Below are 56532 nucleotides of genomic sequence, written 5' to 3'. Positions count from 1 at the left end.
GATGACTCAGCCACCGGCATACTGTTCGGCAACTGGGGCCGCGGCTTGGCCGTGATGTGGAACCCCACCTATTATGAGACAAACGGTACCTGCTATGGCAGCCCCGGGTCGGCCACTGACTACTGGCTGACGGGCGTCTCACCGCGCCTGACCATCTATTATCCGGATACCGCGCCGGACAGCGATGGCGATGGAATTCCGGATGCTGCGGACAATGCCTACCTCACCCCCAACGCCGGTCAGGAAGATACGGATGGGGATGGATGGGGGAATGCTGCCGATGCGGATTTTGACAATGATGGAATTGTTGGCATCTCCGACTATAATATTTTTAGGTCAGAGTTTTTGGGTACCGACCCTATCGTTGACATGGACTCAGATGGAACCGTCGGTATAAGCGATTACAATAACTTCAGGGGGCGGTGGTTCGAAGATGCTCCATTTTATTAATCAAGATAGTATGCATGGATAGTAAAAAAATATAAGTCGATGCAAATGCATTTCAGAACAAAGTAATAACCAGCCAGTGGAGGAAAAATGAAGAAAATAGAATTTATCATTGTTGGGCTGTTTCTTTCCCTTCTTATAGTTTCACCAATCAACGCAGCATATGTTGATTTAACCATTGATGGGATATCTCTGTCCAATGATGGCGACGTCTATTACCCATCTTCTGGGGAAGTGACAATTGATGTTTGGATTGTTGGTGAAGGGGAGACGTTGTCGAATTACTCTTTTGATATTTTGTACGACATGTCTGAAGGTATTTCGTTTTTAAGCGGAGAAGAAATAGAGCCCAGTGGTGGGTAAGCTTTTCTACATTCGAGAATAGTACTCCTTATGTTCAGGGAATAGAAGCGCTAAATTTTATGTCTTCAGATATAGTCCTTGATGACAGAGTTCAAGTTGCAGCACTTACATTTACCTATGATTTGCAGCTGTTGGTTGATGATGGTTTGCCTGATTTCGAAGCTTTTTATCGATCAGGGCAGGCAATGACATTTGTAGAGGACGGTTTGCCAGTTACTTATCAACCAGAGAGTATAGGGGCTGACCTTGCTGCCGTCCCAGTCCCTGCCGCTGTCTGGCTGCTGGGCTCTGGACTGCTTGGCTTGGTTGGTCTGCGGCGGCATGACCGATAACCATTTGAACTTTTAGAGCTTTGTTTTTGCCTGCCGGGCCGTTCAGGCTGGCAGGTTCACGTTTGGGGGCGGGAGAAGTATTCTTTAGAATGGACAAAACCAAATGTTTGACAACCGTCATGGTCGCTTCCTTACGACGATAACACTTCTGTTGCTGTCCTCCATTTTTTCTCTCCTGGCTGTCCTGGCCGACTGGAAAACCGACGTCGGCTATGTGACGTTGGCTGACGAATTGGGCGACGACCTGCCGGACGGCACGGGCCTGCCTGTTTGTCAGGTGGAGGCCGCGGCCACTGTGGATGATGCATACACATGGATGCCCGATCCAAATAACACTGTTTTTTCCGGCGAAACCCTGAACGACTGTAACGGGGCATCGGATGGTATTTTTTCCAGCCATGCCACCAGCGTGGTCAAACTGTTCTACGGCGATTCCGTCTCCATGGCTTCCGGCATCACCGATATTGATGTCCATAATGCCGGTCACTGGATGTTATACGGATACCTCTATTCCGGCTATTCCCACCAGCCGGCCCAGACTGCCTGCCGCATGGCCAACCATAGAACCATAGCTGGGTGGGATCGGGCCTGGATGACGACACGGAGACGTCGGTTCTGCTGCGACGCCTGGACTGGACCGTGGACCGAGACGAATGCATCCAGACGGTGGGCCTGGTCAACAGTTCCACAATCATGCGTCCCTTGCCGGCATCGGTCTTCAATGTTATTGCCGTGGGTCGTACCGACGGCATCCACAGTCGGGGTTGCTCGGCCGTGGATGACTTATACACGGCCGGACGCACACGCCCCGACCTGGTGGCGCCTATGACTTATACGAGTTCGACCACACCCATTGTGGGTGCGGCCACGGCTTTGTTGATCCAGACCGCACATGGCGATCCGTCGCTCTCCACCGACCCGTTGCAGACCTTGGTCACCAGCCGTACCGAAACGGTGATTGACAACGCCGAACGGGCCGATTGCTGACCGGGATCTCATTCCCGACAACCTGGACAACTGCAAGGCAACGGCGAATATCCTGCAAACCGATTCGGACGGTGACGGCTACGGTAACCCCTGTGATTGCGACGTAGACAACAACGGCCTTGTCGCTGTCGGCGATTACTGGTTTTGGCGTTTGCTGGCCACCATCGATCCCGAATCGTCTCAATGGGATGCTTCCGTGGATTTTAATGGGGATGGGCCGGCAAGTTATGCAGACTACCTGATGCTTATGGGCCGTTACAGGGAAACGGTACCGTTTGAATGATATCCTCAGGTAAAAAGGGTTTGCCTATCCGTTGGTAATCCTGATTTGGCGAACCTGGCAGAACCAAAGGTGAAATAGAATAATGAAGATTACGCAAAAAGCAATCCTGGTTGGTGTGGCGGCTCTCGTGATGGGAGTGTTCGTCGCTTACGTCCATTATTCTTCGAATGATCCGCATCCGGGAGTACCCGTAAAACAGGCACATGAAGAAAACATCTTTCTTCATCCCGTTTCCGGCAAGGTTTCCGAAGCATCACCGATATCGAATTCGGACACCGACGTCGTCGGGCAACCGCAGATTGCAGATGACATCCCGAAAACAGAAACGGGTTACATCCCCCCTGAAAACTCCTGGGCGCGCATTGATCCGATACGGCTGGCCCAGGCCGAATTAGAGCTGGTTAACAACCAAATCTATGAAGATGTGGCTCGCGACACCCTTCCCATTCTTTCCCTCCAGACCCACAACCCGGTCTGGCAGTTGGAGTACGAGGCGTCCCATCCAGAGTTGGCCGATGGCGCCACTGCAGCCCAGAAGCAGGGCACCCTGCCAGCCCAGGAATCGGGTGAATTTGGCAACATTCAACCCGCCGAAGGCGAAATCTGGCTACGCATACCGGTGGACCATTCCACCGAGTATAGGGACATCATGGCTCAAAATGCCGACCTGTACCGGACGGAAACCGGTTATAGTGGAACGGTTACCGTCACCCTTTGGGTCGGTGGTCGGGTCTATCATAGGCAGCAATATGAATAGTCACCGAACGATCCGACGGTTTTGGCTGACCGTGTGCTTCCTTCTTCTAAGCGGTCCGAATCCGATTTTGCCATGTGTTTTGTACGCGGGGGATGATCATCATGCGCCCAGAGTGGAGCTGGCCGAGAGCCGTGTCGATTTGGGAACGGTCCTTGAGGGAGAAACGTTGAACGCCTGCTTTGCCATAGGCAACTCCGGAGGAAAGCCATTGCACATTCACAAAGTCAAGCCCGGATGCAGTTGTACTCGGGTGGACTACCCACTGGAAATCCCCGTCGCCGGGATGAAGGACGTGTGCCTGACGATCGGTACCTCCGGAGTCCATGGGAAGCGAACGTTCAAAGCGGCGTTAAATTGTGATGACCCGGCGCGTCCCGTTATTCTATTACAGGTCAGCGCGCGGATTCAGCCTCTGGTGTCTCTGACACCGGATCGGGTATTCTTCAATGGGTTTGCCGGACAGAACCTCAAGCAGGAGATACTTATCGAAACCCGCTCGAAAAAACCTTTCAGCGTGCACATTGAGTCCCACGACCTTGGTGATAACGTTGCCGTGGGCCTGACGCCTGTCGTGGAGAGCAAACGGTACCGTCTGACCGTGGAGAACCGACGGAAGTCACTGGGTTCATATCGGGGCCGAATCCATTTGCGGAGCGATCATTTGGGCCGGGAACACATCGTGGTGCCGGTGTTTGCCCATTTGATAGCGCCCGTGGAGGCATACCCCTCGCAATTGACGCTTAAGACCGGTCGGTGCCCGGCCTGCCGCGGCAGTGGTCGATTCAAAGGAACGCTGATCATCCGTGCCAACGACGGCAAATCGCTGGAAGTCCTTTTCGTGGGACCGGACCGGACGGATCTGAACTGCAGGATCGACCCCCTGCTTTCCGGCCAGGCGTATCGTCTGCATGTCACTACGTCGCTGCCGATCGTCCCCCACCATTAGCGCTGAACATCAAGATCAATCGTGCCGATTACGGGCCTCTTATCGTTCCACTGCAATTCAAACGTTGATTGCATTTACAGCCAAGGCTGGCATCGTTTACTGTACCACGGGTTCCAGTCGCCCCAAGCGGGTCAGAACCGGCGGACAGGGTGGTCCGAAGCGACTGGCGGCTTCTAAGCTGTTCAGACCCTGACTGCCGATATAAGTGAGGCTGGTGATGTATTTCCCGGTAATGCTGCCGTCGGCAATGACCCTGAATCTTTGTATCCGTTCACCTTCGCCGCCGCCATCATATTGGATGAAATCGCCTCCCGTGCGAAAAACAGTTCCCTCAAAATCGACATCGCCACTGCTAATTGGAAATACTTCAATGTTTTGAGCGGATACGAACAGGACCTGATTTTCGCCTTCACCGCCCACATGAAGCAAGTGACTTACCGATCCGGTACTGGTAGTTTGGTAATTGATGATTTTGATTGAACAGGTGGCCACCAGGGTCAGGTCGGCGATGATGTACGTTTGGGGAGTGGGACGATGTATTCCCGCTATTATTCCAAGGGCCGACTTGCAAAACGGCGTTTGCGGACGATTCTGCATCAAAAAAGATAACTCCGTGCTGACCGGCCGGATCGATATAATAACGGTTATTATCGCTAAAATAAAGAATATTGTCCTGACCGGCCTGATCCGGGGTGTAAACGAGGTCGGCCTTCTGGCGCCATTCATCCATGCAATCGTCGTTTACCGGCTGGACCTCCGTAATTGGATCCATACCGGACCACATGTCGTTACCAGACTCCGCAGTACCCGATTCCCATTGGACTTCCATTCTTTCCCAGAACCAGCTATAGGGAACCACATCCACCGGACAGGACATGATCTGTCCGGCAGCCAGCAACCGGCAGCCATTGAATTCCGGCGCATGGTAAATGCCGCCGCCGGAAGATGCGCTTTGCGGGTACTTGATATTGCCGTTGCTGAAGAAGATCACATCATTCCAAATGCTGTTGTGACCCAGTTGGATTTCTCCATCCTCGTCCAGGCTGACCATATCGATGCGTTTTAGGTAGGCCACTGCTGTACTGCTAATACTTGCATCCTGTCCCATGCCGGTCAACGACAGCGCCTCGCTCCAATAGACCACATGCACGGCGTTGACATATTCGTCGGCCGGCATGTTTTCTTCATTCGCGAAATCTTTGTATTTGGAGAAGTCCGAGTACGCGTCCGTTTCGTCGTAGTATCCAAAATTTACCGTCAGCTCACCCTTATCCCCGGGAATTCCGTTTTCTTCGGCAATTTTCCTGACCACGGCTTCGACATATCCCTGCCCGTTTTCACACAAGGCCACCACCCCCGCCATGGCCGCCGCCTCCACGGCATTCTGATACTGGTTTTTTTTCAGGTAGAGATACCCGGCGTCGATGGTAAAAGCCATGACGCCCAACAGAATGGTCAAGAGCAGTGCGACGACCACGGCCACGCTGCCGGATGGGTGGGGGGAGATGAGTGGGTTCGCATGACTTTTTTACAGCCCGACCCTAATCCAGCCCGCTCAACTGATTGGACGTATTATCCTTCTCCTTTTTCTCTTCGGTCATGGTCTTGAGGTAACGCTTCTTGTAAATCTGATCGGCCAGGTCGCCGGGCATCGTGTCCGCCGGGGTCGGGTCCGACGGCGCGTTTGGGTTGATGGCCTGGGCCGACAGTCCTGCCTCCAGGCAGGCACCGAAATGCGGATCGAGCCGCTGGGGAGGCGCGCTGCAGGCGGAGATCAAGACAACGGCAAGCAGGTCGCATAGAATTGTCCGTAGCCGATTCAGCGGGTTGACTTTCATGGTTGAGGCGTCTCCTTGGCTTTCAGGCGGTTCAGGTTATGCCGGGCCGCGGCCAGATGGGGATCGATGTCCAGGGCCTTTCTGAACATGCCTTGGGCCTGTGACAGATAACCGACCCGTTCATAGATGACCCCCAGATTGTTGCAGGCGGCGGCCGGCGGGAAATGCTTCTCCAGAAATGCCAGGGCGGCTTGGTTCCGCCCCAGTCGTACCAGGCATTCGGCGAGGTTGTTTTTCGCCCGGGTATGATCGGGGGCGATGCGCAGGCATTGCTCGAACCGTGTCAAGGCGGATTTGACCAAACGGGCGCGTATTTCCACTACCCCCAGGTTGTTGAGAAAATCGGGATTGGCTGGGTTCAGGGCGACGGCTTTCTGTATGGCCTTGCGTGCCGCTTCGTATTGCCCGTCCATGCACCAGACGACTCCCAGGCCGTTGTGGCCTGGTGCATATTCGCGATCCGACTGGATGGCCTGCTGGAAACTCTCCCGGGCGCTGGCCCGGTCGCCGGTCTCCCGTTGACACACCCCTTGCAGGTAGTGGGCTTCGGCGGTGTTTTTGTCTGCCTGGATGGCCAGGTCCAGCTGCCGCAGGGCCACGGTATAGTGGTGTTGTTGGATCAGATCGCGGGCCAGGGCCAGGTAGTCGGGTTCGGTCGTGGTCGGCCGCCAGTCCGGCCGGGATTGCGTTTCCAGCGGTCGGACAGCGGCCGTTTCCCGGCCCCAGCGGCCAGCGCAACCGCCGAGGCAGACGGCCATCATCAGCCAGCAGACCCCCACCTGCACGAAAAGGACACCACGGCCCATCAAAAGCCTCCGCCTTGAATACGTTCGTAAATATTGATCAAGGCCGGTCCCATGATGACGATGAACAGGGCCGGCAAAATCAGCAGCACCATGGGAAAGGTGAGCCGGGTAGACATCTTGGCGCCCTGTTCCTCGGCCAGCTGTCTTCTCCGCGTGCGCATGGAACCGATGTGCACCCGCAGGGCCTCGGCGATGTTGGTGCCGAAGCGGATGGATTGCACCAGGACCCCTACCACGCTGGTGAGGCTTTCGACGCCATTGCGTCGCGCCAGATTGTCCAGCACGGCCTTGCGCGGCAGGCCGCTTTGGATCTCCAAGAAGTATTGGCCGAACTCTTCCGACATGACCGGAGACACCCGTTTCAACTCCCGGCTGACCCGGTAGAGGGACAGGTCAAAGTTCAGGCCGGCTTCCAGACAGATCAGCACGAGGTCAAGGGCGTCGGGTAGTTCGCGGAAGATCTCTTTTTGCCGGGATCGGATGCGAATCCGCAGCCAGGCGGCCGGCAGGTAGTAACCGACCGCAAGGGGCAGAAACACCACCACCGCATCGCTCCAGCGCAAATGGCCGGTGATCAGGGCGAAAAACAGATAAAGGCCGCCCAGAATCAGCATGGCTCCGATGCGGAGGCCGAAATAGAGCGTCACGGCCTGGGGACCACGGAAACCGCCGTGGGTCAGCAGTTGCCGGATTTCGGCCACGCTGGACGCGTCCTTGGGAATCGCCGCCCGGCCCAGACGCTGGGCCGTGCGCATCCAGGGCGTCCGCAGCCGATCCACCATGGCCACGGCCTCCCGGGAATTGCCGAACAGCCGGCGGGCCAGGATGGCGCGCCAGTATTTCTCCTCCAGGAAAACATAGGCGCTCATGAATCCGCCGAAAACGAGCAGAAAGACCATGGCGGCGATGATCAGCGGCGGACTCACGTATCGATCCTCGTCATCAACTTCATCACCACAAACCCGGCGGTTTCCAACAAAATCGCGACCAGCAGCATTTTGCGGCCGATGGGATGATTGAAGAGCGTCTGGACATACACCGGCCGGATCATCCAGAAAAAAGCGCCCACGGCGAGTGGCAAAACGCCCAGGATGACCGCCGATGACCGTCCCTCGGCGGTCATGGCGCGAACCTGTCGCTTGAGGGTGTCACGATCGCGGATCAGATCGGAGAGATTGCTCAGTACCCGGGTCAGGTTGCCGCCGGTTTCCCGCTGGATGATAAAGGCCGTGGTCATGAGCTTCACATCGGCCAGCCGGGCGAAACGGGCTTCGAAATTCTGCAGGGCCGCGGTAAAGGGAATCCCCAACGACATCTCCTCGTAGATAGTTTGGATCTCCGTGCCCAGCGGTGCCGGAATGCTTCGTCCGGCTTCCCTGAGGGCGTTGTCCACCGATTGTCCCACCCTGAGGGCGCGCACGATCATGTCCAGGGCATCGGGCATTTGCCGGACCAAGGCTTCGTCCCGCCGGCGTCGGCGGTAAAGCAGGACCGCCAGGGGCAGGCCGATGACCGCCCCCATGGCCAGCAGGGCGCCGATGAAATTGTGCGCCATGGCCAGGATGGCAAAAATCCCGCCAGTCCCAGCAATAGGGCCAGAATCGCCATGCGCTGCGCCGATATGGGAACGTCGGCGGCCATCAGCAGGGTTTCGAGGCGGACCAGGTCCACCATGCCCCATAGCAACCGGCTGTCGGACGGCCTGCTTGGCGCAGCCGCCTTTGACTGCGCCGGCGTCGTGGGAAGCGCTGCCTGGCTTTTCAAGAAAACGCGCAGGTGTTGCCGTTTTTCCCTGCGCCCAATGGCGTTGAAAACCCATTGAAGACCGCCGATCAATGCCAGAACCAGCAGGAAAACGATCGATGCCAGAAAGATGCCCATCAATCCACCTGAACGGATCGGGAAAACAGCCCTTCGGGTAGGGCCCGTCCGTGGGAGCGGATATGGTCGCTGAAAAGAGAGGCTTTGCCCGTGCCCTTGAAACACCCCAGGACGCGGCCGCGGTCATCGACCCCTTCCTGGACGAAGGCCACCAGGGGCACCACCGCCACGGTTTCATCCGCCATGCCGTGGACTTCGGAGATGGACATAACCCGCCGGCTGCCATCCGGCAGGCGGGCCAGCTGCACGATGAGGTGGATGGCACTGGCAATCAATCCCCGCAGGGCGCGTTCGGAAAACAGGGCCGTGCCCATGCCGGCCATGACCTCCATGCGCGACAGGGCGTCCTTGGGAGTGTTGGCGTGAATGGTGCTCATGGAACCGGGGTGACCGGTGTTCATGGCCTGGAGCATGTCCATCACCTCGGCGCCGCGGGCCTCGCCCACGATAATGCGGTCGGGGCGCATGCGCAGGCTGTTTTTCACCAGGTCGGTCAGGGTCACCTCGCCCCGTCCTTCGATGTTGGGCGGCCGTGATTCCAATCCCACCACGTGGGGCTGGTTGAGCCGCAGCTCGGCGCTGTCCTCGATGGTGACGATGCGCTCGGCAAGCGGAATGTAACCGGAAAGGACGTTGAGCAGCGTGGTTTTTCCAGCGCCGGTGCCGCCGGAGATGAGAATGTTGAGTTTGGTCCGCACGGCGGCCTTCAGGAAGGCGTTCATCTCGTCGGTAAGGGCCAGGCTGTCGAGCAGTTGGTCGATGGTCACCGGATGGCGGCCGAATTTGCGGATGGAGACCACCGGTCCCACCAGGGCCAGGGGAGGGATGATGACGTTGACCCGGCTGCCGTCGGGAAGCCGGGCGTCCACCATGGGCGAGGATTCATCTACCCGCCGCCCAACCGCCGAAACGATGCGGTCGATGACCTGCATGAGGTGATCGTCGTCCCGGAACTGGACGTCGGTTTTTTCCAATATCCCCCGTCGCTCCACGAAGACCTGATCATGACCGTTGACCAGGATGTCCTGCACGGTCTCGTCCTGAACCAGCCCTTCGATGGGCCCCAGCCCCAGGATTTCGTCCATCAGGTCGGCGATCAGGTCGGCGCGTTCCTTCTGGTTCAGCGGCAGGTGATGGGCCGTGGTGATCTGTTCCAGGCTGGCGCGGATCGAACCGGTCAGGGCCTCCTTGGGCAGTTCGGTCAGTGAGGCGAAGTCGAGCTGCTCGACCAGCCGGAAGTGCACCTGGGTCTTCAGCCGGTTGTAAGTGGGCCGGTCCAGCGTGGCGCGGGCCTGGATTTTGTCCCGGTAGTCGGCCCAGGAGACATCGGATTTCAGGCGTTCACTGAGTTTCATGACGTGGTGGTTGAATGGGTTTGTTGGTTCAATTTGTTGATTCCGCCAAGATCGTTCATCGATTACCGTTTATTATCCAGTGAAACCAACCCGTTCGCGCTGCGGGCGGCGTCATCCCCAGGAGCCGGGCAGCCAGCGCATACAGATCGTGGGTAATTCGACGGCGTTGATGGGCGACGCCCAACGGTTCGCCTTTGCGGGCGGCGCGGGTCAGGGCCGGCCAGTCATTGGCCACCGTGGCCAGAAGGGGTTGCTTGAGCACCATTTCCACGTCCTCCGGTTGCAGAACACTGCTTTTGGTCAAGCGGTTGAGCAAAAAGGCCATGCGGTCGTCCCCGTAATTCAGCTCCTGAAAGAAATTGAGCACCTGCTGGGCGCTCTTGACCGATACCAGGTCGGGCTCCACCAGGAGCATCAGGCGGTCCGACGCCTCCGCGGCCGCCAGGGTCCGTTCGGAAAAATCATGGGGCAGATCAACGACGATGTGGGAAAAATAGCGCTTGAGAAGCTTGATCATGGCACTGATCTGGTCCCGGTGGATCCTTTCGGCATCGCTGATCACCGCCGGTGAGGGCAGGATATAAAACCCCCTGGCGTGACGATGCAGGGAGGAGAAAAGCAGGTTTTCGTCCATGCGCGCCAGTCCCGGATCAGATCGAAGGGAGTGACGTCGGGATGGATGTTGACCAGGCGCCCACATCACCCAGATAGAGGTTGAGATCCAGCAAAAGGACGCGGCCGCCGGTCAACAGCTGGATCTGGTCGGCCAGGTTGACACTCAGAGTGGTGACCCCCTGGCCACCCTTGAGGCTGAAGAGCGCGTAGACGAAACCATTGCGGCCTTCGGTGGCCTGGCGGCCCAGGGCGTGTTGCAACGCCGAGAGGAAACCGTCGCCACCGTCCGTGCCGGGAATGATGACATCCAGGACACCCAGCCGCAGGCCCTGGAGGATCAGGTCGGGATCCTTGCGATCGGCCACGATGAAGACGCCGAGACCGGGACGGGACCGGCGCAGCTGACGGACCAGGGCCATGCCGTCGTCGATTTGGTCACCCGTGATATGCACGAAACAGATTTTGGCATCGTTATGCTCAAGGGATTGGAGCATCTCCTGGATCGACGCGATGGCGGCTTCGATGCGGCAGATCGGTTGAACCGCCCGTTCGATATCCTGAGCCAGGGTTTCATCCCGGGTATACACCAGGCCGCTGATGCGGCCATTGGCCTCCGGCGGCGGTATGGGGGTGTTACTTGGCAAATCCGCTGCCTCCGATCATCTCGGGTGCCGTCGCTGCCTGGCCGGCTGTGGTTTCAGTCGCTTTGGCAGGTTGCCGACCGTCATCCGGCTTCACCGCGGTCCGGTTCTTAAGAAAAAAATCCGCGTCGCCGACCACGCCCATCTCTCCTTCTCCCGGCAGCCGGGGAACTTCGTCCGGGTTGAGGGCCTCACCAGGCGCGGGGTGACGATGATCATCAGTTCGGTTTCCTTTTTTTCGAATTCTTTACTGGTGAACAGACTGCCCAGGTAGGGGATATCACCGAGGAAAGGGATTTTGCTGCTGACGGTGGACAAATCCTCCTGGAGCAGACCGGCCATGACGAAGGTCTGGCCGTCCTTGAGCTGGAGGGTGGTGGAGCCCCGTCGCGTTTTGAGTCCGGGGACGCTGACCCCGCCGGAGGTCACCGCCAGAGAGTAATCCACATTGCTGATCTCCGGCTCCACCTGGATGGTGATGGTTTCCGGTGCCACCACCATGGGCGTGAAGCGCAGCATGATGCCGAAGGTCTTGTAGTCGATGCTGGTCTGGCCATCGTTCGACTCCATGGGTACGGGGAACTCGCCACCCACCAGGAAGCTGGCCTCCTGGCCACTCATGGTGACCAGGGTGGGGCTGGCCAGCAGGCGGGCTAGGTTTTGCTGCTTGAGCACACTGAGAATACCGAAAAAGTCATCGTTCAGGGAATGGATCGCCAACTGGAAGGCCGAGGAAAAGGGCGATGAGAGCTCCAGAGTCGAGTCCACATAGCGCGCCGCCACGTCATCCAGCTTAACGGCCGTTGAATAGCCATCGGCACCGCCGGAATTGAAAAGCCCGATGGACCAGTCCCGGTTGGTGAGGAATCCCAATCCCATCTGCTTGAGGCCGCTGCGCGAGACCTCGGCGATGCGTACCGAGAGTTGCACCTGCTGGGAGCCGCGGATCCGGATCAGGTTGGTAAAAGCCTTCACATGGCTGGAAACCACCTTGAGCACCGTATCCAGGGTCTCCGGCCCGTCCACGTCACCGAAAAGCATGAGTCCGCCGGGACCTTGGCGGATATGGATGTCAGCCTCCGGAACAATGGCGTGGAGGGTCTCCTGGATGGTGCGAATCAGATCGCCCGCGACGAATACCCGGATTTCGAACACCTCGATGGTTTCATCATCGTACCAGACGATCAGATTGGTGGTGCCGAGTTTCTGCTTGGTGATCAACAGGATCTGGCTGGGGGTGACCAGATGATAATCGGCGATTTCCGGGTCGGCGATGGAAATCCGGGTAATGGGACGTTCCGTCCGTTTGACCAACGATTTGTGTAGCTCGATGTCAATGCGGCAACGGGCCGGATCATTCTTGCTGCAGGGGTCCGCATGCAGAACGCCGGGGCATGTGAGCAAGAGAACGACGATCAGTATCCCTATCCGATTCAGTTTGATAGACGTGCACATCCGTAGTTCTCCGCTCAACGGTAAAACGTCTGATCTTTTCGCAGGGGGCCGCGGATCATCTCGACGCGCATATATGGCCTGCGTTCGCTCAAAAGGTCGATCAGTTCGGCCCCCGGGGTGACGATCGGCTGGTGATCCCGACTGTTCCGGCTGATGAGCCGGATCATGTTCCTGCCTTGTTTGGAGTCCGCCAGGACGGTCAGCCGTTCGGCATCTTCCGGCGTGACTTCGAGGGTGACCCTGCCCGCCGTCGGGTTGGGACCCGGGGCCCATGCCAGCGAGCGGTTGGTGGCGACGATGCGGATATCCTGCAGCATGATGCGGGAATTCCGGTGGGTTTCGCGAAGTACGGCCTGTTCGCCGGGTTTATCCTGAGCCTGGAGGCTGATGTTGCCCCAAGGGCAGGTGACGATCACGTCCACCCGATCCCCGGGCCGGAAGATCCCGTCCACACCGTCGGTAGGGGAGACCTCCAGGGTAAAGGCCCGCATCCCCGGTGCGATGAATGTATCCAGATCCCGTGGCTGGGGACGGAAGGCGCCGATCCCCATGGTTGGTGCAAATGCCGTGGCCGGCAGCTTGTCTTGGCCCTCATCGTTCGGGTTACGGAGAATCAGCCGCAGTTTGGCCGCCGGATCGACGGTGGCCAGAATGGCCGCGTCGGCAGGTGTTGCCGTAAGCGTCACGGATCGTTCGCGCGCCTTGCGAGCGCCCGCCTGCGGGGCGTCTTCCACGGCCATGATGCGCGCTTCGGTCAGCAGCAGCCGCGTAATCCGGCCCTCGGGCAGATCGGGAGCCGGGGTAACGGCCAAACGTCCACCCAGTCTCCGGCGACCAGTTCGCGAGGGATGCCGGCGGCGGCATCCAGGCTCAAGGCGACGGCCCGCATCCCCGGCTCGATCCGCTGACTGAATGTCTTCTCGGGCGGGGCGGCGGGGGATTTTCCGCCTTGACCGGTGCCGCTTCCGGTTTTGCACGGGGTTTGCTCAAATAGCCGTAAACGGCGTAGGCACAAATCCCCGCCAGGCTGAATGCCAGAAGCAAGGCGATGATGCCGCGTGCTTTTCTCACTGCATCCCCTCGTTCAGAATGGTTCGCTTTCTATGCACAACCCGAATCTTGAATGCTGTATCACCCGCTTACGGAAACACCATGACTGCCTTGGCGGCCAGGGTCTGTGGCAGCATGGTCTTCCCCAGGTAGCCGGTAAGGGACCGATATGGCAGATCGATGATCCGGACCTCGATGCGTCGGGGCGCGGTTGCGTCCGCCGGAAGGATTTCCGTCTCGACATATTCGCTATCCAGGTTTTTATTGATCCACAAGGCTTCCGCCAGGGCCGTTCGGGCAAATGCTTCCGGGTCCTCGGCGGCTTGCGTGTCGGTTTCCCACTCGCGGGCCTTGACCGCCGCCCTGGCCCCTTCACTGACGGCATTGTTCGTGACCAGCCAGTTGGTCAGGTACCAGCCGTATTCGATCGTGGCGAACACGATGAGCAGCAATACCGGCGCCACCAGGGCGAATTCCATGGCGGCAACCCCCCTTTGATTGTCGATCGCCCGGAGAAGGTTCTTCAAAACGGATTCCCCCAAGTCAGGTAAAGGAGGTAACCACCGCCCATGGCCAACGCATAGGGCAGGCCCGGTGACGACAGCTCGGACCGCTTCCAGACCGTGGCCGCGCCACTCGGACAGCGTGTCCGGTGAAGCCTGCGTCCGTGACGAACCGCTACGATCGCGGCCATGAGACCACCGACCAAGGTCGTGTATACAAATACCAGGATGACGGCACCGGGGCCGAGCCAGGCCCCCAATACGGCGAGGAGCTTTACATCCCCTGCACCCGTCCACGAGAAAAAGTAGGGCAGAAACAGCAGCAGGCCGCCGGCCAGCACCCCCGAGGCAGCCGTTACCAAACCGTGAACCGGGGATGCGGTCGCCAGTAAATGGTAGGCCAGGCCGCCAAGGCTGCCGGCCACGATCAGCGCATTGGGAATGATCCGGCGGGTAAGATCGGTATAACTGGCTGTAAGAAGAACCGTGAAACACGCCAGCCTCACGGCTTGATCGGTGAATATCGGCATCAGGGATTCGTATTCGCGTTCCCGGTCTTGACTTGCTTGGTCGCGTCGCTAAGCGTGTCGGAAATGGCCTCGAACAATTCCTTGAGGTTGTCGCCGAACAGCCCCAGCACCGCCACCAAGAGAGCGGCCATCACCCCGGCGATGAGACCATACTCAACTGCGGTAACGCCGGATTCATCTTGCCAGAAAGCCATCATCTGTTTTTTCATGGTTCACCTTTCAAGAGGTAAAACCGGGGGGCTTTTGCCTAAACGGCAAAAGGGTTCCCACGGTTGAATCGGATGCCTCTTAACAAGACTGGATTAGTCGGATTAGAAGACCATTTCTATATCAATGTGGATATGAAAACATGTAAAAATGTGCCCAAAATAGCACTATTTTGCGTTTGAAGGGTCGCCGCCATGCCTTTCAGAGAAGTCATTGACAAGCCTGTTGGAGTACGTTAAAGCTTTCCCAGGTGCCGAAAGGCTTAATAGGAAATCCCGTGAAAATCGGGAGCGGTCCCGCCGCTGTGACCGGGGACGAGTTTCGCCGAAACCACTGTTTTGCGATCAGCAAAGCGGGAAGGGGCGAAAGGTAGATTGATCCGGAAGTCAGAAGACCTGCCTGCCATATATCGTCGGTTTTCCGCGGGATGACGGAGCCATACCGATACCGAGGGTCAAGAAGCTGGGTGCAACCCTTCGTGACAATTACCTGTCCGAAGGGTTTTTTTTTGCCTGGACGGATTCCTGCATCCACTTGCCACTAGTGGCTGCCAGAAACTCGGGTGCCATGGAGATTTACCGGCTTTTTTCGACGCTGGACCCCTATCGCCAGTTGGAACCGGAACAGCTATCGTCAATTTTACGGACCTACGAGCAGAGAGATTTCCTTGCTGGGACGTTTCTCATCGAGCAGGGACGACCGGTTGACTATCTATGCTTGATTCTCTCCGGAAGCGCCAAAGTGACGGTTGTTGACCAACACGGGGAAGAACTGCTGTGCGGATATCTGAAACGGGGAGACCTGATTTTCGATGTTGCGGTTCTCACCGGTGTCCATGCCGCCTCCAGCGTCATTTGTACGGAATTCTCCATGGGTTTGCTGCAGTCCAGGGAAAACTTTCTCGACACCATCGAAATCTATCGGCCTTTAAAAGAGTACTTTTATCACAAGGCGGCCCTGGGGGTCAGGTGGGGCCACGAAATTTTCTGCAAGGACTTCATGCCGGCCGTTTGCGAAGAACGATGCACGAACGATCGTCTGCCATTTCTGAAAAAAGCAATTCAGTACATCCACCACAATTATAAAAAACAGATTACCCTGGAAATGGTGGCCAAAGAAACGGCCATGAGCAAATACCATTTTTCGCGCATGTTCAAGCAGCATATGGGCCTGTCGTTCAAGCAGTATCTCAACCGGCAGCGGATCAAGGCCGCCAAGTCGCTGATTGCAGCCAATGGATACAACATCACCGAAGCGAGTTTTGCCGTCGGCTTTAACGATGCCTCCTATTTTTCGAGGGTCTTCCGGGAGATCGAAGGCAAACCGCCCAAGCGCCTTTTGGTGTTCGGCAATGCAACGGCTTTAAAACAGGTTAACGGATAGAAACACGATCAATCCCATGCCTACCCACGGTCAACTGGCAAACCACGTCAAATCGCTTTTCAGGGAATACAGAAACGATCGCTATTTCCGCCCCAGCTTCACCAAAGCGTCGAAAAAGACGCTGTGCGAGCTGATTCGATTACATGCCGGTTACGACAATCGCAACGTCATTCCCAGACCCCCAACGCCGAGTATGCCGAAACCCCGGGGGGATCTCTACGATGCTTACATGCGGCGCATGCAGCGGTTTTTTCAGGCGGTCGGCTGTATTGTGTCGGTACGGGATCTCAATGTGCCGCAAACGGAAGTGGTCGCAAATTTCCTGGCCGGAATAAGGAATCCAGACGACGAATTTTATGAAAATAATTTTAGTGCTCCAAGGCGCCCGCGGCCGACCGGGGAACGATTCACGCTGGCCGTGCTTTCCGAATACGCCTGCCGTGACTATTTTCCGCTCAGTCTGTCCGGTCTTAAAAAGGAAATGAAGGAAAAGATCCTCCATTTTCTGAAACATTACGACTGCCACCCAAAAATACGACCTCCGCTGCCCAAGAGAAGAAGGCTTTTTCTGCAAGAATATTACCAATACCGTGAACGGGCCCAGTCGCTTTTCGACAAGGTCGGGTTTCCGGTGGGGGTGGAGTATTTAACCCTACCGATGATCGAGGCCCTGCTCAATTTTATGGTCGGACGCAAATATCCGCAGAAGGAGCAGTATAGAAAAGTATTCGTTGCCAACGCCTTAAGCCCGGTCCATCATTTTGTTTCCATGTACAAACCCTATGAAAACGAGAACTATCCGATTTCTGTCGGACAATTTCACGGAAGCAAAAATCTGATCCGTCCCCTCCTTTTTTTACGCCCATCGAAAAGGTGGAGAGATGGTTTCCGCCTCCTCCGTCAAATAAGATCAAGAAGGGACGCCCCCGATTATTCATGAATTATCAGGTCCTTTTCGATCGGCTGGGTGCCCCGGTGGATCCAAGCATATTGCCGATTGCCTACATTGAGGCCGTACTGAACTACGCCAGTATTACTGCCATCGAGACACCATCAACCGATCAAAAGCTGCCCAAGTTGAAATATGCCGGGTAAGATAGCCGACAAAAATACAAAAGACAAGGCGCCGGTCGATGGCGTCTACGCGGATCAGTTCTAACTGGATATCCACTCCCATCGTGTCATCGGAGGTTGTCTCGATCGTTCATGTTCCCTTCATGTTTGTGGTTTATGGTGCTGCTCAAACGGCAGGACGTCGGCTTGGTCGATTGGTGATGGAACTGCCGGAAAAACCTAACAACAGGAGGTATTCTCGTGAAAAAGAAATGGATCGCTGTAATCGGAAGTGGTGTGTTGATCGTCGGTATCGCCGTGGCCGGGTTGAGTTATGCGGACGCGGACAATTCGGAGGTCCGTAACGGCACGATCCGGGTCGATAAGCATGCCGAGGCGGATTTTCCTTCCATGGCCAAGATTTCCATGGATCAGGCCACCCAGAAAGCCTTGGCCGCGGTTAACGGACAGGTGCTGAAGACCGAGCTTGAGGATGAAAACGGCTTTCTGGTGTATGGGGTCGAGGTGGTCTCCGCGGACAAATCCATCATGGAGGTGAAGGTGGATGCCGGGTCGGGCAAGGTGCTGGCCACGGAGCGGGACAAAAAGGATGAAGAAGACCGCGATTTCGGAAAAGAAGACGAATCACACGATGAGGATGGAGCTGTCTGACGCGGTGCGGTTATCTTTTCGAAAAGGTTCTGGCGCGGTCACCGGTGTGGCGACCGCGCCGTACCCGGTTCGTCATCAGAGGCGGATGTCATGATAAAAATTGAGAATCATGATCTGTTTTTTTCGATTGCCCAGGCGCTGCCAATCTGCGTGTTTTTGCTCATCTGGCCGGCAAGCTCAGGCGGTTTTGGCTGGTTCATTTCAGGTAGAAGAGATAACTCATCGTAACCAGGATGGCGATATAGATGACGGCAACCCGCTTCCGACCCGGATGTAATCCCGGGTTTGGTAGTCACCGGGCCCCATGTATAGGGCGTTGACCTGGTGGGTCGGCAGGATGAATGCGTTTGATACCCCGAGGCCCACGACAATGGCGGCCACGCGGGGGTCGACACCGACCTGGTTGGCCATGGAGAGTCCCAAGGGTATCAGCAAGGTGCAGGCCCCCACATTGGAAATGACCATGCTGAATCCGCTGCTCAGGGTGGCCAGAAGGACCAGCAGCAGCAGGGGGCTCATCAAGGGGCCGAGACCGGCGACGATGCCCCTGGCGATCCATTCCGCCGTACCGGTCTGGCCCATGGCCATTCCCAGGGGGATGAGCCCGCCCAGAAGAAAAACCGTGCGCCAGTCCACCGCGCGGTAAGCCTCGTTGATGGATATGACCCGGGTGAGAACCATGCCCACGGCGCCCAGCATGAGACAGACCGACAATGGGATCGGATTGTACGGCTGGCTTTGGAAGTAAAAGCTCGACAGAATCATCAAAGCCAGGGTCACCAAAAAGCAGATCGCGGCCCAGGCGGATTTTTCGGGCTTGTGGAATTCCTCTTCGAATGGCGTGATGATGATCAGGTTGCGGTGCAGGTCTTCAAGGGAGTGCAGTTGTTCCCAGGTGCCGTGCAACAGCACCGCGTCGCCGGCCTGGAGCGGTCGATCGGCCAACTGTCGGTAATAGGCTTTATGCGCTTGATGAATGGCGAGGGCGTTGAGGCCGAAGGTTTCGCGAAAGCCAATTCCCTTGATGGTTTGCCCAATGAGACTGGAGCGGGGCGATACCACACCTTCGACGATGCCTGCCAAGGACGGGTTGAACATATTGTTCTTGAAATATTCAGGCCCTTCTTTCAGTTCCAGCCCGTATGCCTTCACGAAGCGTGCGACGGCTTTTTCAGGACCGTAGACGCACAGGCTGTGACCCGGTTGAATTGTCATATCGGGCAGTGGGGCGACTTTGCAGGTGCCGTCGGTTTTGGCCGAGGCGACGATGTTCACCAGATAATGCCGCCGGATTTGGGTGACGGTCAGTGGGAGACTGGCCGGACGGAAGTCTTCCGGAACATGGATTTCGAAGGGTCCCTTGATCAACGGATAGGCGTCGAGGATTCCTTCGCCGGTGTCGTCGACGGACCTGCTTTTGCAGCCGGAAGATTTCTCTTGTCGCCTGGCGAGCAGCGTCAAGCCGACCGTTGCGAGATAGGTGATGCCACCGACGACCAGGGCGAGACCGATGGGCGTCAGTTCGAGAAAAGCGAATTTGGGCATCCCCGCCGGAAGAATGTCATTCAGCAGAATCAGCGGGCTGGTGCCGATCATGGTCAGGGTGCCGCCCAGGATGGCCGACATGCCGATGGGCATGAGCACGCGTGAGATCGGGATTTTCAACCGGTAGGAGGTCACCAGCCGGATGGCGGGCAGAAAAAGCACGGCGGCACCGGTATTCTGCATCACGCTGGAGATCACGGCGATCAGGCTGGAGAAAATGACCGTCAACCGTCGCGGGCTCTTGCCGACGGTTTTCAGCAGCGGCTGGAGGATCCGATTGACCAGGCCGGCCCGGTTCAACCCGTAGCTGATGATCATCACCCCGATGATGGCCACGACGGCATTGCTGCTGAGTCCTTTGAATGTGTCCTGTGCATTCAGCAGCCCCAATTCGGGGAGCAGCACCATCATTGCGATGGCGACCACATCCACACGAACCCACTCAACGATAAAGAGAAAAACGGCAACCGCGATGATCGTCAACATCAACACTTTGGTCTTGAGATGGGTGTCGACGTCAAAGGGCAGGCGGAAAACGCCTGCATCTTGGACCCGGATGCCGTCCGCGCCAACCAGTTGGCCGTAGATGTCCATCCAAAAGGAGTGGCTGCCGGCATGCGATCTCGCATTGACGATGTACGCCACCGTTGCCACCAGGGGCTTTGAATCGGATCCGGGGGGACAGTCGAATTTGATCAGAATATGGCGATAGGGTCTGTCCGGGTGGACCCTGTCGATAAAGGCAATCCCGCTGGCTTCCGGTGCGGCCATATAGATGACCAGCGGTGCCGTTGTTTCCCGATCCCATCGCATGGGTTTTCCGGGAGCGGTTTCTGCCGTCGTCAGCCGGGCTTCCAGTTCGAAACTGCCGGACTCGCCGGCAATCAGGGTGTCGAGCGGCTGTTTCATGCGCACGGCGATGTATTTGGGCGACCGGGAAGGAACAACACGGTCCGATGCCATCGTCGACCCTGGCGACGGGAGCGTTGGGGATGACGCGCTCCAGGTCCTATCGGCGGAGAGCGGGAAACCCAGAATGACAACCGCCGAAGCGGACAGACATGCAATCCAAAAAAGCCATTTTGAGATTCGCATGCAATAACGCTATCATAAAACCGAAGAATGTCAAATTTCGATCAACGCGGCCGGGATGTCCATTTCAAATGGAAACGCCGGCCTGGCAGTATTGTTTTGCCAGATCCAGGGCGAAATAGAAGCGGTCGATGAGCACCTTGATGATGTGAAAGGCAAAGGTGGGGTGCTCGCGGAAAAGGTACTCCGCGCGTTTCCGGTCGATGGGGATCAGCTCGCAATCGGTGATGGCCACGGTCGTGTCTTCGTAGTCGCGCCCGTCGATGGAGCCCATCAGACCGATCAGGTTGCCGGGACCGATCTCAACGGTGTGCTTGCCGCCGAACAGGTCGATTTGGGCCGTGCCGGCTTTTAATAGATAAGTATATTCTCCCGGCTGGCCGACATTGACGATGGTCTCACCCGCCTTTTTGAGGATAATCTCTTTTCCCTCTCCCAGCAGATTCAGGAAAAAGTCCCTCTCTTTTTTCATTCTCTCTCCATGCATATGATTTTCTCCTTAACGGTGTTTCTCTCAACATTTCACCAGCAGTCGTGCATTTGATTCACGTTCCAGGAAGCGGGAAAACTTTTTCTTTATCTTTGGCAGCTTGTAGTACAACCCGAAGAAATTCTTATGGGTTTCCTTGGCCAGGCTTGACGGATCGAAATAGGCCTTGGCGTTGTCCACGCTGAGCACGAAGGGCGGCATCCCGGCACGCACCAGAATGCAGCTCATCAAGAGTGCTCCCGAGCGGTGATTGCCTTCCGCGAACAACTGCGGCCGGCTGATCTGCAGAATATAGATGCCGGCGGCCCGCTTCCAGGGGGTATCCTTCTTATGCCGTTCCGTCCAGGCGCGGATGTGAGCGATGGAAAACTGCTCTTGAGTGTAGAAGCGAGTTTTCGTTGTCTCGATATAGCCGCTGTAATCCGTGCGGGATTTTGGATCGGTGCCGCACAAAACGATGTTGTTCAGTTCCAGAAAGTGGTGCAGCTGTTTGGGATGCAGGGGGTTGATGTCCCGTTCCAGCAACATGTTAACGTAGCCGTAGCCGGCCAGCATATTGTTCAGAATATCATCCTGTAGGGCTTCCCGGCGCATCGCCAGGGTGTCGTTGATCTGATCGAAGCACTGTTGCACGGCGCGCAGGGATTGTTCGACCCGGTTGGTGTCTATGCGGAATCGGCACGGCATTCACGGTTCTCTCTGTCGTTGAAAGGCGGCGCACAGCGGCTATCGATGACCCGTACCGATCACCGTACGTCGGCCAATGCGGCCTTCGCCAGCGCGGCAATGGGCTGGGGCAGGGGGGCATAGCCGTATAGCGGAGCGAATGCCTGGCCTTCGGACAGCCCCCAGTCGATGAAGCGCTTGATTTTCTCGGCCTTGATCGGATCCGTGTAGGACCGGTAAACGAGCAGCCAGGTATAGGTAACGATCGGATAGGTGTCCTTGCCGTCGGGATCGGGAATGAACAGCCGCAGGTTGGACGGCATCTGGCCGGATGTATTGGCCAGGCTGACGGTCCCGCTGGCATCGCTGGGCCTCACGTACTGTCCCATCCGGTTTTCCAAGCTGGCCATGGGCAATCCCGAGCGTTTGGCGATACCGTATTCGACGTAGCCGATGCTGCCTTGGGAAATTTTGATCCTGGCGGCAACGCCTTCGTTGTAGCGGCTCGACATGGCATTGGCCGGCCAGTCGACTTTTTTCCCGACCCCCGGGCCGTGGTGCGCCATGTTTCGCTGATTGCATTGAGGTGGTTGGTGAAAGCCCAGGTGGTGCCGGATGAATCACTGCGAGTAATCGTTGCAATGTTTAAATCCGGCAGCTGAACGCCTGGATTCAGGGCTTGAATGCGGGCATCCTGCCAGGTGCGGATGTTGCCCAAAAAAATGTCGCTGTATACCTCGCGGCTGAGGTGTAACGATTCCACGCCGGGAAGGTTGTAGGCCATGACGATGATGCCCGCCGTCGCCGGAATCAGTTTGACGCCCCGCTCCACCCGTTGCATTTGCGCGTCCGTCATGGCGGCATCGCTGGCACCGAAATCGACGTTCCCGGATATGAAGCGATCGATGCCTTCGCCGCTGCCGACCGCGTCGTAGAAGATCGGGAAGCCGCCCGACACCTGCGCGAACTCACGAATCCAGCGCTGATACAACGGCGCGGGAAAGGTTGCCCCGGCGCCGACTAGCTCCGCCGTTTCGGCGGTGATCGCCGTGTTGGCGGCCAGCCCGGTCGATGCGCCACTGATCGCTAGCACCATCAAGACCATGACGCCAAATAGAAGATAGGCTTTGTTCATACCAAACGCCTCCACATCAGGAGAATTCGCCCTGGAGATATTCCTTGGTCAATTTTTGCTTCGGGTTTTCAAACAAATGGGCGGTCGGCGCCATTTCCACGAGGTAGCCGGTACGCCCGCCCTTGGAAATGTCCACGGCAAAAAAGGCGGTCTGATCGGCCACCCGCTGGGCCTGTTGCATGTTGTGGGTGACGATGGCCACGGTGTACCTTTCCTTGAGCTGTACCATCAGTTCCTCGATCTGCCGGGTGGCAATGGGGTCGAGCGCCGAACAGGGCTCGTCCATGAGCAGGACCTGGGGCTCGGTGGCAATGGCCCGGGCAATACACAAACGCTGTTGTTGGCCGCCGGACAGGGAAAGGCCGTTGTTCTTGAGCTTGTTTTTGACTTCATCCCAAAGGGCGGCGCCGCGCAAGGCCTTCTCCACCTTTTTGGCGATATTGCCCCTGAACCGGTTGAGCCGCAACCCGAAGGCGACGTTTTCATAGATGGACATGGAAAACGGGTTGGGCTGCTGGAACACCATGCCGATGTTGCGCCGCACGGACACCGGGTCCACCTTTTTGTCGTAGATATCCATTCCGTGAAAGTGGACTTGCCCGTTGAAGCGAAAGCCGCGGATGAGGTCGTTCATGCGGTTGATGCTTTTCAGTACCGTGCTCTTGCCGCATCCCGACGGCCCGATGAAACCGGTGATTTGATTTTTGCGGATGGGCACGTGGCTGTCGCGAACGGCTAGAAAGTCGCCGTAGTGGATCTGGTCTGCCTGACAGTCGAGCACGACATCGCCGGGGGCCATGTCGTCGATGGGAGCATCGCTGGTTGCGAGGGGGGCGGTATCCATAAGCGTTCTCATTTCATTGGGTAGATTGGGTTAAACGTGTTTCCGTCGACCGATGATGCGGCTGACGATGTTCAGCACCAGCACCATCAGGACGAGGACCAGGGAGGCGGTCCAGGCCAGTTCGATCTGGTTTTCGAACGGCATGCCGGAGTAGTTGTAAATCAATACGGCCAGCGACGCGGTGGGGTGGTTGACCTGCAGCCAGTATTCGCTGAAAAGCGCGGTGAACAGAAGTGGGGCGGTCTCGCCGGCGGCCCTGGCGACGGCCAGTACGACGCCGGTGATGATGCCCGGCATGGCGACCGGCAGCACCACTTTGACCATGCTCTGGGATGGCGTGCAGCCCATGCCCAAGGCCGCATCCTTCATGGCTTGCGGAACCATCTTGATGGCTTCCTCGGCGGTGAGCATGACCACGGGAATCATCAACAGGGACAGAGCGATGCCGCCGGCCCAGGCGGAATAGCTGCCCATGGTCAACACCACGGCGGCATAGGCGAACACGCCGGCCAGGATCGATGGCAGGCCGGTCATGGTTTTGGCGCAAAACCGGGCGATTTGCGACACGCGGCTGTAAGTGCCCAACTCGGCCAGATAGATGGCGGCCAGAACCCCGAAGGACGCTGATCAGCGAGGCCAGGCCGACCATGAACAGCGTCCCCAAAATGGCATTACCGAAGCCGCCGCCCATCTCGAAGGCCGTGGGCGGCAGGGCGTAGAAGATCTCGAGGCTGAGGCGTTTGCCGCCGCGGTAGATCAGCATGATCAGAACGGAGAAAAGCGGGATACAGGCAGTGATTGCGGCGGCAATGGTGATGGCGCTCAAGATGATGGATTTGAGCGCCCGCGGTTCCATGGGTTGCCGCTCGAGATGGGGCAGGGAAATGGTTTCTGACAAGGTGGCGTGGGTGTTCATCGTTTCACTCCGGAGCTGGTACTGGCCATGATCAGTGAACCGGCGATGTTGACCACCAGGGTGATCAGCAAGAGGATGCAGGCGGCATACATGAGCACCGGTGTTTCGAGTTTGCCGGCCTCGGGAAAGTTCAAGGCCAAAAGGGCGGCCAGGGTGTTGGCCGGTGAAAAAAGCGACAGACTGATCTGGTTGGCATTGCCGACCAGCATGGCCAGCGCCATGGTTTCCCCGAGGGCGCGGCCGAAGCCGAGAACCAGGGCGCCAAAAATACCGGTCGAGGCCGTTGGCAACATGACCCGCAAGATGGCCTCCCAGCGGGTGGCGCCCATGCCGAAGGCGGCCTCTTTGGTTTTATGCGGAATGGCCCGCAAGGCATCCTGGGATACTGCGGCGACGGTGGGCAGGATCATGATCGCCAGCACCAGGGCGGCCGGGAAAAGGCCCGGGCCGCTCAGGCTGGTGGAAAAGAAGGGAATGAAACCAAGGCTCTCGTGAAGAAAATCGGCCAGCGGGCGGATCAGCGGGATCAGGCAGAAAATCCCCCACAGGCCATACACGACACTGGGAATCGCGGCCAGAAGTTCGATGATGGTTTTCAACACCATCTCCACCTTATAGGGCAGGAAATCCTGGGTCAGGAAGATGGCGATGGTGATGCCGAAAAAACCGCCGATGATCAGTGCCAGGATGGAACTGTACAAGGTGCCCCAGATTTCGGGCAGGATGCCGAATTGCCCGGCGTTCACGTCCCAGGTGGTGGATGCGAGAAAGCCGAACCCGTAATCGGAGAAGGCCGGTAGCGCTTTGCCGCCGATCGTAAGGACGATGTATCCCAAAAGCAGGATGGTGCCCAGGGTGAAGGCATGGGTCAGCCCGCGAAAGGTTTTATCGAAAAAAATGTCGGTGGACGACGGCGGTTTGGAAAGGGGGGCCGTGCTTTCAAAATCGGAGAATGTGGGGATTGTCATCGATCGTGCTCCGTTACGTGCGGGTGCCGCGCCTGCTTGATGGCACGACACCCCGGGTCACGTGGCCGGCTAGCGGCTCAATTGAGGGACTATTGAATGTTCATCGAGGCCTTGCGGACCTTTTCCACCACGCTGGCCGGCAGGGGGATATAGCCGGCCTTATCGGCGATCTTCTGGCCTTCGTCCAAACAGTAGCCGACCATTTTTCTCAACGCCTCGGCTTTTTGGGAATCGTCGTATTTCTTGTAAAAGATCATCCAGGTGTAGGTGGCGATGGGATAGGAATCTTTGCCCGCGGGATCCGGCAGCCACACGATCATGTTTTCCGGAATTTCGGCATGTGCCAGTGCCGCCTGTCCGCCTGCCAGCCCGGGCGCGACATATTCGCCGTCCTTGTTCTGCAGGCTGGCCATGGGGACGTTGGCCATGCGGGCGTAGCCGTATTCAATGTAGCCGATGGCACCGGGGGTCTGTTTGATCAGCGCGGTAACCCCATCGTTTTTCGGACCCTTGACCATTTTGGCGGCGCCCGGCCAGTTGATGGTTTTGCCGAAGCCGGGGCCATCCTTGAATTCCGGGGAGATCGCACAAAGGTGCTTGGTAAACACAAACGTGGTGCCCGAGCTGTCGGCGCGGCTTACCACGGTGATGTCCGTATCGGGCAGCTCACGCCGGGATTGGCGGCGACGATCGCCGGATCGTTCCACTTCTTGACCTTACCCAGAAAGATGGCCGGATAGATGTCGCGGGGCAGTTTCAGCGCTTTGACGCCTTCGAGGTTGTAGGCCAGGACCACTTCACCGGCCGTCATGGGCAGCAGTTGGACGCCGCGGGTGACGGGCGCCATCTCCTCATCGGTCATGGCGGCATCGCTGGCGGCGAAATCGACGACGCCATTTTGAAAATCACGGATGCCGGCGCCGGATCCCTTGGATTGATAGTTGATCTGAATATCCTTGTTGGCGCGGCTGAAGGCTTTGAACCAGGTGGTATAAATCGGGGCCGGAAAGCTGGCACCCGAACCGACGATGTTGATTTCGGCCATGGCGGGTTGGACGGCGATCAGGGCAATGGCAGCAAAACAGATCAGGCACGGTAGAAGGGTTTTGAATTTCATGTTCATCTCCTCGCTAAGGGTGGGTAAGGCGTTCTCGTGGCGATGGTGCAAAACGCGACTGTCATCGGTCCAGCGATGGGAGGCCTTTCAAGACCCGTATGCGTACACCTGGATTGTTAAGAAATGATGAGCCGTGGGAAGAAAAAGAAACGGCTCTGCATAATTAGGCTGGTGGAATTATTTCTTTCCGCCAGCCTTATCGATTCGGAACGACGCCCACCCTGCTGATGGGGGAAGCGCCGTGTCACGGCTTCGCGGCAGATCGCTTGGGTGGCGATGTCCGCGGTTTTCCGGAATTGCGTTGATATCGGATGATGCGATCGAATTTGCCAGGGTCTTCAACAGCCAGAGCCAGATATTCATTGATCAGACGGAGCCAATCCGGACCGCCGTGACATTTGAATTTTTCCAATGCCACGATGAGCAGTTTGGAAGCCGCCCGGATCCTGGCATTTTCCACATCACCGTAATGGGCGACCAGTTGTGAGTATAGTTGATCGACCTGCTGGAGGGGGTTTGCCTGGCAATCGCCGGTTTCTTCATGCATGGGAAATCATTTCCATCCGTGATTTGAATTTTTCGGTTGACGCGTTTTGGGAACTGGACCGGCACGCGCGTTGATCGAAGAATGTATCACGTCATCGTTAGCCATTTGTTAGCCGGCGGCGATAAATGGAGGCGTGCGGAGCTGTTTTGAACGGATGGAATCCGAATTGTCACAAAGCATCGATCTTTCATTGACGAAATACGTCAAATCATCGCCACCACCGAGGCGCCGGGGAATTGCGCCTGGTGGCGGCCGTCGAGAACACCGGTCCGGGACATCTCCTATAATAACAGATGGCCTACATATATCCTGCCGAAATGATAGACACACCCCCAATGATTTCATCAGCCATCGCGCCGCATTCAGGGTCACCGCATTGGATTTGTTGTTGTTTTTTAATTTGGCATCATTTGTGTAAACAATGATGTAGCGCAAGACAATCGACTAACGATGTGATCGATAAGGAGGGATCGCATGAATATATCATCTTTTCGCAAATTTATTGCCGAGAATGAAGAATGGCTCATAGATAGAATTCATATGTACGCCCATGCGCGTGGATATGTGAAGTATACGGCAACCCTTCGGGAAGCTTGGAGGGCTTCCATTTCCGGACTTTCCAAAACGCTTTTGGAAGCCACTGGAGAGCGTCATCCTGATTTGGAGTTGCATCCGGATGACAAATTTGCCGATGATCCGATTGCCGAGTTCGGTATCATGCATGCCCGCCGCCACCGGGAACGCGGCGTGAACCTGGGCATGTTTCTCGGCTTTTTAAAATACTACCGGCAAAGTTATAAGGATCTCATTCGGCATGCCGGATTTGATTCGTCTTTTGAGAAGCATTGCCTGAATCTGATCGAACGTTTTTTTGACCGAGTAGAGATCGCCCTATGCGTGGAGTGGGCTGAATCCGACCAAAGCAAGCTGATCGAGGAACTACAAATCCGAAATCGACTGATGACCAACGAGAAGAACCGCTACCTCACGATTTTCGAGAGCCATCCCTACATGGTCTTCATCCTGGATAAGGATCTCAATTTGCTCAATCTGAACCATTCCGCAGCCCGGCGCTTCAAGGCCCAGGAGTCACCCGGCGCCTACTATTACCGCGAGGCGGTCGAAGAACGCGCGGAAGGAAATCAGATGGAAGATCGTCTGCAGCCAGGATCGGAAAGGTTGACCATCAAATCCTTGGAAACTCTGATCCCCTCCCTGACAGATGACCTGAAGGCATTTATCGACGGTAAAGACAAACACCTGAGCTTTGAGAAGAAGATCGTGGAGCAGGGTGAAGAGCAGTACTATAACCTTACCTTTTCACAATTTCTTGACATGTCTGACAAATTCGGCGGGGTTGTGTTGACCCTCGAGGACATTACGGCCGAAAAGCGGGCCACCGAAGAGTTGCGCCGTGCCAAGGAAGCCGCCGATGTCGCCAATCGGTCGAAAAGCGAATTTCTGGCCAACATGAGCCATGAACTGCGTACCCCCCTTAACGCCATTTTAGGCTATTCTCAGCTGATGCAGCGCGATCCCGGCCTTCACGCCGGGCAACAGGCGTATCTGAGCACGATCAACCACAGCGGCGAGCACCTGCTGGCGCTGATCAACGATGTGCTCGAGATTTCCAAGATCGAGGCCAGACGGATCACCCTGGATCCCCGGACCTTTGATTTTCATGCCATGATCAGAGACCTTTACGCCATGTTCAAGGTCAGAACCGATGAAAAACACCTGACCTTCGATCTCACTGAAACCGATGATCTGCCGCGCTACGTGATCGCGGACGCCAACAAGTTCCGCCAGATCATGATCAATCTTTTGGGCAATGCCGTGAAATTTACGGACCGCGGCGGCATTGCCGTGCGGGTGGCGGTCAGAGACCATGCGGCCGAAACCCTGCGCCTGGTGGTGGAGGTCGAGGACACCGGCCCGGGCATCTTGGAAGATGAACTGGAAAAAGTATTCCAGGCCTTCGAGCAGACGGAAACCGGCCGGCAGACACAGGGCGGCACCGGCCTGGGACTGTCCATCAGCCGGGAGTATGCCCGCCTGATGGACGGCGACATCACCGTTACCGGCTGTCCGGGGCAAGGCAGCTGCTTCCGTTTTGCGTGCAATCTCCGGCCGGGCCGGGCCGCGGATATCGAGGACAAGAAGCGGCCGGACCGTGTGATCGGATTGGCGGCGGGCCAGTCGGTCCCGCGTATCCTGGTGACCGATGATAAAAAGGAGAGCCGCCTTCTGCTGGTCAGGCTTCTCGAGCAGGTGGGCTTTGACGTTCGGCAGGCGGAAAACGGCGAGGCGGCGGTGGCGCTTTTCAAGGCGTGGTCGCCGCATTTTATCTGGATGGACATGCGCATGCCGGTCATGGACGGTCCTGAGGCCACCCGGCGCATCCGTGCGCTGCCGGGCGGTGACACGGTCAGGATCGTGGCCCTTACCGCCAGCGCCATGGAAGAGGAGCGCGAGTCGATCCTGGCCGCGGGGTGCGATGAATTCGTGCGCAAGCCCTATCGGATGCCGACGATCTTCCAGATCCTGGCAAAACACCTCGATATTGAATACCGCTATCAAAATGATGCTCCGGCAGGACCCGCCGAAGCCGAAAGCGAACCGCACACCTTGCAGCTGGCCACCCTGCCGGCCGAGTTGCGCGAAGAGCTGGCCAGGGCCGTCCTGGAATTGGACACCGACCGCACCCTGGCGATCGTTGAAGAGATCGGCAGCCAAGATGCCGCTACAGGAGCGATTTTGAAACAGTTTGCCGAGAACCTGGCGTACGACCACCTGCTATCGCTGTTGGAGCAGGAGGCACGGTGAGCCATGCCGAGAAAGGGCCGCGTTGATGAACTCCGAAATACAACAACTGGATGCCGAAATTCTGGTTGTGGACGATATCCCCGCCAACCTCAAACTGCTGACCAGTATCCTGAGTCATCGGGGATATCGTGTGCGACCCGCCGCCAGCGGGCAACTGGCCTTGCGATCCGCAGACCACAAACCGCCCGACCTGATCCTTTTGGACGTGAAGATGCCCGATATGGACGGGTATGAAGTTTGCCGGACCCTGAAATCGGGTTCCCGAAATGCCGATGTCCCGGTCATCTTTATCAGTGCCCTTGACGATTCCGGTGACAAGGTCAGTGGGTTTGAGGCCGGAGGGGTTGATTTCATTACCAAACCGTTTCAAGCCAAAGAGGTGCTGGCCCGGGTTGAAACCCACCTGGCCCTGCGCCGTCTGCATCAGCAACTGGAACAACAAAACGCACAGCTCCTGAAGGAGAGCGCCGAACGCCTTCAGGTCGAACGGGAACTGCGCGAAGCCAACGACCTCAACCGCAAAATTTTCGAAGCCGCCGCCATGGGCGTGGTGGCCTACAACGGGTGTTCCGGGCAATGCGTCATGGCCAATCCGGCAGCTGGAAAAATTGTCAACGCTTCTGAGGATCAACTGACCGGCCAAAACTTCCGCCGCCTCGAATCGTGGCGAACATCAGGCCTGCTGGCCATGGCCGAACAGGTGCTCGATACCGGGACCAAGCGCGAGCAGGAAGTGCATACGGTCACGAGCTTCGGCCGGGAGGTGTGGATGGAATGCCGTATGAACCGCTTCTTGATCCGTGGCGAGCCCCACCTCCTTTTACTGATATATGATGTGACAGAGCAAAAGCATTTTCAGGAAACCCTGAAGCAGGCCAAGGAGGCGGCCGAGGAAGCCAACATGGCCAAGAGCCAGTTTCTGGCCAACATGAGCCATGAAATCCGTACACCGCTCAATGCGGTGATCGGCTTCAGCGATCTGCTGTCGTCCGTTGTGGAAGACCCGAAACAGAAGAGCTATATCGAATCCGTTCAGACCGCGGGGAAAAGTCTGTTGCGGCTGATCAATGACATTCTGGATCTGTCCAAGATCGAAGCCGGCAGGCTTGAGCTGAGCTGTTCGCCCACAGACGTAAGAACCGTAATCAATGAAGTTGAACAGATTTTTTCACAACAGGCGTTGCAAAAGAATGTCCGGTTCATCACCGATGTCGATCCCGGACTTCCGGCGGCTCTTTTCCTCGATGAAATCCGCTTGCGGCAGATTCTTATCAACCTGGTCGGAAATGCGGTTAAATTTACCGAAAAGGGCCATATTCAGTTGACCGTAAGCATAACCGATCAGAAGACGGCTGGCGATCTCCTTGATATTGATATCTCCGTTGAAGACACCGGTATCGGTATCCCGGAACATGATACGGAACGTATCTTTGAATCCTTTAAACAGCAGACCGGTCAGAGTTCATCGAAATTCGGGGGAACAGGTCTGGGACTCAGCATCTGCAGGCGGCTGGCTGAAATGATGGGCGGGACCGTTTCGGTCAGAAGCGTGGCCGGTAAAGGAAGTACTTTCAGCGTCGGGATTCGAAATATCGCGATATCCCATAAAGCGATTCCGGCTGTTGAAGAACGATCCGGTGATGAAACCATACGGTTCGAAAGCGCAAAAGTACTGGTGGTAGATGATGTTGCGTCGAACAGTCAGTTGATAAGCGAAATCCTGTCAAGGGTGAACCTTGAATTTCTGACGGCGGGCAATGGCAGTGAAGCCTTGAAAATTGCGGAGGCATATCAGCCCGACGTGATCTTAATGGATCTTTGGATGCCCGTAATGGATGGTATTGAGGCCACCGGACGGTTGAAAGTGAACGCAAGGACAAAGACCATTCCCGTCATTGCCGTTTCCGCTTCTATTTTCCCTGACCACAGCGCATCCCTTGTTGAAAAAGGGTTTGACGGCTTTCTTTCAAAGCCGTTTAAAACGGACCAACTTTTTTCCGAGTTATCCAAATATTTAAAAATAGCAAAGGAAGACAACCCTGCAAGCAGCGCCACAAAAGTCGCTTTAGACTTCAGCGCTCCTCAAATGGCCTTAAATCTTCGTGAACTCATTGAGATCATCGATTCCGATCTCATGCGCCAATGGGAAGATCTACAAAAAATGATTCCCATGAAAACGGTTCGGAAATTCGGGAAAGAATTGGAAACACTGGGATTGAAGTACACGGTTCCGTTTCTGTCGGATTGTGGCAGAAACCTGCTTCTTCACACCGACAACTTCGATGTGCAAAACATGAAGATCAAGATCGATGAGTTTCCTAACATAGTGGATGAACTTAAATCTTTAAAGGAAGTAAACCATGGCCGCGGATAAAATTTTACCTACCTTTTCCATTTTAATCGTCGATGATGAACCCAAAAATATCCAGCTGTTAGGCAGCCTCTTGGAAAAAAGCAATTATGAGGTCGAGTTTGCCATGAATGGGAAGGCATGCCTTGAATGGTTAACCCGCAAACACTTTGATCTCGTATTGTTGGACATCATGATGCCGGAAATGGATGGTTATGAAGTTTGTAAAAAGATAAAATCCGACTCTGCCAAAAAACATATTCCGGTCATCTTCCTCACGGCCCGGGCTGAAACCGATGACATTGTCAAAGCATTTGCGACCGGCTGTTCGGATTTCGTTACAAAACCGTTCAAGGCGCCTGAATTATTGGCAAGAATTAAAAAGGAGCTTGAGCTTAAAATGTTGCGAGGCTTGATACCGATATGCTCCTACTGCAAGAGGATCCGAGATGACGATGGTTATTGGAATCAACTTGAAACCTACATCTCGAATCACTCTGAAGCGCAGTTCAGTCATGGCATTTGTCAAGAATGCATGGATGAATATTATCCGGAAGACGATCTATAGGTCGAAGCGGTCAAGATTCATGACCTTGTTCCACGCCGCTATAAAATCGTTCAGGAACTTCTCCTGTCCGTCTCTACATGCGTAAACTTCCGCCAAGGCCCGCAGTTGGGCGTTCGAGCCGAAGACAAGGTCCACACGGGTGCCGGTCCACTTGCGTTCACCGCTGGCGCGATCACGCCCCTCGAACACGTCTTCATTTTCCGAAGTTGGCGTCCACACCGTGCCCATATCGAGCAAATTGACGAAGAAGTCATTGGTGAGGGCCTCGGGGCGTTTGGTGAAAACGCCGTGCGGGGACTGTGCGTGGTTGGCATTCAAGACGCGCATGCCGCCGATCAGGACGGTCATCTCGGGCGCGGTCAGGGTCAGCAATTGCGCCCGATCAACCAGCAATTCCTCGGCCGATATGCTGTATTTGGTTTTAAGATAATTGCGGAAGCCGTCGGCAACCGGTTCTATGACCGCGAAGGAGGCCACGTCGGTTTGTTCCTGCGACGCATCCGTGCGTCCCGGCGAGAAGGGAACGGTCAGATCGTGACCGGCATTCTTGGCCGCCTGCTCGATCCCTGCACACCCGCCCAGAACAATCACGTCGGCCAGCGAAACCCGTTTGCCGCCAGACTGCGTGTCGTTAAACGCCTTTTGGATGCCCTCAAGGGTTTCCAGCACCGTTTGCAGTTGGGCCGGCTGATTGACGTCCCAATCCTTTTGCGGCGCGAGACGAATGCGCGCCCCGTTGGCCCCGCCGCGCTTGTCGGAGCCGCGGAAGGTGACCGCCGATGCCCAGGCGGTGGTGACCAGTTGGGAGACCGACAGCCCCGAGGCGAGGATTTTGTTTTTGAGGTCTGCGATGTCCTGCGTGTCGACCAGGCTGTGATCGACGGCGGGCACCGGGTCTTGCCAGATCAGTTCCTCGGCCGGGACTTCCGGGCCGAGGTAGCGTGCGCGAGGGCCCATGTCGCGGTGGGTCAGCTTGAACCAGGCCCGGGCGAAGGCATCGGCGAATTCCTCGGGGTTCTGCAGGTAGCGCCGGGCGATCGGCTCGTAGATCGGGTCGAAACGCAGGGAAAGATCCGCCGTGGTCATCATCGGACGGTGTTTCTTTGACGGGTCGTGCGCGTCAACCACCATGTCCTCCTCGGCTACGTCCTTGGCCAGCCATTGGTTCGCGCCGGCCGGGCTCTTGACCAGTTCCCACTCGTATTTGAACAGTACCTTCAGATAACCCATGTCCCACTGGGTCGGGTGTGGTTTCCAGGCCCCTTCGATGCCGCTGCCGATCGTGTCACCGCCTTTGCCGCTGCCGTGGCTGCTCTTCCAACCGAGCCCCATCTCCTCGATGGGGGCGGCTTCGGGTTCGGGGCCGACCCGTGCCGCATCGCCGGCGCCGTGGCATTTGCCAAAGGTGTGTCCGCCGGCAACGAGTGCGACCGTCTCTTCGTCGTTCATGGCCATGCGCGCAAAGGTCTCCCGGACGTCACGGCCCGAGGCCACCGGGTCCGGGTTGCCGTCCGGGCCCTCCGGGTTCACGTAAATCAGACCCATTTGCACGGCCGCCAACGGGTTTTCCAAATCCCGGTCGCCGGAGTAACGGCTTTTGGGCTTGTCACTCGTCGCCAACCATTCTTCTTCCGACCCCCAGTAGATGTCCTCTTCCGGCTCCCAGATGTCCTCGCGCCCACCACCAAAGCCGAAGGTCTTGAACCCCATCGATTCCAAAGCGCAGTTGCCGGCGAGGATCATGAGATCGGCCCAGGAGATTTTTTTGCCGTACTTTTGCTTGATCGGCCAAAGCAGGCGGCGTGCCTTGTCGAGGTTCACGTTGTCGGGCCAGCTGTTAAGGGGGGCAAAACGCTGGTTACCGGAACCGCCTCCCCCGCGGCCATCACCCATGCGGTAGGTGCCCGCGCTGTGCCACGCCATGCGGATGAAAAGCGGCCCGTAGTGACCATAGTCGGCCGGCCACCAGTCTTGCGAGTCGGTCATCAATGCATAAAGGTCTTTCTTCAGGGCCTCCAGGTCGAGCTTTTTAAATTCTTCGGCATAGTTGAACGCCTCGCCCATGGGATTGCCCATGCGTGAATGCTGATGGAGAATCTTGAGATTCAGTTGGTTCGGCCACCAATCCCGGTTCGATGTGCCGCCACCGGCACTGGGATTGCTTCTCCTGCCCGTTACCGGACACTTGCCTGCTTCATTCATGACGCCTTCTCCTCATAAATAGAAAATGTTTACGGATAATGATTATTAATAGAATAATAGCTTCCAGGACTGATTTGTCAACCCATTTCAATTGAACCTTAAGGCCGGTCGGTCGTTACCGGGTTGGAAACAGTTCCTGAAAAAAGAGGGTCATGTACTGCCAGGAACGGCGGTCGGATGATGCGTTATACGCCAAGGCGGCCATTTTATGTTTGTCGGCATCGGGGTTGGTGAAGCTGTGGCGCGTATTGCCGAAGACGGCCAGCTGCCAGTCGATGGTGGTGGCATTCATGGCCTCCATATAGGCGGCCACGCTTTGGGGGGTGTTCATGGGATCCATGGCACCGTGGCAGATGAGGATTTTGGCCTTTGTCTGCCGGCCCTTTTCGACGGTCGGCGGCATCAGCGATCCGTGAAAGCTGACCACGCCTTTCAGGTCGGCCCCGCTGTAGGCCAAAACCTGGACCGTTGCCCCGCCGAAGCAATAACCGATGGCGGCCAGCCGGGTCACATCGACCTGGGGCTGTTTTTTAAGGACCTCCAGGCCGGCCATGGCGCGTTCCTGCCATAGGGCCATATTGCTGTTGACCGCTTTCATCCAGGCACCGGCCTGGTCGGGATGATCGGTGACCTTGCCCTTGCCGTACATGTCCAATGCAAAGGCCACGTACCCCATGGCGGCGAGTTTTTCTGCCCGGTTACGGGCGTATTCGTTCAGGCCCCACCATTCATGGACCACCAGAATTCCGGGCATTTTCCCGCTGACCGCGTCGTCATAGGCCAGAAATCCTTCCAGGGTAACGCCGTCATGGGAATAGACGATGGGACGATTTACCACCTTGGCCTGGGCCATGGTGGCGGCTCCCAAAATGATCGATAAAAAAATGATGAATCGTGTTTTCATGATCGCTCCTTATGCGGGTTGGCGGCACCGGCGGTTCCGGATGGGATTCACTGCCGATGCCGCCAAAAATGGTTGAGTGGAATATGGCGAAACCGTCGATGGTCCGTGGAATGACCTTGTCAGCATGGTCTGAACCACCAAGGGATGGAATACCCTTTTATAATAGGCAGAAATTCGGGGAACTCAAGAAAAACAGCGACTTTTTACCTGTCATACCGAAGTTGGATTTTTTCTTGACTTTCGAACGGCTCTTATTTTATACCGAAGCAACTTCACCGAATAATATTCATCGAAAAAAATTCGTTGAATATTTGTTTAATCGTAACCTGATTTCCTTTTCCGCAAAAGGAGGATTCAATGGAAAGATGGAAAACAATAGAGCACGTTCCGGCACCGGCGATCATTCCTGCCTACGGTCCGCTGTCGGGCATGCGGGTCTTGATGACCGGTAGCATTGTGGCGGCCCCCTTTGCCGCCGGCATGCTGGCAGACTACGGCGCAGAGGTGATTCACGTTGAGCGACCCGGTGTGGGCGATCCCTATCGCGGCCAGTCTCCGGTGATTACCAATGGTAATGGTAATGGCGACGGAGAATTTGTCCTGGCCGATTCGGACATCCCCGAGGATGAAAAGATCAGTTGCGCCTGGATCCAGGAGGCTCGAAACAAATTGAGTCTGTCCTTGGAACTCAATATGCGGATTCCGGAACTCAAGGAGATTTTTTTCTCCCTCATCAGGAATTGTGATGTGTGGATGGAAAATATGGTGTGGGTGGAAAAGCTCGGTCTTAACGATGAGATGCTTTTCGAGGTGAATCCCAAGCTGGTCATCGCCCATTTGAGCGGATTCGGGCGTCCCCAGTTCGGCGGCGTGCCCGAAGAGTGCGATCGCCCCTCCTATGATCCCATCGGCCAGGCCGAGGGGGGCTGGATGTATATCAACGGATTTCCCGAACCATCGCCCCCGGGATACGGCAGCTCGTTTATCAACGATTACATCAGCGCCATCTTCTGCGCCAATGGGGTGATGATGGCCTATATCAACGCCCAGAAGACGGGTAAGGGGCAGGTGGTTGATGTCGCCCAGATCGAGTGCATGAGCAAGTGCCTGAATGACACTTTCGTCAATTATTTCACCCTGGGCCGGGTAAAGGAACGTGCCGGCAATCGCGTGCCCGTATTTCAACCCGCCAATTTGTATCGGACCAAGGACGGCTACCTTTATATCGGTGCCTTCGGGCCTTTTGTGTACGAGCGGGCCCTCAAGGCGATGGATATCGATGTGGAGAAGTATCCCCATGAGAAGGCCGGGGCGTCCAGGGAGGCCTTGGACTCCGATTTGGGCAAGGAATTGAATGACCTTATCGGCCAGTGGATGGGCGCACGCACATCCGAGGAGGCCCAAGCGCTTCTCAAATCCAAGAAAGTCCCCTGCGGTATCCCGAGAAACGCCAAGGAGCTGGCCAACAGCGAGCATTACAAGCGCCGTGGCAACTGGATCGAATACGAGGATCAGACGTTGCACAAAAAAGTGACCGCTTATGGATTCGTTCCCAAGATGAGCGGAACACCGCCGCGTGTCTGGCGCGGATCCCCTCGCCTTGGCCAGGACACGGACATTATCCTTGAAAAAATCGCGGGCTACAGCCCAGCGGAGATCGAAATGCTGAAGGGCCGGGGCTTTATCGACCCCATGCTCAACTAGACGCCGGCGCCGATGGACGTCAATTGAACCAAGCAACGTATTCGCAGTCTGGAGGAAAAATGGGAAGTAGCCTCACGATCGGAGTCGTTGGTGCCGGAAACATGGGGTCTGGAATCGCCCAAAAACTGGCCCAGGAGGGGTTGAACGTCATCATGCTGGACATGGAGGAGGCGTATGTGGCGCGCGGCGTCTCCACCATTCGATCCCTGCTGGCGCAGGGGGTCGAGAGAAAAGTGCTGACCCCCGAAAAGATGGAACAGACCCTCGGCCGAATCAAAGGGACCACGGACCTTAACACCCTGGCCGATGCCGACCTGGTGATCGAAGTGGTATTCGAGAACAAGGGGGTGAAAAAAGGGCTGTTCGCCAATCTGGACAAAATCTGCGGCCCCAAAACCATCCTGGCTACCAATACGTCCAGCTTTTATGTGGGCGAACTGGCCCAGGCCACCGGCCGGCCGGACCGCTTTGTCGGCATGCACTATTTTTTCCATCCGGCCAAAAACAGGCTGCTGGAAGTGATTCCCCACAAGGGTACCAGTCAGGAAACCATCGACCGGGCCATGGACGTGGCCCGTCTTCACGGCAAGACGGCGATTCTGGTTCAGGACGCCCCCGGATTTGCCGTCAACCGTTTCTTTGTTCCCCTGTTGACCGAATCGGTCAAGGTCGTGGAAGAGGGCTTGGCCGATATCCCCACCGTGGAACAAGCCGCCAAAAAGGCCTTCAAGATCGGCATGGGGCCCTTCGAACTCATGAATGTCACCGGCATTCCCATTGCCGTTCATTCGGCCACCACCTTCAGTCAGGAACTGGGGCCCTTTTACGGCCCTCCGAAGCTTTTGGAGAAGCAGATGAACGCGGGCACGCCGTGGCAACTTGACGGCGAGGCGGACCCGAGCAAGTTTCCGGTCATCGAGGATCGGCTTTACGGCGCCTGCCTGGGCGCCGCGGCCGCCCTGGTCAGCGAAGGCGTGGCCAGCATGGAGGATACGGACCTGGGCGCCAAGGTGGGACTTCGCTGGCAGAAAGGTCCTTTCGAGATCATGAACCGCATCGGTATTGACAAGGCCTATGCCGTGGTCAAGGCGATCGCGGACAAAAACCCGGACTTTGCCATGCCGGAAATTCTCACCCTGCAACGGGAGCTGGGCAAGCCTTTTGAATTCAAGGTGGTGAATCAGACGGTGAAGGGCGGGATCGCCTTTATCACCATCAACCGGCCCGAGGCCATGAATGCCCTGAACGAGGTCACGGTGAGCCAACTGGATGCGGCTTTCCGTGCCGCCGAAAGCGATCCCGAAGTCAAGGCCATCGCCTTCCAAGGTGCGGGCAAGGCTTTTGTCGCCGGCGCGGACATCCGTTTTTTTGTCAAAAACATCAAGAATGACCAGATCGAAAATAATGTCGCGTTCACCCGCAAGGGGCATGACCTTTTCCTACGCATCGAAAATTGCCAAAAGCCGACCATTGCCGTGCTGGACGGCCTCTCCTTGGGCGGGGGCAGCGAGATGGCGCTGGCCTGCCAGGCCATTGTGGCCACGCCGGCGGGGTTGATGGGGTTTCCCGAGACCGGCATCGGCATTTATCCCGGACTTGGCGGCATGCTCCGCCTGGCCCGGCAGGTGGGGCCGGAGTTGGCCAAGTACTACGTGTTTACGGGAAAAACCATTTCCGCCCAGGATGCCTTTGATCTCGGGGTGGTTACCCAACTGGTATCACCCGAAGAAGTGGTCCCGGCCATCAACGCGATCTGCCAGGCGGGGAAAATCGACAAGTACCGCAAACGGGAAATCCCGGAACGCTTTGCGGATCTGGCGCGGATCTGCACCGGGGACAACCGAGTGGCCCTCTTGGAGAAGAAACCGCTGGAGGGGGTCCCCTCCGCATTGGCCGCGGCCACCCAAAAAGCGATTTCCAGAAAGGCGCCCCTGGCGCTCAAAGCGGTGAATGATCTCATCGATGCAGAACAAAAAAACAGCATCCCGGAAGGCATTCAGCTTGAGCTTGACGGCCTGACAGCCATTTTTTCCACTCAGGATGCCTTGACCGGGCTCACCTCCCTGGGGGGCCCGCCACCCCGGTTTGAAGGTAAATAATCTGCAATACTGACGCGGCGATCCTGGGTTTCAAGACCCGGTGGATCCGTATACATACCCGTTAACGGCGTCGGAAAACGTGTCAATGCGTTTTCCACGCGGTTAGCGGGGCCCATTCCACTTTCTGCACGCAAACGTTGCAAGGGCTTCGGCCCATTTTTTTGCCGCGACCTTAAAACGCTTTCCCCCTCTTTCTCCCCTCCCGTTTTTCAGGATTGCATGATAAAGCGCCGATGGTGGGAAAATTGCGCTTTAAATGCAAATCTGTTACTAACCCTTGGCACATAACCATTTCGTCAAACAAAGGGTTAAATATTAAATCATAGCAGAACGATTATGGCAAAATTGACCAAACGAAAACTTCAGGCCATCAAAACAAAGGCGATAATCTATGATACATTTCTTGAAATGGTCCAGGAGTGTGAGTTCGAGAAACTGACCGTCGAGAAGATTTGCAAGAAAGCGAACGTTTCCGTGGGCACCTTCTATCATCATTACAGGAACAAGTATGAAATCATAGAGGAAATATTTCATCGGGCGGATAAATTCTTCCAGGAAAAGATGTCAAGCAAGCAGATTGCGGGCAAGACGGCCACCGAACAGATCGTCGGCTTCTTCGACCTTCTGGCACAAATCTACAACCGGTACGGCTTGGGTTTCAGCAAGGCGTTGTTCAATACCCGGAACAATCTGTTCATTAACGACGAGCGGGTCATGGTTACCATGCTTCGGGATATCATTGTTCAGGGAATTGCGGAGAACCAAATCATTTCGGAGTTATCGGCCGAAGATCTCAAGCGCATTCTTTTTACTACGGCCCGCGGGATTGTCTTTGACTGGTGTCTGCGGGATGGTGACTTTTCCCTGGAAGAGGCGATGCACCAGTATATTCTCATTGTCGTCAGGGCCATTGCCGCCTGACATCCAAGATGCATTCGAAAAAATTGCTGAGCCGTCGATTTCCCAACGGACGCATCCGACCCTAGACAAGAGGAAACGCGATTCCATATGGCCTTGAACCCCTTTGATCTTTCCGATGCCATGTTAAGACAGGTTGTTGGGATGATGTCGCCAAGTGCCTTGCGCGGGCAACTGACACAACTGGCCGATAGCCTGGGCGATGAGCCTTCGGCGCCAAGATGGCCCGGGAGATCGTGGCGCGTACCCGACCCGAGCAGGCCATTCCCGACACCTATGCCCCTTACCGGAGGCTGGTCCGCGACGGTATCGAATTTTTTCTCAGCCGGATCAGCCGCCAGCGGCTGTTGGACCTGGTGATCAGCCAACTGACCCTGGATGCGGACGCCTGTTGCCAGGCACGGTTGCTGGCCCTGGCCCAGCGATTCCCGACACTGCACAAGTTGGGGCAGATCATCGCCCGTCACCCGGACATCGATCCGGTTGTCCGGCAGTGGCTGGTCAATTTGGAAAATGGCCTTTACGGCACCCCCTCCGATGAACTTTTGACCCGGATTCGCGTGGAGCTAGGATCTGCGGGCGAAGCGGCGCCGGTTTGCGTGGCGCCGACCATCCTGGCCGAGGCCAGCGTGGGGGCCGTGATTCCGTTCCATTGGCAGCCGTCAGCCGACGGTTGTCGGCAGCGCGGGGTCTTCAAGGTGCTGCGTCCCGGCATCCGGCGCCACCTGAACGAAGAATTGGTGATCCTGGAAGAAACCGCCGTTTTTTTCCACGACCATCGGGCGCGCTATCCGCTCAAGGACTTTCGGTTCCTGGAAATTTTTGAAGACGTCCGTGAGATGATGATCCATGAGATCGATCTGGCCGCCGAACAGCGCCTTTTGGAAGAGGCCGGCCGTTTTTACGCGGATATGCCGGAAATCCGTATTCCACGGTGTCTGGACCTGTCCACCGCCGCCATGACCGCCATGGATTTCCTGGACGGCCCCAAGCTCGCCGATGCCGACCTGAGCGAACCGCAGCGCCAGCGGACGGCCGAATCCCTTTTCACCGCGGTCGTTTTGAAACCCCTGTTTTCACCGCGTGACGCGGCCCTTTTCCACGGCGACCCCCACGCCGGCAACATCCTGGCCGTTTTCACCCCTGAATCGACGGATCCGGCCATCGGCTTGGTGGATTGGAGCCTGGCCGGTCATCTGGACCGCGGTGACCGGATTAAAACCGTGCGTATGATCCAGGCGATCCTCAAAAAAGATTTGACCGGGATGTGCGATGCCATCCGATCCTTGACCCTAAAGGCATCCCTTGCCACGCCTTCGCCGCGGCAATCTTTGCGAGACCTGATCATCGGATGGATGCGCGACCCGGCAAACGGGCGCTTGCCGCTGGTCAAACAGGCCTTTCGGCTCCTGGAAGCCCTTTCCATGGAAGGATTTGTTTTTCCCGCCGACCTGATGTTGTTCCGAAAGGCGATTTTCACCCTTGAGGGTGTCCTGCACGACCTGTGGCCGGCCTTCGACATGAACACCGCCATTGCTCGATACGTGATGTCCCTCCTCCAGCAGGAGATGCCCGTTCGTCTGAGCAACATGCTTTTCCCCTTTACCGACGGGCCTGAAGACTATATGAGCCTGATGTCCAACCAAGATCTGCAATCCCTCATCACCCATCAGTTTATCAGTGTCCTGTTCACTTGCAGCCAGCGGCTCATGGGGCCGCTGACGTTTTGGAACCCGGCGTTCGGCGTTGCCTGATCGTGCTGTGAGTCCACACAAAATGACAAATTTGGATTAAATTCGCCGATAAACATTCAGAATTGTATGTTTGTTATGCCTCATTTCCTGCCAAAATCATAATAATCGATTAAATCCAACGCGTTAAATAGATGTACAAAAAGGTATATAGTATGCATGCCGATGATCGGTCGGCATTTTTGTAGAAGTTTCGGTCTTTCGCCGTGTGATCAGACTGAAATTCATGCCCCCCGCGTGCCCCGCATATTCCCCAACACATAACGATAATTGAAAAAAGGAGGTTTGATGACGTCCCTGGCGAGAATTGCAATTTTGACATTTTCGTTGCTGTTGCCTTCCACGAACGTTCTGGGTGCGGACCCGCAGATGGTCGACTCGGGGACAACGGCCTGGATGCTGGTTTCAACGGCCCTGGTCCTGCTCATGGTACCCGGTCTGGCCATGTTTTACGGCGGCCTGGTGCGAACCAAGAACGTACTGGGCACCATGATGCACAGTTTTGTCGCCATTTCCATCATCGGCGTGCTGTGGGTGGTCTGTGGCTATGCCCTGACCTTCGGCAAGAGCATTCTGGGCGGCTTTATCGGGTGGAGCGGTGACTATTTTTTGCTGCGGGGAATCGATGACACCATCACCCACGGTGTCCCCGAGTATGTGCTGGCCATGTTCCAGGGAAAATTCGCCATCATCACCCCGGCGCTGATCAGCGGTGCTCTGGCCGAGCGGGTCTATTTCAGGGGATACACGCTTTTCATCGTGCTTTGGTTTCTGTTGGTCTATTGCCCCTTGTGCCACTGGATCTGGGCTGCCGACGGCTGGCTGTTCAACAGTGGGGCCAGTGGGGTGATCGACCTGGCCGGCGGCCTGGTGATCCATGTTTCCGCCGGCGTGAGTGCGCTCATCGTGGCCCTTTTCCTGGGACCGCGCAAGGGCTATCCCAAATCCACCATGCCCCCAACAACCTGGTCATGACCATGATGGGGGCCGGTCTTTTGTGGGTCGGCTGGTTTGGCTTCAATGCCGGCTCCACCGTTCAGAGCGGCCTTGACACCGCGCGGGCGCTGACCATGACCCAGGTTTCAGCAGCCAGCGGGGCGCTCACCTGGATGCTGATCGAAGCTTTCGCCTTTCGCAAGGTCACCTCTTTGGGGTTTGTATCGGGCATCCTGGCCGGCTTGGTGGTCATTACACCGGCCGCCGGTGTGGTTCAGCCCGGCGGAGCCATGGTCATGGGCGCTTTGTCCAGCGGTATCTGCTACCTGGCCCTGAATATTAAAATGAAAATCGGTTACGATGACAGTTTGGATTGTTTCGGGATCCACGGCGTCGGCAGCGGCCTGGGGGTGTTGTTGCTCAGTTTCTTCATTCGCGACAGTTGGATGACGGCCGCCCGGCAGAACATTGCCGGCTGGAACTGCTGGGACCAGCTGCTTGTCCAACTCAAGGGGATGGGCGTTACTGTCGCCCTGGCCGTCGTGGCCACCTTTCTCATCTGCGTTGTGGTGGAGAAGACCGTCGGTTTCCGTATCGACGAGCAGAGCGAGCTTGAGGGGCTCGACAAATCCCTGCACAGTGAGAACGGGTACGGTTTGATCTTTCCGGAATCGCGTTAACCCATTCTGCAAGATGTTTTTTTTGTTTATGCGGTCCTGTCGATGAGTTTTGAACCGCTTGATCGTCATCGACAGGACCGCAGATTGACGAGGTCATCGAGCATATTTTAGGCCGGCAGCGGTAACCAACTCGGTCTCGCATCCCTGCCCGTTCAAGCAAACGACATCGTCGGGTTCGGCCGGCATTGGCGCCGCTATCTGCGGGTCATTGAATGCGTGGTGATGGCTTCATCGATCTGATCCACCATGACGAATGCGACCTCCGCCAGTACCTCTTCAGGCAATTCAGCCAGGTCTTTCTGGTTCCGTTTCGGCAGAACCACGGTCTTCAGTCCGGCACGATGGGCCGCCAGGGCCTTCATTTTAATACCGCCTACCGGCAGTACCCGGCCACGCAGGGTGATTTCACCGGTGATGCCCACGTCGCCACGCACCGGTCGACCGCTGAACAGACTGACCAGGGCCATGGTCATGGCCACCCCTGCCGAGGGACCATCCTTGGGCAGGGCGCCGGCCGGCACATGCACGTGTACATCGGATTTTTCGAAAACCGCCGCGTCGATACCGAAGCGGTCCGCTTTGCTGCGTACATAACTGAAGGCGATTTCGGCGCTTTCCTTCATCACCGCGCCCAGTTGGCCGGTTAACGACAGGCGTCCCTTGCCGGGCATGCGGGACGCTTCAATGTAAAGGATGTCCCCACCCACAGACGTTACCGCCAGGCCGGTGGCGATTCCCGGCAGGGTGATGGGCTCGGTCTGCTCGGACTCGAAACGTTCCTTTTTCAGATAGTCGCGTACCATTTTCGTGGTTACGAGCACATGGGACCACCCGTTTTCGCTCAATTGGACAATGCTTTTGCGACAGATGGCGGCAATATGGCGCTCGAGGTTCCTCACGCCGGCTTCACGGGTGTAGTCGTGGATGATTTTGAGCAGGGCATCCTGCATGAAGGTCACCTCTTCGTCCTTCAGACGATGGGCGGCCAACTGACGGGGAACGAGGTGCCGTTTGGCGATCTCGAGTTTTTCAAGGGCCGTGTACCCGTCCAGTTGAATGACCTCCATGCGATCCCGCAACGGACCCGGGATCGTATCCAACTGATTGGCCGTGGCGATGAAGATCACTTCACTCAGGTCGAAATCCACATCCAGGTAATGGTCACGAAAGCTGCTGTTTTGAGCCGGATCCAGCACTTCCAGCAGCGCGCTGCTGGGATCGCCGCGCCAATCCTGGCCGACTTTGTCGATCTCATCGAGCATGAACACCGGGTTGCGTGTGCCGGCACGTTTGATCGCCTGGATGATGCGGCCGGGCATGGCGCCAATGTAAGTGCGCCGGTGACCGCGGATTTCCGCTTCGTCATGCACACCCCCTAAACTCATGCGGGTAAATTCCCTGCCCAGCGCCCGGGCCACACTGCGCCCCAGGCTGGTTTTTCCGACACCCGGCGGGCCGACCAAGCAGAGAATGACACCCATGGCGCTTTTCTCATCCCGTTCATCCTGTTCGGGCGAAGCCGGTTTCCGATCCCGAACCAGGTGACGAACCGCCATATACTCGACGAGGCGTGTTTTGACATCCTCCAGGCCGTAGTGATCCGCTTCAAGAATCCGGCGCGCCGCGGCAATATCACCGCTCTCTTCGCTAAGGGTCTGCCAGGGCAGGTCGATCAGCCAATCCAGGTAGGTCTTGATGATCGGATACTCGGCCGACTGGGGCGACATTTGTTGCATCCGTTCCAGTTCGCGTTCGGCTTCCTTGCGTGCTTCCTCGGGCATGTCGGCGTCTTGCAGCCGATTGGCGTAAACATCGGCTTCGGGCGCCGGCGTCGCATCGCTTTCGCCCAGTTCCTCTTTGATGGCCTTGAGCTGCTGCCTGAGAACATAGTCCCGTTGGGATTTACTCATTTTTTCGTGAACTTCCGATTGAATTCGCCGGCTGATATCGAGGACTTCCTTTTCACGGGAGAGGTGCAGCAGTAATTCCCGCATTTTCTCGCTCACGCTGTCCATTTCGAGAATCGATTGGCGTTTTTCCAGCGGAAGGTTGATGTTCAGGGCCGTGACGTAGGCCAACTGGAGCGGATCCTTGATCCGTTGGATCGATTCGATGGCCTCCTTCGGGGTATCGGGTATCATCGTCAGAACCGCTTTTACCGTCTCGGTCAACTGGCGCTGCAGGGCTTCCAGTTCGAGTCCGGTCTCCACGGTTTCGGGCGCATAGGCCACGTCCGCCATCAGGTATGGATTCCCGGGGTGCCAGGTGGTGACCTTGAATCGGTGCATTCCGTGCATCAGCGCGACCATGGCCCCGTTTTCCTTTTTCTTGGCATGCAGAATTCTGGCGACGGTTCCCACTTCGTAGAGTTGGCCCGGAACCGGGTCTTCGGCGTCCTGGTCCTTGACGGTCAAGAGGCCGACAATGTGGTCGGTCTCCATTATCGATTCAATCATCGGGGCCGACGTGAAGGAGATCATGAATGGAACATTCATCTTGGGAAACGCTACCATATCACGAACGGGAAGAATCGGCACCTTCTCGGCGAATTCGTTACCGGATAGCTCTTTTTGCGGCCCCATCGTATCGCTTGTCTTCATTTCGGCATCTATATTCATTGGTCACATCCTTATCGTTAGCGTTGGGGTTAGGGCTGTCTCGCCGGGGCGAGATCATCTTAGACAAACCTTAAACACAAAATCTGCAAAGGCAATCCACTTCCTTGAAGCATCCCTGTTCACAGTGCGAGTCTCTCAGTTCAGGGCTTCTCGATTATATAGACAAAATGTTGACAAAACGACTTAAAGGCTCCATCTCTTTTTAAGAGACGGTTACCGGTATCATTCTTGAGACGGATCGTCGGTCTGCCTGTCGAGTGGCGGTTCCCAGGAAAAATCGGATTCCAGGAGGTCGTGCGGTGATAAAACCAGAAGGATTCTCGATTGGCTACGTTAGCCTGCAAACGCGTCTCTCCGCTCATGTGATTCGGGCCTGGGAACGTCGCTACAAGGCGGTGAAACCCAAGCGATCGGACAGCGGCCGCAGGCTTTTCAGTCAGCTGGATATTGAGCGGCTGGCATTGCTCAAACAGCTGCTGGACCATGGACACAGAATTTCCACCATTGCCGGGCTCGATCATGAGCGACTGACGGCACTGCTCGAAAATGGGGGGACAAGCCTGGTGTCAGAGGGCAACCGGATGCATTCGGTGTCGGCCCCGGCCGACTGTGCGTCCATCGATTTGGTCAGCCAATGCATGCAGGCCGTGCATCGGCTGGATGGGAGCCGGTTGTACCAAAAACTGCGCGAGGGACTATTGTGTTTTGGTCGGCAGGGACTTCTGGAAACCGTGATCAAACCGCTGATGAATCGCGTGGGGTGCCAATGGGCCGAGGGAACCCTCCGGATTGTCCATGGGCATCTGGCATCGGTTGTCGTTCACACCTTTCTCAACAACATGTTGACCCCCACGTTCGAGACGGCTGACGCGCGGCCTTGCCTGCTGGTGGCAACACCTGCCGGCCAGCGCTGCCACCTGGGTGCACTGGCCTTGGCGGTTGCCGCCCAGGATCACGGCTGGCGGCCGGTCATCCTGGGGTACAATCTGCCCGCCGAAGAGATCGTCGCCGCCTACACCTCGCTTGAACCCAACTTGATTGCCCTGAGCATTACCTGCCGCGTGGATGACGGTTTCACCATCAATGAACTGCACCGGCTGTCGGAGATGGTGGACGGCCGATGCCGGATAGCCGTGGGCGGGCAGGCCAGCCGTTTCTATCGCCGTCATATCGAGGCCGTCGGTGGGGTTAACTGTACGACCTTGCAAGCCATGCTTCGCCTGTTTGATTAACGGTTGTCCCGTTTTAGCCGAAGATTGACAGCGCCTGCCCAGACGCAGGAGGCCCCGGCGGATCGGCGGCGATCGGTCATGTGAACTTCTCCTTATCTGGCGAACTCCCTGATAGGCCTTTTGAGCCAGATCGATTTTTCTCGCCTTGGCTGCCTTTTTCCTGGTCGGCATGCTCCCCCTTGATGATCCGCCGGTGCAACGGCGGGGGGGATGGCTATCCGGTAAAAAGATACCGTTTTTTATAAACTTTTTTAAAAAAATACTATAAGATGGGTCGCTAAATATTAAAACTGAGGGCATAGGGAGGATAGGATGCGCGGTTCTCAAGTTATAGTGGAAATGCTCAAGGCATATGGCGTGGAGCTGCTTTTCGGTGTGCCGGGCGATACGAGCATTCCTTTTTATGAGGCCCTTTACGATGCCCGGCCGGCCATTCGCCATGTGATGGCCCGGGATGAGCGTTCGGCCACCTTCATGGCCGACGCCTATGCCCGCCTGAGCCACAAGCCGGGTGTTTGTGAATGTCCCAGCGGTGCCGGGCCGCTCTATTCGGTACCGGGTGTGGCCGAGGCCAACGCTTCTTCCATCCCGGTCATCTTGATCACCTCGGACATTCCCCTATCCGGCGAGGGCAAGCAGACCATTACCGAGCTGGACTGCCAGGGGCTGTTTCAGTCGATCACTAAATTCTCGGCGGTCGTGAAGACCGTCGACAAGATTCCAGAAACCCTGCGACGGGCGTTTCGCATCGCCACGTCGGGCCGTCCGGGGGCTGTGCATCTGGCCTTCCCCAACGAGGCGCTTACAGGAAATTGCCGCGTTGCTCCGGAGACCCTTTACGCCGAGGCCGCGTGTCGGCACTATCCGGCGTTTCGCACCCGTGGCGCACGGCCACAGCTGGAGGCGCTGGCCGCCCACTTGACGAGTGCTCAGCGGCCTTTGATCGTGGCCGGCGGGGGCGCCAACCATGCCCAGGCCGGAGCGGTCATCCAGACCATGGCCGAGTGGCTGGCCGCACCGGTGGTGACCACCATCTCGGGCAAGGGGCTGATCCCCGACGACCACCCCCTGGCTCTGGGCGTCACCGGTGACAACGGTTATCATCCCCATGCGCACCGGGCCATCGGGGCAGCCGATGTCCTTTTATACATCGGGTGCAAGATGGGCTCCGTTTCCACCATCAATTGGTCCATGCCCAAGGCCGGGCCGGACCGCAAGATCCTGCAGATCGACCTGAATCCGGAGATGCTGGGCAACAATTTTCAGAACACCCTCAGCGTTGCCGGCGATGCCCGGTTGGTGGCGGAAGACCTCCTCATTCTGCTCAAGGGAATCGGCCCTCAGCGACAACCGGGCGCCTGGATGGAAGAATTGAATGCAGCCCGCCAGGCTTTCTGGGACCAGACCGCAGCCGGGTTCCGCGCCGAAGGCAGCCGCTCAAGCCCCAGCGTATCATCGGTGCCTTGAACCGGTATTTGAACAAGGAGAGCATCGTGATCGCCGACGCCGGCACGCCGACCCCTTACACCACCTGCTACCTGCGCCTGAGTCAACCTGGATCGCGGTTCATCATCCCACGGGCCTACGGCGGACTGGGATATGCCATCCCGGCGGTGGTCGGGGCGCATTTTGCCCGGCCCGGAGCCCAGTTGATCGGGCTATTCGGCGATGGCAGCCTGGGAATGTCCGCCGGTGAACTGGAGACCCTCTCGCGGCTGAAAATTCCGGCCAAGCTGCTGCACTTCAACAACAGCACCTTCGGTTGGATCAAGGCTTTGCAACGCCTGCACAGCGGCGCCAAGTACTACTCCGTGGATTTTACGGCCGGCGATCCGGCCCGGGTGGCCGAGGGCTTCGGATTAAAGGCGATCCGGGTCCGTACGCCCGATGAATTGGACGCCGGCCTGGAAAAAGCTTTCGCCGAATCCGGCCCCGTTTTCGTGGATATCGTCAGTGAGCCCGAGGTAGACCAGTTGCCGCCGGTTTATTCCTGGCAGCAGGCGGCCGCTGGCCATCAGACGTCCCGATGACGGCGGGATGGCACCGGTTTATAAACGTGCCAATCCCGATGCGTGCTTCCTGGATGACGTCGAAAAAGCCGGTGGAAAACCCAGCTTGAACTGACAACCGTGTTGCCAGGAAATGGTCATTGCCGCCAAAAAACTGGTCGCCGCCCATCCCGACGGGGGTCGCCTCGTTCTCGAATGCACCAATCTACCAACCTTATGCAGCCACTGTTCAGGCGGCCACCGGGCTGCCGGTGTTTGATCTGGTCATCCTCATCCATATCCATCTGGCCCACCAGGCAGCCATGCGGCCTGCCTTCGATCGTTGCCGCTAAATCGTATCGATCTTAATCATTTGCCGCTAAAGTTTTGTGAGATATCGCCAATATCCAGCTCTGGTCTTGCTCAAGCGGCGACCAACGATTTTGGTGATAAGACTGCTTCCGAATACCAATCCATTGCAACTGATATTCCTTACACGTTTATGAAAGGGTAGAATTATGCTGAAAAATATCACCATTCGGACTCGATTGATCCTGGCCTTCGGCTTGCTTCTTGTTTTGATGCTGGTCAACAGCATCTCCAGCTACGTTGCCATTAGCCAGCTCAACGGCAAAGTGACTGAGCTTTCCACGAACCGAATGCCAAGGTGGAGCAGGCCAACCTCATTATCAACAACATCAACGTCAACGCCCGGGCCATCCGTAATCTATACATAAATACTGACAAACATGTTCAGCAGGCGGAACTGAAAAGAATCGAAGACGCTAACGCGCTGATCAGTGAAAAACTGACTGAGCTGATGAAAAACACGCATAACAACGAAGGGAAGAATCTCCTTCAGAAAGTGGAAGCGGCCCGTGCGGGTTATCTCGGGCAGATTAAGCGATATCTCGCTCACATCAAGAAAGGCGAGTATGAACCGGCCAAGGAAATGCTGCTGACGGTGGTTCGAAAGGCCCAATCCACTTATTTGAGTGCCACCGAGGCGCTTATCCGCTACCAGACCAAGATGGCCAACGCCTCGGCAAAGGAAGCTGAAGGGTCGGCAAGCTTCGCCGAGGAGATGATCATCGGTTTGACGTTGATGGCTTCAGTGATCAGCGTGTTTGCCGCTTTCTTGATGATTCGTTCGATTATCGGGCCGGTGGACAAAACCGTCAAGCTGGCCGAGATGCTGGCCAAAGGCGATCTTACCGCAAAACTTGAGGTCGACCAAGAGGATGAGATCGGCCATATGGGCAAAGCGATGAACGATACGGTCGAACAATTACGGTCAATGATGGGCCAGATCGTCGGCGGGGTTGAGACACTGTCCTCCTCATCGACAGAGCTTTCGGCCATCGCCCAGCAGATGGCTTCCGGTGCGGAACAGACGTCGGGGCAATCCGACCAAGTGGCAGCCGCCGCAGAAGAAATGAGTGCAAACATGAACAGCGTGGCGGCGGCGGTGGAGCAGGCATCCACCAACGTCCAGATGGTCGCTGCCGCATCCGAACAGATGAGTACGACCATCAAGGAGATTGCGGACAACACGGAAAAGGGACGATCGATCACTGAGCGAGCCGTCGACTATGCCAAAAGTGTGTCCGGCCGGGTCGCCAATCTCGGCAAGGCGGCCTTTGACGTAGGCAAAGTCACCGAAACAATTAACGAAATTTCGGAACAAACGAATCTTTTGGCCCTCAACGCGACCATTGAGGCGGCAAGAGCGGGCGAAGCCGGCAAAGGGTTTGCCGTTGTCGCCAATGAAATCAAAGAATTGGCGAAGCAGACGGCTGTGGCGACGCTCGATATCCGTGAGAAGATCGAGGGTATCCAGAGTTCGACCAACGGCACGGTGAATGAAATCAGCCAGATCGAAAAAGTGATCCAAGAGATCAACGAAATTGTAGCGACAATCGCTTCCGCCGTCGAAGAACAGTCGGTTTCTACCACGGACATTACCCTCAATGTGAATCAGGCGGCGCAGGGCATCCAGGAAGTAAGCGAAAATGTAGCCCAGAGCTCGACAGCGTCGGTCGACATTGCCAAGGATATTGTCGGCGTGAACCAATCCGCCGGGGAGATGGCCGATGGCAGTGCCCAGGTGAAGAACAGCGCTTTGGCGTTGTCGCGACTGTCGGAAAACCTGAAAGGGATTGTCGATCAATTCAGAATCTAATTTTTACGTGTTCATCAATTTCCGCCAGCCTAAGATATGGCCATCCGCTTAGCCGGCCATCTCCTTCACCAAAAAACACCTGCATCAATCCCGCCCCGCCCCTCCCCGGGGCGGGGTCGCCCGCTTTTGTCGTGGAAAGCGGGTGAAGCGCGGCGCTTTTCCTCAAGGTACATCATCATACCGGTAAATGACGGTGTGGCGTGCAACGCCGTTCCCTCCTGCAGATTCTATCTTCTACAACAACCCGGCCCTGATAAATTTTGCTTGACTTAGAAAAATAAATTGGACTAACTAAATTAATCTAATTATAGTTGCAAGAATCCCGTATTAATTTTTATCCATAAAGGAGGTGATAAAGAAGTGCAATGGTGCGTCTTATGTTGTTGATAAAACAGGCGGAAATTATTTTACATGACAGGAGGGTGAGAAGAAAATGAATAAGAAATGCTTGATGGTCGTCACCATATTTGTTTTTTCATTGATAACCGGGATCGAAATTTCCAGCGCCGACGACGATGCAAGGGATTATATTGCGGCGCCACCGGGCACGAATGTACTGGCTATCTACTACAAACACATTTCCGGACACAATGCCTATTGTGATGGCGAAAAAGTGGGCAGCGACACAAATTTGGGGATGAATTTAGGCATATTCAGACCTATTTTTTATACCAATATCGGCCCTTTTACGATTGATCCGCAAGTATTGATCATATTTGGCGATGCATCGCTGGACGGTCAGGATGTCGGTGGCGTTGAGTATTCAACTTCCGGTCTGGCTGATCCGGTTCTGGCCGCCACACTCTGGCTGGTCAACAATCCGGAGTCCCAAACATGGTTCGGCATTACACCGTTCGTTACGGTGCCCATCGGAGAATATGACAATGATGACGTGTTAAATATGGGGAAGAATCGTTGGGCCTTCAAGGGAGAGTTCGGATTTGTAAAAGGTTTTGGCGATTTTTACTTTGATTTGGTCGGTAACGTGGAATTCTTCACCGACAATGAAAGTTATACTTCTGCGGATCTAACCTTGGAACAGGACCCGATTTATACCCTTGAAACGCATTTAAGCTATGACATCAATGCTTCATTTTTTGTCAGTGCCGATTATTACTATCATAACGGCGGTGAGACAACTGTCGCCGGAACCGAACAAGATGATGAGCAAAATGATCACACGGCGCAGCTCACGCTCGGATTAAAACCTGCCCCAAACTTTCAATTCCTTATTCAGTACGGTGAGGATATTAAAGTCGAAAATGGGGTAAAGGAAAATACCTTTGGATTAAGAATGCTTTATATATTTTAGCGTTACAAGGTCCGTTAGCCTGGTCAGACATAATGGCTGCCGGAATCGGTCCACAACGTTTCATCCTGGGGATCATCGTACTGCAGGATGACGTTTCCCACGGTTTTGTCGGCTTCTTCGAGTTTCAGTCGAAGCTGGGTGACCAATTGTGATGAACGGTCGCGCAGCCTTTCGGAACTGGCCACATTTTCTTCCGAGACCCGCATCATTTCCTGGGTTCCGGAATTGGCCTGGGTAAGCCGTGTATTGACTTGGTTGACGCCTTGTGCCTGTTCGTTGGAACGGTTGGCAATATCGCCAACGATATCGGTAATGCGGGATACACGCGTCATGATTTCGGTGAGTTCATTGGCGGTCTGCTCGGCGACGATGCCGCCATTTTCCACCTCCGCCGAAGATTTCTGGAGCAGACCGGCGGTTTCCTTGACCGCCTGTGACGAACGCAGGGCCAGATCCTTGACCTCCTGGGCCACCACGGCAAACCCCTTGCCGGCTTCACCGGCACGGGCCGCTTCGATGGTGGCATTCAGTGCCAGAAGGTTGGTCTGCCCGGCAATATCCTGGAGAACGTCGAGAATCTTGAGGATTTCCTGGCTGGACTGGTTGATGCCGTCCATGGCGCTGACCATGGTAGCCATTTTCCGGTTGCCGTTTTCGGCAGCCATGCTGGCCTCATCGGTCAATTGCGCCGCCTCGGTAGCTTTTTGCGCATTTTCCAGAGACTGTGTGTTGACTTCCTGGATGATGGTGTTGATGCTTTCCAGGTCGGCAGATTGACCGGTGAGGTTCTGGCATAAAAATCCACTCGATTCGGAGCTTTTCTCCGAAAGGGAGGCGACTTCTTCTGAAGATTCGCTGATCATGTCCAGGATTTCGTTTTGTACCCTCACTTTGAGTTCGATGGCTTTGCGGTTTTCGATGAGCTCGCCACGATTGCTTTTCAACTGATCCGCCATGGTTTTCAGGGCGTAGCCCAGCCGGGCGAATTCAAGCGATCCGGGAATATGGATCTCTTTGTCGAAGTCACCGGCGGCAACGGCCTTGGTGATGTCGATGGCTGCTGCAATGGGACGCGTGATGGTCCGAAACAGCCACCAGCAAAGCAGGAAGGTCACCACGATGACGACTGCCGCTGCTCCGATACCGATGTGAGTACTGGTGCGGGCGTCTTGCCGGAGTTCGTCCAATGCATTTTCAAGATCCTTGCGCGCCAGTTGCTGAACGTTGCCCAACGTTTCAAGATAAGCCGCGGTCTGTTTGTTATAGGCGGCGGTCACTTCGGGAATGGCGCCAAAGTCCTGATCGATGATCAGGGAAACCCGCTGCGCACCCAGATCGAATACCTCACCGGTCATTTTCATTAAACTTTGCAAAAGGGTTCGGACCTGTTCATCATCGGTCAGCTTGAGACCGGCCTGGAGTTGCCCGTCGAGGATTGCTTTTTCCTTGGTGGCCTCGGATACTCCCTCTTCGGTTCCCTGAGCCGCACTGATATTGAGATGATTGACCACCATTTTGCTGGTCGCCGCAATTTTTTCAACCAGGATCGCTAAATTAAATTTTTTTTCCCTTACTGTCTGGCTGACCGACATGGTTTGTTGAAGTGCCAGATGGCCACTTGCCGCAACGATGAGGATGCCGGTGATGGCAATACCAAAGGTCGCAAACAATTTGGTACGGATTTTTGTAGCCTGCAATGGATGCCCTCCTTAACAAGCGTGTTGGCATGACTCAGTGCTGTTTGACGATTCGGAACACAGGTTGGGACGCCGGCAAGAAATAATTCCACCGTCTTACTTGTCCTGTATCGGCAGTATCCCCACTGGCTTTAGGGGCTGACGCCGCCATTGATAAAATCAGCTTGGACCTGGGAAAAGACTGGGTACTGAATTACAGAACTGAATTTTATTTTACTTGCTTTATCGAAAACGATGATGATATTCGATTCACAACTCAGAACCGGATCTGTCCGGCACATTTTTTCTGAAGGAAAAAACAATTTCGCATAGTTGCATCCTCCAGTCTAAATATTTGAGAATTTAATTAGAAAGGAGGAATTAGCCATGGCCAACGGAATTGTTAAATGGTTTAGCGATCAAAAAGGATTCGGGTTTATCGAACAGGAAGACGGACCCGACGTCTTCGTCCACCATTCAGCAATCAACGCGACCGGTTTCAAAAGCCTCAAAGAAGGTGACCGCGTTACGTTCGACATTGAGCAGGGAAAAAAAGGTCCCAACGCAGTAAACGTTTCGTTAACCTGACCAGCATCGAAAAGGGTATCTCTTTGGATATAGGAGATACCCTTTATCTTTTGGCGTTTCGTTTCTTTACTTTTAAAAATTCCTGCCCTTGCTGCACCGTTTGGTTGGAAAGACCAATCGAAAAACACGCGCTCTGATAATTGCCTCTACCCGTGAATTGGCAGGGTAGGTTCATGAGGATTCCCAAAGACTCGGAAGCAACGCGGGGATCCGCAACCTTATACGGCGGTGGGAGATTGACCCGCAACGCCAGAAGTTGACGTGCCTTGTCCCGCCTGAGACCGGACAACGTTGCCCATCCCGTCAGACTCATGAAGCCGGTTCACAAAAGGGGACCATAAGGTTTTCACGGGGTGGCCGTTTTCGGTAACAGCCTTGCGATTGGAGCCTGAAAACAGAAGAAATGAAAGGGAACTGAATCATGAATATTTACATCGGCAACTTATCATTCAGTACGACGGAAGACCACTTGAAGTCTGTATTTGCTGAATTCGGTAATGTCGAGAGCGTCAAGATTATCACCGACAGGTTTTCCGGCAGGCCAAAAGGATTTGGCTTTATTGAGATGCCAAGG

Annotated in this window: 64 protein-coding genes, 1 pseudogene and 1 riboswitch (1 of these 66 only partly in view); of the genes and pseudogenes, 33 read left to right on the top strand and 32 right to left on the bottom strand. The window is 56.1% G+C overall.

All coding sequences use genetic code 11. From position 1 onward, the window contains the following. The 3 genes from JCM12296_RS02180 to JCM12296_RS50045 all read left to right on the top strand — a co-directional run. Positions 1–450 carry the 3' portion of a thrombospondin type 3 repeat-containing protein gene (locus JCM12296_RS02180; RefSeq protein ID WP_054689317.1) on the top strand. The gene continues 1104 nt to the left of window position 1, outside the view, so the window shows 450 of its 1554 coding nt (coding positions 1105–1554); its start codon lies off the left edge, out of view; the stop codon is at positions 448–450. An 87-nt stretch (positions 451–537) separates the two neighbouring features. Next, positions 538–810: a hypothetical protein gene (locus JCM12296_RS02175; protein WP_054689316.1), complete on the top strand. Its 273-nt coding sequence runs from the start codon at positions 538–540 to the stop codon at positions 808–810. 59 nt (positions 811–869) lie between these two features. Further along, positions 870–1142: a VPLPA-CTERM sorting domain-containing protein gene (locus tag JCM12296_RS50045; protein ID WP_083455724.1), complete on the top strand. Its 273-nt coding sequence runs from the start codon at positions 870–872 to the stop codon at positions 1140–1142. On the opposite strand, the gene JCM12296_RS41205 is transcribed toward JCM12296_RS50045, so the two are convergent. Then, the gene (locus JCM12296_RS41205) at positions 1024–1617 is read right to left on the bottom strand and encodes a hypothetical protein (protein ID WP_218187936.1); all 594 of its coding nucleotides are present in this window, start codon (positions 1615–1617) and stop codon (positions 1024–1026) included. The genes JCM12296_RS50045 and JCM12296_RS41205 overlap by 119 nt on opposite strands. A 101-nt stretch (positions 1618–1718) precedes the next feature. On the opposite strand from JCM12296_RS41205, the gene JCM12296_RS02165 reads away from it, so the two are divergent. The 4 genes from JCM12296_RS02165 (at position 1719) to JCM12296_RS39585 (ending at position 4115) form a co-directional block, all read left to right on the top strand. Next, positions 1719–2129 carry a hypothetical protein gene (locus JCM12296_RS02165; protein WP_054689312.1) on the top strand — a complete coding sequence of 137 codons (411 nt, stop codon included), beginning with the start codon at positions 1719–1721 and terminating at the stop codon, positions 2127–2129. After that, positions 2101–2412 (top strand): thrombospondin type 3 repeat-containing protein, encoded by a 312-nt coding sequence (locus JCM12296_RS02160; protein ID WP_054689310.1) that lies wholly within the window; start codon positions 2101–2103, stop codon positions 2410–2412. Before JCM12296_RS02165 ends, JCM12296_RS02160 begins: the two co-directional genes overlap by 29 nt. A gap of 82 nt (positions 2413–2494) precedes the next feature. Continuing rightward, positions 2495–3169, top strand: coding sequence for a hypothetical protein (locus tag JCM12296_RS39590; RefSeq protein ID WP_054689308.1), 675 nt, complete (start codon positions 2495–2497; stop codon positions 3167–3169). After that, entirely contained in the window at positions 3072–4115 is a 1044-nt protein-coding gene (locus JCM12296_RS39585) for a DUF1573 domain-containing protein (protein ID WP_306303937.1), read from the top strand. Before JCM12296_RS39590 ends, JCM12296_RS39585 begins: the two co-directional genes overlap by 98 nt. A 96-nt stretch (positions 4116–4211) precedes the next feature. On the opposite strand, the gene JCM12296_RS02145 is transcribed toward JCM12296_RS39585, so the two are convergent. The 16 genes from JCM12296_RS02145 to JCM12296_RS02070 form a co-directional block, all read right to left on the bottom strand. Further along, positions 4212–4544 (bottom strand): hypothetical protein, encoded by a 333-nt coding sequence (locus tag JCM12296_RS02145; RefSeq protein WP_157067307.1) that lies wholly within the window; start codon positions 4542–4544, stop codon positions 4212–4214. Further along, the gene (locus tag JCM12296_RS02140; RefSeq protein WP_054689302.1) at positions 4525–5598 is read right to left on the bottom strand and encodes a pilus assembly protein TadG-related protein; all 1074 of its coding nucleotides are present in this window, start codon (positions 5596–5598) and stop codon (positions 4525–4527) included. The genes JCM12296_RS02145 and JCM12296_RS02140 overlap by 20 nt, the downstream gene beginning before the upstream one ends. A 58-nt stretch (positions 5599–5656) precedes the next feature. Beyond that, complete coding sequence (locus JCM12296_RS02135) at positions 5657–5953, bottom strand: hypothetical protein (protein WP_054689300.1); 297 nt, start codon at positions 5951–5953, stop codon at positions 5657–5659. Continuing rightward, complete coding sequence (locus JCM12296_RS02130; RefSeq protein ID WP_054689297.1) at positions 5950–6759, bottom strand: tetratricopeptide repeat protein; 810 nt, start codon at positions 6757–6759, stop codon at positions 5950–5952. Before JCM12296_RS02130 ends, JCM12296_RS02135 begins: the two co-directional genes overlap by 4 nt. After that, positions 6759–7685, bottom strand: a complete 927-nt coding sequence (locus JCM12296_RS02125) for a type II secretion system F family protein (RefSeq protein ID WP_054689295.1) — start codon at positions 7683–7685, stop codon at positions 6759–6761. The genes JCM12296_RS02130 and JCM12296_RS02125 overlap by 1 nt, the downstream gene beginning before the upstream one ends. After that, entirely contained in the window at positions 7682–8185 is a 504-nt protein-coding gene (locus tag JCM12296_RS35685) for a type II secretion system F family protein (protein WP_246803922.1), read from the bottom strand. Before JCM12296_RS35685 ends, JCM12296_RS02125 begins: the two co-directional genes overlap by 4 nt. Next, entirely contained in the window at positions 8182–8640 is a 459-nt protein-coding gene (locus JCM12296_RS43240; RefSeq protein ID WP_054689291.1) for a hypothetical protein, read from the bottom strand. Before JCM12296_RS43240 ends, JCM12296_RS35685 begins: the two co-directional genes overlap by 4 nt. Continuing rightward, positions 8640–9995 (bottom strand): TadA family conjugal transfer-associated ATPase, encoded by a 1356-nt coding sequence (locus JCM12296_RS02110; RefSeq protein ID WP_054689290.1) that lies wholly within the window; start codon positions 9993–9995, stop codon positions 8640–8642. Before JCM12296_RS02110 ends, JCM12296_RS43240 begins: the two co-directional genes overlap by 1 nt. Before the next feature lie 55 nt (positions 9996–10050). After that, entirely contained in the window at positions 10051–10629 is a 579-nt protein-coding gene (locus JCM12296_RS02105) for a CpaE/TadZ family protein (RefSeq protein WP_054689288.1), read from the bottom strand. Positions 10630–10645: 16 nt separating this feature from the next. Next, the gene (locus JCM12296_RS02100; protein ID WP_054689286.1) at positions 10646–11254 is read right to left on the bottom strand and encodes a CpaE/TadZ family protein; all 609 of its coding nucleotides are present in this window, start codon (positions 11252–11254) and stop codon (positions 10646–10648) included. A 90-nt stretch (positions 11255–11344) separates the two neighbouring features. Further along, positions 11345–12706 (bottom strand): type II and III secretion system protein family protein, encoded by a 1362-nt coding sequence (locus JCM12296_RS02095; RefSeq protein ID WP_054689284.1) that lies wholly within the window; start codon positions 12704–12706, stop codon positions 11345–11347. A gap of 14 nt (positions 12707–12720) precedes the next feature. Continuing rightward, entirely contained in the window at positions 12721–13518 is a 798-nt protein-coding gene (cpaB, locus tag JCM12296_RS02090) for a Flp pilus assembly protein CpaB (RefSeq protein ID WP_054689282.1), read from the bottom strand. Between the two features lie 58 nt (positions 13519–13576). Then, a complete protein-coding gene (locus tag JCM12296_RS02085) occupies positions 13577–13777 on the bottom strand; it encodes a hypothetical protein (protein WP_054689281.1) in 201 nt (66 codons plus the stop codon). Positions 13778–13845: 68 nt separating this feature from the next. Beyond that, on the bottom strand, positions 13846–14283 hold the full coding sequence (locus tag JCM12296_RS02080; RefSeq protein WP_157067304.1) for a TadE/TadG family type IV pilus assembly protein: 438 nt from the start codon (positions 14281–14283) through the stop codon (positions 13846–13848). Further along, complete coding sequence (locus JCM12296_RS02075) at positions 14280–14789, bottom strand: A24 family peptidase (protein WP_054689278.1); 510 nt, start codon at positions 14787–14789, stop codon at positions 14280–14282. Before JCM12296_RS02075 ends, JCM12296_RS02080 begins: the two co-directional genes overlap by 4 nt. Further along, complete coding sequence (locus JCM12296_RS02070; RefSeq protein WP_054689275.1) at positions 14789–14998, bottom strand: Flp family type IVb pilin; 210 nt, start codon at positions 14996–14998, stop codon at positions 14789–14791. Before JCM12296_RS02070 ends, JCM12296_RS02075 begins: the two co-directional genes overlap by 1 nt. Positions 14999–15227: 229 nt before the next feature. Further along, positions 15228–15413: riboswitch (cobalamin riboswitch) on the top strand. Positions 15414–15563: 150 nt separating this feature from the next. On the opposite strand from JCM12296_RS02070, the gene JCM12296_RS37745 reads away from it, so the two are divergent. From JCM12296_RS37745 to JCM12296_RS37735, 5 genes are all read left to right on the top strand, one after another. Next, positions 15564–16379, top strand: coding sequence for a helix-turn-helix transcriptional regulator (locus tag JCM12296_RS37745; protein WP_157067303.1), 816 nt, complete (start codon positions 15564–15566; stop codon positions 16377–16379). Positions 16380–16395: 16 nt separating this feature from the next. Then, entirely contained in the window at positions 16396–17319 is a 924-nt protein-coding gene (locus JCM12296_RS02060; protein WP_054689271.1) for a hypothetical protein, read from the top strand. Next, positions 17316–17474 carry a hypothetical protein gene (locus JCM12296_RS37740; protein ID WP_157067302.1) on the top strand — a complete coding sequence of 53 codons (159 nt, stop codon included), beginning with the start codon at positions 17316–17318 and terminating at the stop codon, positions 17472–17474. The genes JCM12296_RS02060 and JCM12296_RS37740 overlap by 4 nt, the downstream gene beginning before the upstream one ends. A gap of 219 nt (positions 17475–17693) precedes the next feature. Further along, positions 17694–18104, top strand: coding sequence for a PepSY domain-containing protein (locus JCM12296_RS02055; protein WP_054689269.1), 411 nt, complete (start codon positions 17694–17696; stop codon positions 18102–18104). Positions 18105–18194: 90 nt separating this feature from the next. Continuing rightward, on the top strand, positions 18195–18332 hold the full coding sequence (locus JCM12296_RS37735) for a hypothetical protein (RefSeq protein ID WP_157067300.1): 138 nt from the start codon (positions 18195–18197) through the stop codon (positions 18330–18332). Here the strand turns inward: JCM12296_RS37735 and JCM12296_RS02050 are convergent. The 7 genes from JCM12296_RS02050 to JCM12296_RS43235 all read right to left on the bottom strand — a co-directional run bounded on the left by JCM12296_RS02050 (position 18324) and on the right by JCM12296_RS43235 (position 24443). Then, positions 18324–20612 (bottom strand): SLC13 family permease, encoded by a 2289-nt coding sequence (locus JCM12296_RS02050; RefSeq protein WP_054689267.1) that lies wholly within the window; start codon positions 20610–20612, stop codon positions 18324–18326. The genes JCM12296_RS37735 and JCM12296_RS02050 overlap by 9 nt on opposite strands. A gap of 196 nt (positions 20613–20808) precedes the next feature. After that, positions 20809–21213, bottom strand: a complete 405-nt coding sequence (locus JCM12296_RS02045) for a Crp/Fnr family transcriptional regulator (protein WP_054689265.1) — start codon at positions 21211–21213, stop codon at positions 20809–20811. A 42-nt stretch (positions 21214–21255) separates the two neighbouring features. After that, positions 21256–21918 (bottom strand): hypothetical protein, encoded by a 663-nt coding sequence (locus JCM12296_RS02040; RefSeq protein ID WP_054689263.1) that lies wholly within the window; start codon positions 21916–21918, stop codon positions 21256–21258. Between the two features lie 59 nt (positions 21919–21977). After that, on the bottom strand, positions 21978–22373 hold the full coding sequence (locus JCM12296_RS46955) for a type 2 periplasmic-binding domain-containing protein (RefSeq protein ID WP_281491904.1): 396 nt from the start codon (positions 22371–22373) through the stop codon (positions 21978–21980). Beyond that, positions 22271–23032 (bottom strand): phosphate ABC transporter substrate-binding protein PstS, encoded by a 762-nt coding sequence (locus JCM12296_RS46950; RefSeq protein WP_157067299.1) that lies wholly within the window; start codon positions 23030–23032, stop codon positions 22271–22273. The genes JCM12296_RS46955 and JCM12296_RS46950 overlap by 103 nt, the downstream gene beginning before the upstream one ends. Positions 23033–23048: 16 nt before the next feature. Further along, on the bottom strand, positions 23049–23876 hold the full coding sequence (pstB, locus tag JCM12296_RS02025) for a phosphate ABC transporter ATP-binding protein PstB (protein WP_054689259.1): 828 nt from the start codon (positions 23874–23876) through the stop codon (positions 23049–23051). Positions 23877–23906: 30 nt separating this feature from the next. After that, positions 23907–24443 carry a PstA family ABC transporter permease gene (locus tag JCM12296_RS43235; RefSeq protein ID WP_246803919.1) on the bottom strand — a complete coding sequence of 179 codons (537 nt, stop codon included), beginning with the start codon at positions 24441–24443 and terminating at the stop codon, positions 23907–23909. A gap of 31 nt (positions 24444–24474) precedes the next feature. Between JCM12296_RS43235 and JCM12296_RS43230 the strand changes: the two genes are divergently transcribed. Next, complete coding sequence (locus JCM12296_RS43230) at positions 24475–24771, top strand: hypothetical protein (protein WP_246803918.1); 297 nt, start codon at positions 24475–24477, stop codon at positions 24769–24771. 17 nt (positions 24772–24788) lie between these two features. Here the strand turns inward: JCM12296_RS43230 and pstC are convergent, their stop codons facing one another. The 4 genes from pstC to JCM12296_RS02005 all read right to left on the bottom strand — a co-directional run bounded on the left by pstC (position 24789) and on the right by JCM12296_RS02005 (position 27424). Beyond that, positions 24789–25760, bottom strand: coding sequence for a phosphate ABC transporter permease subunit PstC (gene pstC / locus JCM12296_RS02015; RefSeq protein ID WP_054689257.1), 972 nt, complete (start codon positions 25758–25760; stop codon positions 24789–24791). An 89-nt stretch (positions 25761–25849) separates the two neighbouring features. Continuing rightward, positions 25850–26467: a phosphate ABC transporter substrate-binding protein PstS gene (pstS, locus tag JCM12296_RS46945; RefSeq protein ID WP_281491903.1), complete on the bottom strand. Its 618-nt coding sequence runs from the start codon at positions 26465–26467 to the stop codon at positions 25850–25852. Continuing rightward, complete coding sequence (locus JCM12296_RS46940; RefSeq protein ID WP_281491902.1) at positions 26398–26877, bottom strand: phosphate ABC transporter substrate-binding protein PstS; 480 nt, start codon at positions 26875–26877, stop codon at positions 26398–26400. Before JCM12296_RS46940 ends, pstS begins: the two co-directional genes overlap by 70 nt. A 244-nt stretch (positions 26878–27121) precedes the next feature. Further along, a complete protein-coding gene (locus JCM12296_RS02005; RefSeq protein ID WP_054689255.1) occupies positions 27122–27424 on the bottom strand; it encodes a hypothetical protein in 303 nt (100 codons plus the stop codon). Positions 27425–27898: 474 nt separating this feature from the next. Between JCM12296_RS02005 and JCM12296_RS02000 the strand changes: the two genes are divergently transcribed. The 4 genes and pseudogenes from JCM12296_RS02000 to JCM12296_RS01990 all read left to right on the top strand — a co-directional run bounded on the left by JCM12296_RS02000 (position 27899) and on the right by JCM12296_RS01990 (position 33168). Beyond that, a complete protein-coding gene (locus JCM12296_RS02000; protein ID WP_054689253.1) occupies positions 27899–30250 on the top strand; it encodes an ATP-binding protein in 2352 nt (783 codons plus the stop codon). Positions 30251–30275: 25 nt separating this feature from the next. Further along, a pseudogene (locus tag JCM12296_RS50040) lies at positions 30276–30584 on the top strand (response regulator); the annotation flags it as partial. A gap of 45 nt (positions 30585–30629) precedes the next feature. Further along, positions 30630–32624, top strand: coding sequence for an ATP-binding protein (locus tag JCM12296_RS01995; protein ID WP_246803916.1), 1995 nt, complete (start codon positions 30630–30632; stop codon positions 32622–32624). Continuing rightward, positions 32611–33168 carry a response regulator gene (locus tag JCM12296_RS01990; protein ID WP_054689248.1) on the top strand — a complete coding sequence of 186 codons (558 nt, stop codon included), beginning with the start codon at positions 32611–32613 and terminating at the stop codon, positions 33166–33168. The genes JCM12296_RS01995 and JCM12296_RS01990 overlap by 14 nt, the downstream gene beginning before the upstream one ends. On the opposite strand, the gene katG is transcribed toward JCM12296_RS01990, so the two are convergent. Then, the gene (gene katG, locus JCM12296_RS01985; RefSeq protein WP_054689247.1) at positions 33163–35370 is read right to left on the bottom strand and encodes a catalase/peroxidase HPI; all 2208 of its coding nucleotides are present in this window, start codon (positions 35368–35370) and stop codon (positions 33163–33165) included. The genes JCM12296_RS01990 and katG overlap by 6 nt on opposite strands. Before the next feature lie 115 nt (positions 35371–35485). Beyond that, complete coding sequence (locus JCM12296_RS01980; RefSeq protein WP_054689245.1) at positions 35486–36274, bottom strand: dienelactone hydrolase family protein; 789 nt, start codon at positions 36272–36274, stop codon at positions 35486–35488. Positions 36275–36285: 11 nt separating this feature from the next. Between JCM12296_RS01980 and JCM12296_RS39580 the strand changes: the two genes are divergently transcribed. From JCM12296_RS39580 to JCM12296_RS46930, 7 genes are all read left to right on the top strand, one after another. Continuing rightward, positions 36286–36726 carry a hypothetical protein gene (locus tag JCM12296_RS39580; RefSeq protein ID WP_172683730.1) on the top strand — a complete coding sequence of 147 codons (441 nt, stop codon included), beginning with the start codon at positions 36286–36288 and terminating at the stop codon, positions 36724–36726. Continuing rightward, complete coding sequence (locus JCM12296_RS01975) at positions 36632–37978, top strand: CaiB/BaiF CoA transferase family protein (RefSeq protein WP_054689243.1); 1347 nt, start codon at positions 36632–36634, stop codon at positions 37976–37978. Before JCM12296_RS39580 ends, JCM12296_RS01975 begins: the two co-directional genes overlap by 95 nt. Positions 37979–38037: 59 nt before the next feature. After that, positions 38038–40077 carry a 3-hydroxyacyl-CoA dehydrogenase/enoyl-CoA hydratase family protein gene (locus JCM12296_RS01970; RefSeq protein ID WP_054689241.1) on the top strand — a complete coding sequence of 680 codons (2040 nt, stop codon included), beginning with the start codon at positions 38038–38040 and terminating at the stop codon, positions 40075–40077. Between the two features lie 336 nt (positions 40078–40413). Then, positions 40414–40998 (top strand): TetR/AcrR family transcriptional regulator, encoded by a 585-nt coding sequence (locus JCM12296_RS01965; protein ID WP_054689240.1) that lies wholly within the window; start codon positions 40414–40416, stop codon positions 40996–40998. Positions 40999–41216: 218 nt separating this feature from the next. After that, positions 41217–42749, top strand: coding sequence for an AarF/UbiB family protein (locus JCM12296_RS01960; protein ID WP_054689238.1), 1533 nt, complete (start codon positions 41217–41219; stop codon positions 42747–42749). 285 nt (positions 42750–43034) lie between these two features. Then, complete coding sequence (locus JCM12296_RS46935) at positions 43035–43721, top strand: ammonium transporter (protein WP_281491901.1); 687 nt, start codon at positions 43035–43037, stop codon at positions 43719–43721. Positions 43722–43723: 2 nt separating this feature from the next. Continuing rightward, positions 43724–44362, top strand: a complete 639-nt coding sequence (locus JCM12296_RS46930) for an ammonium transporter (protein ID WP_281491900.1) — start codon at positions 43724–43726, stop codon at positions 44360–44362. A gap of 194 nt (positions 44363–44556) precedes the next feature. On the opposite strand, the gene lon is transcribed toward JCM12296_RS46930, so the two are convergent. After that, positions 44557–46980: an endopeptidase La gene (gene lon, locus JCM12296_RS01950; RefSeq protein WP_083455717.1), complete on the bottom strand. Its 2424-nt coding sequence runs from the start codon at positions 46978–46980 to the stop codon at positions 44557–44559. 299 nt (positions 46981–47279) lie between these two features. Between lon and JCM12296_RS01945 the strand changes: the two genes are divergently transcribed. From JCM12296_RS01945 to JCM12296_RS01925, 7 genes are all read left to right on the top strand, one after another. Continuing rightward, positions 47280–48212, top strand: coding sequence for a MerR family transcriptional regulator (locus JCM12296_RS01945; protein ID WP_054689237.1), 933 nt, complete (start codon positions 47280–47282; stop codon positions 48210–48212). A gap of 312 nt (positions 48213–48524) precedes the next feature. Continuing rightward, entirely contained in the window at positions 48525–49679 is a 1155-nt protein-coding gene (locus JCM12296_RS01940) for a thiamine pyrophosphate-binding protein (RefSeq protein ID WP_218187933.1), read from the top strand. A 26-nt stretch (positions 49680–49705) separates the two neighbouring features. Next, positions 49706–50242 carry a thiamine pyrophosphate-dependent enzyme gene (locus JCM12296_RS41200; protein ID WP_218187932.1) on the top strand — a complete coding sequence of 179 codons (537 nt, stop codon included), beginning with the start codon at positions 49706–49708 and terminating at the stop codon, positions 50240–50242. 119 nt (positions 50243–50361) lie between these two features. Beyond that, positions 50362–50553 (top strand): hypothetical protein, encoded by a 192-nt coding sequence (locus JCM12296_RS01935; RefSeq protein WP_054689235.1) that lies wholly within the window; start codon positions 50362–50364, stop codon positions 50551–50553. Positions 50554–50718: 165 nt separating this feature from the next. Further along, entirely contained in the window at positions 50719–50937 is a 219-nt protein-coding gene (locus tag JCM12296_RS50035; protein WP_083455715.1) for a Tar ligand binding domain-containing protein, read from the top strand. After that, positions 50868–52382 carry a methyl-accepting chemotaxis protein gene (locus tag JCM12296_RS01930; RefSeq protein WP_054689234.1) on the top strand — a complete coding sequence of 505 codons (1515 nt, stop codon included), beginning with the start codon at positions 50868–50870 and terminating at the stop codon, positions 52380–52382. Before JCM12296_RS50035 ends, JCM12296_RS01930 begins: the two co-directional genes overlap by 70 nt. A gap of 433 nt (positions 52383–52815) precedes the next feature. After that, on the top strand, positions 52816–53694 hold the full coding sequence (locus JCM12296_RS01925) for a transporter (protein ID WP_054689232.1): 879 nt from the start codon (positions 52816–52818) through the stop codon (positions 53692–53694). A 23-nt stretch (positions 53695–53717) separates the two neighbouring features. Here the strand turns inward: JCM12296_RS01925 and JCM12296_RS01920 are convergent, their stop codons facing one another. Further along, positions 53718–55391, bottom strand: coding sequence for a methyl-accepting chemotaxis protein (locus tag JCM12296_RS01920; RefSeq protein WP_054689230.1), 1674 nt, complete (start codon positions 55389–55391; stop codon positions 53718–53720). 366 nt (positions 55392–55757) lie between these two features. On the opposite strand from JCM12296_RS01920, the gene JCM12296_RS01915 reads away from it, so the two are divergent. After that, complete coding sequence (locus JCM12296_RS01915) at positions 55758–55958, top strand: cold-shock protein (protein WP_054689223.1); 201 nt, start codon at positions 55758–55760, stop codon at positions 55956–55958. A gap of 421 nt (positions 55959–56379) precedes the next feature. After that, a partial coding sequence (locus tag JCM12296_RS01910; protein ID WP_218187934.1) for an RNA recognition motif domain-containing protein occupies positions 56380–56532 on the top strand: 153 nt, incomplete at its 3' end.

The organism is Desulfosarcina cetonica JCM 12296, assembly GCF_001311845.1.
Classification (GTDB): Bacteria; Desulfobacterota; Desulfobacteria; order Desulfobacterales; family Desulfosarcinaceae; genus Desulfosarcina; species Desulfosarcina cetonica.
Note: the sequence above shows the minus strand (reverse complement) of the source record. Positions and strands in the feature narration are given on the sequence as shown.

Coding starts and splice junctions, on each gene's coding strand:
- JCM12296_RS02175 (WP_054689316.1), top strand. CDS start 538: ATGAAGAAAATAGAATTTATCATTGTTGGGCTGTTTCTTTCCCTTCTT.
- JCM12296_RS50045 (WP_083455724.1), top strand. CDS start 870: ATGTCTTCAGATATAGTCCTTGATGACAGAGTTCAAGTTGCAGCACTT.
- JCM12296_RS41205 (WP_218187936.1), bottom strand. CDS start 1,617: ATGGACATCAATATCGGTGATGCCGGAAGCCATGGAGACGGAATCGCC.
- JCM12296_RS39590 (WP_054689308.1), top strand. CDS start 2,495: ATGAAGATTACGCAAAAAGCAATCCTGGTTGGTGTGGCGGCTCTCGTG.
- JCM12296_RS39585 (WP_306303937.1), top strand. CDS start 3,072: ATGCCGACCTGTACCGGACGGAAACCGGTTATAGTGGAACGGTTACCG.
- JCM12296_RS02135 (WP_054689300.1), bottom strand. CDS start 5,953: ATGAAAGTCAACCCGCTGAATCGGCTACGGACAATTCTATGCGACCTG.
- JCM12296_RS02130 (WP_054689297.1), bottom strand. CDS start 6,759: ATGGGCCGTGGTGTCCTTTTCGTGCAGGTGGGGGTCTGCTGGCTGATG.
- JCM12296_RS35685 (WP_246803922.1), bottom strand. CDS start 8,185: ATGATCGTGCGCGCCCTCAGGGTGGGACAATCGGTGGACAACGCCCTC.
- JCM12296_RS43240 (WP_054689291.1), bottom strand. CDS start 8,640: ATGGGCATCTTTCTGGCATCGATCGTTTTCCTGCTGGTTCTGGCATTG.
- JCM12296_RS02110 (WP_054689290.1), bottom strand. CDS start 9,995: ATGAAACTCAGTGAACGCCTGAAATCCGATGTCTCCTGGGCCGACTAC.
- JCM12296_RS02105 (WP_054689288.1), bottom strand. CDS start 10,629: ATGGACGAAAACCTGCTTTTCTCCTCCCTGCATCGTCACGCCAGGGGG.
- JCM12296_RS02095 (WP_054689284.1), bottom strand. CDS start 12,706: ATGTGCACGTCTATCAAACTGAATCGGATAGGGATACTGATCGTCGTT.
- JCM12296_RS02075 (WP_054689278.1), bottom strand. CDS start 14,789: ATGCCGATATTCACCGATCAAGCCGTGAGGCTGGCGTGTTTCACGGTT.
- JCM12296_RS02070 (WP_054689275.1), bottom strand. CDS start 14,998: ATGAAAAAACAGATGATGGCTTTCTGGCAAGATGAATCCGGCGTTACC.
- JCM12296_RS37745 (WP_157067303.1), top strand. CDS start 15,564: ATGGAGATTTACCGGCTTTTTTCGACGCTGGACCCCTATCGCCAGTTG.
- JCM12296_RS02060 (WP_054689271.1), top strand. CDS start 16,396: ATGCCTACCCACGGTCAACTGGCAAACCACGTCAAATCGCTTTTCAGG.
- JCM12296_RS37740 (WP_157067302.1), top strand. CDS start 17,316: ATGAATTATCAGGTCCTTTTCGATCGGCTGGGTGCCCCGGTGGATCCA.
- JCM12296_RS37735 (WP_157067300.1), top strand. CDS start 18,195: ATGATAAAAATTGAGAATCATGATCTGTTTTTTTCGATTGCCCAGGCG.
- JCM12296_RS02050 (WP_054689267.1), bottom strand. CDS start 20,612: ATGGCATCGGACCGTGTTGTTCCTTCCCGGTCGCCCAAATACATCGCC.
- JCM12296_RS02045 (WP_054689265.1), bottom strand. CDS start 21,213: ATGAAAAAAGAGAGGGACTTTTTCCTGAATCTGCTGGGAGAGGGAAAA.
- JCM12296_RS02040 (WP_054689263.1), bottom strand. CDS start 21,918: ATGCCGTGCCGATTCCGCATAGACACCAACCGGGTCGAACAATCCCTG.
- JCM12296_RS46950 (WP_157067299.1), bottom strand. CDS start 23,032: ATGAACAAAGCCTATCTTCTATTTGGCGTCATGGTCTTGATGGTGCTA.
- pstB (WP_054689259.1), bottom strand. CDS start 23,876: ATGGATACCGCCCCCCTCGCAACCAGCGATGCTCCCATCGACGACATG.
- JCM12296_RS43230 (WP_246803918.1), top strand. CDS start 24,475: ATGGCGGCCAGAACCCCGAAGGACGCTGATCAGCGAGGCCAGGCCGAC.
- pstC (WP_054689257.1), bottom strand. CDS start 25,760: ATGACAATCCCCACATTCTCCGATTTTGAAAGCACGGCCCCCCTTTCC.
- JCM12296_RS46940 (WP_281491902.1), bottom strand. CDS start 26,877: ATGAAATTCAAAACCCTTCTACCGTGCCTGATCTGTTTTGCTGCCATT.
- JCM12296_RS02005 (WP_054689255.1), bottom strand. CDS start 27,424: ATGCATGAAGAAACCGGCGATTGCCAGGCAAACCCCCTCCAGCAGGTC.
- JCM12296_RS02000 (WP_054689253.1), top strand. CDS start 27,899: ATGAATATATCATCTTTTCGCAAATTTATTGCCGAGAATGAAGAATGG.
- JCM12296_RS01990 (WP_054689248.1), top strand. CDS start 32,611: ATGGCCGCGGATAAAATTTTACCTACCTTTTCCATTTTAATCGTCGAT.
- katG (WP_054689247.1), bottom strand. CDS start 35,370: ATGAATGAAGCAGGCAAGTGTCCGGTAACGGGCAGGAGAAGCAATCCC.
- JCM12296_RS01980 (WP_054689245.1), bottom strand. CDS start 36,274: ATGAAAACACGATTCATCATTTTTTTATCGATCATTTTGGGAGCCGCC.
- JCM12296_RS39580 (WP_172683730.1), top strand. CDS start 36,286: ATGCGGGTTGGCGGCACCGGCGGTTCCGGATGGGATTCACTGCCGATG.
- JCM12296_RS01975 (WP_054689243.1), top strand. CDS start 36,632: ATGGAAAGATGGAAAACAATAGAGCACGTTCCGGCACCGGCGATCATT.
- JCM12296_RS01970 (WP_054689241.1), top strand. CDS start 38,038: ATGGGAAGTAGCCTCACGATCGGAGTCGTTGGTGCCGGAAACATGGGG.
- JCM12296_RS01965 (WP_054689240.1), top strand. CDS start 40,414: ATGGCAAAATTGACCAAACGAAAACTTCAGGCCATCAAAACAAAGGCG.
- JCM12296_RS01960 (WP_054689238.1), top strand. CDS start 41,217: ATGGCCCGGGAGATCGTGGCGCGTACCCGACCCGAGCAGGCCATTCCC.
- JCM12296_RS46935 (WP_281491901.1), top strand. CDS start 43,035: ATGACGTCCCTGGCGAGAATTGCAATTTTGACATTTTCGTTGCTGTTG.
- JCM12296_RS46930 (WP_281491900.1), top strand. CDS start 43,724: ATGATGGGGGCCGGTCTTTTGTGGGTCGGCTGGTTTGGCTTCAATGCC.
- lon (WP_083455717.1), bottom strand. CDS start 46,980: ATGAATATAGATGCCGAAATGAAGACAAGCGATACGATGGGGCCGCAA.
- JCM12296_RS01940 (WP_218187933.1), top strand. CDS start 48,525: ATGCGCGGTTCTCAAGTTATAGTGGAAATGCTCAAGGCATATGGCGTG.
- JCM12296_RS50035 (WP_083455715.1), top strand. CDS start 50,719: ATGCTGAAAAATATCACCATTCGGACTCGATTGATCCTGGCCTTCGGC.
- JCM12296_RS01925 (WP_054689232.1), top strand. CDS start 52,816: ATGAATAAGAAATGCTTGATGGTCGTCACCATATTTGTTTTTTCATTG.
- JCM12296_RS01915 (WP_054689223.1), top strand. CDS start 55,758: ATGGCCAACGGAATTGTTAAATGGTTTAGCGATCAAAAAGGATTCGGG.